Source organism: Victivallis lenta (assembly GCF_009695545.1).
GTDB lineage: Bacteria > Verrucomicrobiota > Lentisphaeria > Victivallales > Victivallaceae > Victivallis > Victivallis lenta.
In genome coordinates, this window is the sequence record NZ_VUNS01000005.1 from 57,672 (window position 1) to 114,810 (window position 57,139).

Consider the following 57,139-nt stretch of genomic DNA (forward strand, 5'->3'; position numbering starts at 1 on the left):
GCCGGATCGGCTGCGCAAGGTCGAATCGACGATCGACCTGCTGAACAATCAGGCGATCCGGGACTTCTTCGCTTCTGCTCCGGTCGCGGAGCCGCGCCCGGACGAAACGCTCGATTTTTCGGCGAAGCTCAATCCGCTTAAACGCGACGCCCTGCTCGCCTTCGCCGCCGATGCCCATATCGGGGAGTTTCTGGTCGGAAACACTCTCTCCAACGACAACTGGAAGAAGCTGAAGGCCCGGTTTGCCCCGTATGCCGCCTGGGTTGCGGCGAAACCGAACAGCACATTCGACGGTTACGACCTCGACAGCCTGCGCCGTCAGACCGCGCCCGAAACCGTCGCCGCGCTGCGCGGCATGATTGCGGCCGACCTTGCAGTCGCACCTCGGATCGGCGCCTGCGAGCAGCTGCTCAAACTGATTCTGTTTCAGCGCTATCTGCTCGAATTTCTGAACAACTTCGTAAACCTGAGCCAGCTGTTCACTCCCGGCACGTCGTCGCTCCTGCAGGCCGGCATGCTCGTGATGGACGGGAGGAATTTCACCCTGGTGTCGATCGTCAAAAACGTCGCAGAGCACAAGGCGATCGTGAAGCTCAGCGACATCTGCGTCATCTATCTCGATGCGAGCACCGGCAAACCGGATGCGCAAAAGACGATGAAGCTGGCTGTGGCGGTCACCAGCGGCAATATTCGCAATCTTTTCATCAACAAGCACGGCATCTTTTTCTCCGCCGACGGAGAGTTGTGGGACGCCAAGATCATCGACCTTGTTCAACAGCCGGTTTCCATCTCCGAAGCGCTGCGCATGCCGTTCTACAAATTCGGCGAATTCATCGGCAACCAGGCCGACCGCTTTTTCTCGGCCCGGAGTCAGGAGGCGCAAAAGCAGCTCGAAACCAATTTCAATGCGGCCGCCACGGCGGCGACTGCGCCGCAAGCGGCTGCCGCGCCGAAAATGCAGACGCCGGCTGTTTCAGGTTCGATGCTGCTGATGGGCGGCGGCATCGGCATCGCCGCCCTCGGCAGTTCGATCGCATTCATCGTCAAACAGCTGGCGAATGTTTCGATCTGGAATGTCCTGGCGGTGCTTCTCGGCATCATACTTATTTTCGGCGGTCCGGTCGTGGCGGTTTCGCTCGTCAAGCTCTACCGCCGGAACCTGTCGCGCTTCCTTGAAGCGAACGGCTATGCCGTAAACCGGCCGATGCGGCTCAGCCGCCGGATGGGGGCAATCTTCACCTTCGTTCCGCCGATTCCGAATTCGAACTACATCAGGCGTGATCTCGTGGACCTCTTCAACAAGCCGTCCCGGAGCAGTAAAATCGTTAAGATTCTCTGCATCGTGCTTTTCGTCCTTCTCTGCGCCGCAGCGGGCTACTGGTGTTATAACCGCTTTTTCGCCCCGAAATCCGCTCCGGTCCCGGCTGTTCCGGCCGCCCCGGTCAAGCCGTCGCCGGCTCCGTCGCAGCCGGAAGCTCCGAAGCAGTAACCGGGTTGTGACTTAACCGCAATACTGCTGCCTGATGCGTCACGGAATTCGGAGGGGGGATTCAATTCCCCCTCCGAACTTTCTCCCGGCCGGCAATGCGGAAACAATCACCTTTGCAGACGGGAACAACTCGAAATCAGTTACTTTTCCGTTGAACAATTTGAACTGCACTTGATTTCGATGTATTTTCCTGTCAAGAAATTATCGAGTCATCCATATTGCCGGAAAATGCCACGGACAGTGCAACGAAATACAGTCGCAACGATGTTGAGAAAAGAAAAAAGTAATGCATGACTCTTATGATATTGCCGACCTGTGCAGAGAGCTGGAAGCGAAAAGGAAAGCCGTGGCGGTCCGTACCGGAGTTTTCACTTTATTTCTGGGGGGCGCCTATATTCTTATCGGATGCTTCGTCTGGGAGCAGATGGCCGCGCCGTGGCCGCCGGAGCGGCCGGCAATCGCATACCTGGTCGTTCTCGCCGCATGGCCGTTCCTGCTGGCGGCGGGGTTTGACAAGATCAACCTTCGACTGCTGACCCGCTGGCCCCGCTGTCCGGTATGCCGGAAAAAACTCGTTTTCTTTCAACCGGTGTCAAGACGCTGCCCGGAATGCCACAACGTGATCGTGTACGACCGCAGAAAACTCCTGCCGGGTTATACCCTCCCGCCGGAAGCAATGCGGATTCGCAATCCGAACCAGCCGGGTATTTCTATCGGTTTGGAGGTCGGCCAGTTGCTCCTGATGGTTATTGTCTGCATCCCGGCTCTCGTTGTGGGATTCTTCCTTTTTCCGGAAGACGGCGGCATGGATGTGGAGTCTCCGCGCTTGGCGGCTTGCTTTGTCATGGCTCTGGGAGTTTTCGTCATCCTTTATCGATTCATCGGAGTTGTCGGAGTTGAAAAACTTCTGGAATTGGCCGCGTGGCTTGATCGAAAATGCGACAGGCTCAATCGCAAACTGAATAAGAATTACAGGAGCATGATTCCCGATCCCGCACACCATTGTCCGCACTGTCACCGGGAGCCGGACCACCGGCTGGCGGCGGTCACCGGCAACTGCAGTGCCTGCGGTGCGCCACTTCTGGAAACCGCCCCGGAACCGGATACGCCGGAGATGATGGATTGGCGCAATTTACACCGTTATGGGAAAATTCAGCGTATCGGATTGTCTTTCATGCTCGGAGTCCTGCTGTCTTTTCTGATCTTGCAGATCATTTTTCAGAATGACCGGCGATACTGGGCGGCTGGCGGCATTCTGTTTCCGGGGATTCTCCTGTTCTGGTGGACAGTGGTACTATGGAGTTTGCGCCGGAAATGGCAGTTGAATTTCCGCTGTCCCGGGTGCCGCTACCAGAACGGGCCGTCGAACAATGTCAGCGCATGGCGCTTTCTGCTGCAGACCGGCCATTGCTGCAGGTGTCGCCGCAAGCTCGTCCGCGATGGTGAGTCCGGGAAAGGAGACGATCGTGCCTGAACTTCCTTCTTCTTCCCCTGAAAATTTTTCAAATGGTTGCGGTCAATGGAATGTCTCTGATCGTGTCATTACCTCGTTCTCACAGCAGGTGGCTGAGCATAACAAAACAGCAGTAATATGATCCAATTCCTCATCGATAGTCATATCGCTCAAAAGACCGAGGTCTTCTGTTATCCATTCCCTATCGCATTCCCCACCCATTTGCGGTTGTTCAACAAAGGTTTCCTTTCCAAAGCGATCTGTTGGCAGCATTAGTTCTCCGGGGAGCCCCGTGATCGATTCGATGACTTAAGCAACATGTTTATAATGAGATGGTAAGATATGATGATATGAAATGAGGTTTTCAACCGTATTCATCGTTTTAACAGGATCTCTGCCAGATATGATAGCATCGTTGTGCCGCTTTTTTTAATGCTCGAAAATTATGGATGTAATAATTGCATATGGCACCAGACAGATTGCTGTGACACAAAAAATTATTTTCATCCATATGATTCCTTGATTCGTATTAATTACGCTCGCATAAACATTTTAAGATACGCCAGTATCATACTTGTGGTTTGAGCTCGGAAGCATGATTTAAGTCATTGTCGGATAGATAGATTAGCCCCTTGTTACTTGGAGAGATTGGGAACAATTTTCAGTTCCAGCGGCTGCTGGCGTGGTCCGATTACCAGCTTCATTTTTTTCGGGATTGTATCCATGGAAGTAAAACTGTTGATCAGCAGCTGGTTCGACTTGCCACGGGAATCGGAAAACTCAAGGCGAACGTGATTGTTGGATATCTCCCGGGAAGAAGAATCAAGAGTTAAGAATCCGCGTACCTCCTGGCCGAGTGTAATATCCAGATACCGTGTTTTTTCTGATGGTTTTGCCAGAACTTTAATGACCTGTCTCCCATTCAAAGATTCCAATGCTCCGGAAAGAGTTTCCGGCTCGCTGCTCTCAAGTTTGAAATTGAGACGCGTGGTCAGGCTTTCATATTCCCGTCCGGCTCTTTCATCGTAAGGAGCGAGCAAAGCAAGATTCCGCACATATTCTTCACCGGTGGCGTAAACGTTTCCTTTCATCTCGTCATAGGCCTTGCTGAAATAAGATTCCGGCGTGTTCCCCCGCCAGGAAAGCTCGGCTTTTCCCGCAAGATAAAGATAATACCAATGGTCACGGTGTCCGAATGAATGAGCCAAACACCTCTGAATTGCAATGTGACCGCCTTGATTCGCCGCCTCGCGAATCAGCTCTTCCCGCCGGGCCTGCTGAGATGCCGGCAGCTGCATGGCCTGAAAGAATCCGCGATCCGGATTGTCTTTCCGGAGAGCCAGCAAATGATTCAGTACGGAGAGTTTCAATTCATTGATGTGCGACGACGAATTGGGGGAAGAATGGATAGCCGACCACTGGCAAAGCAGTTCTTTCGTCGGTACATTTTCATCGGGAATGACTTCCTGAAGAGCTTGAGCGTAGCCGAAATCCGTCTGATAGTGGGGGCACCCGTTCTTCTCAGCCTCGCTGCATATGACGACTGCTTCCTGAATCAGTTTCCGCGCCCGGACGGGATCGGGGTCGATGCCCAGAGAATTCTTCAACAGCAGTTTTGCCACCCGGAGTTTCGCGGGAACATATCCCAAGTCGGCAGCGTGCTGAAGTTCTTGAAACTTTTCCGGAGAAATCGCCACAACTCCTTCCGTCTTCAAATCCCACACATCGTTGCTGGAGCGATCTTCATAGGGCGTGAACGGCTCGGCCCACGCCTCGGCACACTCTCGTTCCCGCGCCATCTTCATTAGTTCAGACCGGACGGGTTCCGCTTGTTCCCGCCCGATCAGATAAAGGACCCGCGCAGCGACGCCGCCGATATTTCGCATTTTCTCCTCATAACACTCTTTCAGAGGACGAGTTCCCCGCAAAGGGATATCCTCCGGCATGGTCGACATCTCCCGGCCCCAGGCAAGGATTTGAACATGTTCTCCTGGAACGTTTGGAGGCAGGCGATATTTCTTCCAGATGTTGTTGTATTCATACAGATAGAACATAAAACCGGGAGTTCGTTCTCCCTGAAAGCTGCCGATAAAATTGCTGAAATAACGCGCTGCCTGAGAATAGTCGATCGGGACGCCGCTGTATCCCCGACTGCAGAGAAGGTAAAGATAGACCATTGCAAAATGATTTTTTTCTGCAATCTGCTTCACCTTCGCGACTGCGGCAGAATCATCGCCCCGGTCGAGAAGATCGAGCACAGGCTGAAACGCCATCAACTCCTCCCGGACCTGCTCGGCGTCCGGCATGATTCCCGCGACCTTTCCGGACAGGGCGCGCGGCTTCGGCTGAGCGGGTGCGCCTGCGGCAGGAAGCGCACCCGGCTTGAGCAAATCCGTCAGCCACATGGTAGAGGAAATCTGCCTCCGGGTGCCCATGATCACCGGGAATTCTGTTGTCAGAGAAAAAGGAGAGATTTCCACTCCCGCATTTTTTCCGGATGAACGGCTGTCTTTTCCATCTGGCTCATCCAGATATGCGCTGAGAGAAAACCTGCCAATGTGCAGTGTACGTCCGCACTGCTCGCATACCAAGTCTTCGGCATTGATTTCCAGCGGAAAGCGAAACGTCTGAAAATCCGGCTCCGCTGTACAAGAAAGGTCAAATTTCTTTTTTGGGGTTGTCCCATTGCATCGCTCGGTATCTGATGCATGAGAAGCGTAGAAGGTCAAAAAAGCCTTCAGGTGAGCGCTTTCTCCCCCTGCCGCCTTGATCTGAAAGGAGATCGAGTTCTTTTCGGAAGGTCGCAAGGATCTGCTGCGGAACATACACTCCACTCCGAAACGCTTTTTTTTGATCTGCAGTGTATTTTTCTTAAGCTCGTAACAATCCCGAGGTTCCTCCCTGAATGAGGAGAGCTGACTTCCCCGCATGAGGTCAAAACCTATCAGTGTCGCAACGGGTTCTCCGGCGAACAGACATCCGCAGACAACAGACAGCAAAACCATGCCGGCCTGCACACGGAAACAATTCATTCACAATCCCTCCAATTTTTCTTCGGAACGCGCAATCCTGCTTTTCAGGAAAAATACAACCGTAACAAATAACTTGTTTTTTTGCACCATGTTTCGCCTGTGGCCACCCGCGTGGAGAAACATTTTCAAGAGTGCGGCAGGCTACTATAGCCTCCACTTTTCCGATGTGCAAGCCTGGTGAAAAATATTCTGGCTGCATCCATGGAAAACGACCCTTTTGAAATTGCTCAGCCGGGTCTCCTCTGCGAAAATCAACAATGCTCTTATTTAGGATGAAAACCAACGATAAATCTCTTTCTTTCAATAGGTTTCCTGTTGAAATAATGCAAAATACAATGATCATTCCGCCGATCTTGCGGCTGGAATATATCGCCGCACTTGAAAAGGCCTATCGCAGCACAGATGACTTCATACAGTTTATCATTGCCCGTGAAATGGAGATGCTTCGGGAGCTGCTGCGGCTTCCCGGCCGTAGTCTTGAGGAAACAGAAGTTGCAATCTTGAGCGAAGGATCCGATTAAATATTAGGTTTTTGCGGGTTCATTCCGGCTGGCGGGTGCCGAATTTGGCTGAAGCGTTACAGAAGAGCCGTCCCACGGTAGAGCGCCATCTGCGGAAACTCCGCAATGCCGGTACCTTATGACAATGCAGTCGCAGAATCATTCTTTTTGTCTATGAAGGCTGAAGAATTGTCACATCACTTTTATGAGGAACCGGAAAAGCTATTCCAAGATGTGGCAGAGTATGTCGATTCCTTCAATTCCAAACGGATTCATTAAAAGTTGGGCTATAAAACGCCAGATCAAATTGAAGAGATGTATCGGGATGGCGAACTTGAACTGTTGAGTTCAGAAACTGAAGATTAAAAGAAAGAATCCCGACCGGGAGTAATTCCTGTCGGGATACCTTATATTGCTCAAACGAAACAGGACTGTCTAAGACAATCGTTGAAAATTTCGTTCTCATATCAAATGGCGGAGAGAGAGGGATTCGAACCCTCGGTACGGTTGCCCGTACAGCGATTTTCGAGACCGCCGCCTTCGACCGCTCAGCCATCTCTCCGCTTGCACCGTCCCTGCCGGAGCGGTGTGTCTTCATAAAATATCACCTCTTCGGGTAAAATCAACCCCGGATATGCAAAAAATATCTGAAAATCTTGTCGCATTTTGAAGGTCCAGCCGGATTTTTTCGGATAATGCGGGGATTTTCAGGCTTCCCCTTGTAAATGACGGGGAAATACGGTAAATTATATCGTGCGTTCATGTCAGTCAATGATGGGAGAGTTTATGAGCCTCGAATTTTTCAATACCATGGAGCGGCGCGTCGTTCCGTTTCATCCGATCCGGTCCGGCGAAGTCGGCATGTACACCTGCGGTCCCACCGTCTACAACTATGCGCATATCGGCAACTTCCGCGCCTATATGTTCGAGGACCTGCTGCGCCGCACGCTCGAGTTTTTCGGTTACCGGGTCCGCCAGGTCATGAACCTGACCGATGTGGACGACAAGACCATCCGCGATTCCCGGGCGGCCGGGATTCCGCTGCGCGATTTCACCGCGAAATACAAGAAGGCCTTTTTTGAGGATCTCAAAACCCTCAATATCGAACCGGCCGAAGTCTATCCGGCGGCGACCGACCACATCCCGCAGATGATCCGCCTGATCTCCGTCCTGATGGAGAAGGGGTACGCCTATCAGGCCGAGGATCAATCGATCTATTTCTCCATCGACAAGTTTCCGGATTACGGCAAGCTTGCGAAGATCGACCGCGAGAACCAGCGCTCCGGCGTCCGCATCCGCAATGACGAGTATGCGAAGGATTCCGTGGCCGACTTCGCGCTCTGGAAAGCGTGGGACGAACTCGACGGAGACGTCGCCTGGGAATCCCCGTGGGGCAAAGGGCGGCCGGGCTGGCATATCGAATGCAGCGCCATGTCCAGCGAATATCTCGGCGATGCGTTTGATATCCACACCGGCGGCATCGACAACATGTTCCCGCACCACGAGGATGAGATCGCTCAGAGCGAGGCTGCCACCGGGAAGAAATGGGTCAATTACTGGCTTCACTGCGCACACTTGATGGTCAACGGCGAGAAAATGTCGAAATCGCTCGGCAACTTCTACACGCTGCGCGATCTTGCCGGCATGGGCTGGAAGGGGCGCGAAATCCGCTGGGTGCTGATCGGCGCCCACTACCGCAGGAAGCTGAATTTCACGCTGGAGGCGCTGGGGCAGGCCCGGGAGACGCTGGCCCGTTTCGACGAATTCTTCGACCGCATGCGGTCGATTGACCGGGAAGGGGACGGCTCCGAGGCGGAGCTGGCCGTGTCGACCGCGGCCGCGGCTTTCTCGAGCGCGATCGCCGACGACCTGAACATCTCCGAGGCGCTTGCCGCGATGTTCGAGCTCCTGCGGTCCGGCAACAAGCTGGCCGACGCGGGCGGACTTTCGAAGGCCGGGGCGGAGAGGATTCTCGGCGCGTTCCGCCGTTTCGACTCCGTGATCGGCGCGCTTGAGGTGGATGCCGTCCGGTGCAATGAAGTCCCGCCGGAAGTGGTTCAGCTCGCCGAAGAGCGCAAGGCGGCGCGGCTTGCGAAGAATTTCGCCGAAAGCGACCGGCTCCGGGATGAAATCGCGAAGCTCGGCTATGTGGTCGAAGACCAGCCGAAGCAGGAATACCGGCTTAAGAAAGCCTGACGTCTCCCCCTGCGGATCGTTGGAGTTCCAGGGGGAGGGGCTGCCGGCCTCCTTTAACGGAATTCTAACGTTCCGGATACCGAAGCTGAACATTGTTGAAATATATTATGTTCATCCAACAGACAAAGAGGGGCTTGACATGGCGAAAGAAAAGATACTGGTAGTCGAGGATGAGGAAGCGATTCAGGAGCTGATCCGCTACAACCTGAACAAAGAGGGATTCGACCGGGTCAGGCTTTGCGACTCCGGCGAGGCTGCGCTGGCTCAGGCGGCCGAATTCAAACCGGATCTGATTCTGCTCGATCTGATGCTGCCCGGTATCGACGGCCTGTCGGTCTGCCGCCGCCTCCGCCGCGATGCGCGGACCGCCGCTGTGCCGATCATCATGCTGACCGCGAAATCCGAGGAGAGCGACATCGTGACCGGACTCGAAGTCGGCGCGGACGATTACCTGGCCAAGCCGTTCAGCCCGAAGGTGCTGATCGCCCGGATCAAGTCGGTTCTGCGCCGCGTCAACCCGACCGAACTTGAGGAGTCTTCGACTTCGCTCAAACGCGGTGTCCTCACCATGAACCGCGGCACCCGCGAAGCTGCGATCGACGGACATGCGCTTTCGCTTACCTTTTCGGAGTTCGAAATTCTTTATCTGCTCGCCCGCCGCCCGGGCTGGGTGTTCACGCGGAACCAGATCGTCAATGAAGTCAAGGGCGACGATTATCCGGTGACGGAGCGTGCGGTCGATGTGCAGATGGTCAGCCTGCGCCGCAAGCTTGGCGGCCACGGCGATCTGATCGAGACGGTCCGCGGCGTCGGCTACCGTTTCGCCCAGGAGTGAGGCGACGGAAAACGATGAAAAACGATCTGTTTCTCTCCTGGCCCGGCATATTCATCGCCGTGGCGCTTGTGTTCTCGGTCTTCGCATGGTGGCAGTCGAGTTCGCTTGAACAGCTCTATGTGGAGCGAACCGAGCGGGAGCTCGAGAGCCGGGGGCGGCTCTTTGCCGGAGAGGCGGCTCGGCTGGTCCGTGCCGGCGACCTGGCGGGGCTGCAGGAGTTCTTTTCGGCCGAGGGCAGGGCGACACGCACGCGGATTTCCCTGATTGCGGCGGACGGCGAAGTGATTGCCGACTCCGACGAGCAGCCGGGCAATATGGACAATCACGGACGGCGTCCCGAAGTCGTGGAGGCGATGCAGGCTTTCGCGAAGGGGGAGGGGAGCTATTCGGTGATCCGTCACAGTTCGACGAGCGGGCGCCGGATGATCTACTGCGCAATGCCGATTGCGATCGGCGACCGGCATTATGTGTTGCGGGCGGCCTTTTCGATTCATGAGATCGATGCGGTGCTGCGCCGGGCGCGGATGGATGTGCTCTGGGCCGTTCTGGTGACCATGCTGATTGCGGCCGGATTCTGCTGGTTTCTGTATCAGACCATTACCCGTCCGGTCCGGGCGCTCTGCGGCGCGTCGGCGCGGATCGCGGCGGGCGACCTCGATACGCGGTTGCCGGTGCCGCGGCGCGGCGCCATCCGCGAGCTCGGCGGCAGTGTCAGCCGCATGGCTGAGGAGCTCAAGGCGCGGATCGGTGAAATCACGCGCGAGAAGGGGGAACGCGACGCGATTTTCGCGGCGCTCTCGGAGGGGGTCGTCGTTCTCGACGTCGATGAGAACATCATCGACACGAACCGCGCTGCGCGGCGGATTTTCCAGATCAAGGGAGACCCCCGCAAACAGCCGGTCGGCGCGCTTCTGCGGAATGAGGCGCTGGCTGATTTTCTGAAGCGCCTGCGCGAGGGCGGCGAGCCGGCTGAGGCGGAATTCCCGTTTTCGCTGCCGAGCGGCGACAAGCAGCTCCGGGTGCGCGGCTGCACATTGCGCTGGAACGGAAACGACCGGCAGGGAATTCTGCTCGTGTTTTACGATATGACCCAGCTGCGCAAGCTCGAAAATTTCCGCCGGGACTTTGTGGCGAACGTGTCGCATGAGATCAAGACGCCGCTGACCGTGATCCGCGGCGCCGTCGAAACGCTGCAGGACGGCGCGATCAACGAACCGGAGAGCGCCCGCCGCTTCATGGAGATCATTTCAACCCACTCCGAGCGGCTCAACAATCTCGTGCAGGATATCCTGAGTTTGTCGCTGCTCGAATACCGCGCGTCGGGCGAGGGGTACGATCTGGTGAACTGCGATCTGTCGCTGCCGCTCGCCTCGGCGGTCAAGCTCGAACAGCCGCGCGCCGAGGAGGCCGGAATCCGGCTGGTGACCGAAATCGAAGCGAATCCGCAGGTCCGCATCGACGTGCAGCTGATCGAGCAGGCGGTCGTCAACCTGATTGACAATGCAATCAAGCACAGCGGTGAAAAGAGTGAAATACGGATTCGCCTCCATACCGAAGACGGCAATGCCGTGCTGTCGGTGACCGACCGCGGCTGCGGCATCGCCCCCGAGCATGTCGAGCGGCTGTTCGAGCGCTTCTACCGGGTCGACAAGGCGCGGAGCCGCAAGGCCGGCGGGACCGGGCTCGGCCTGGCGATCGTCAAGCATATCATGCAGCTGCACCGCGGTTCCGCCGAAGTGCGGAGCAGGCCCGGCGAGGGCAGCACGTTCCTGCTGCGGCTGCCGATTGTGAAAAGCGGATGTGCATCGGGCGCATCATAACGAAAGAGGAAAATCATGGCTCTGAACTGGCAGGCGTTCACGTCTCCCGTGCTGCTTCGCGGCGATGCGAAGACGGCATACCGCGATCCGGCGGTTTTCTACCGCAACGGATGCTTCTATCTGTATTTCACGCTGGTGGAGACGGAAGAGGACGGCACCGTCTATTTGTATCTGGCCATGACGACCAGCACCGACCTCGTACACTTCACTCCGGTCCGGAAGCTGTCGGAGCGGGACCGGGCGCTGAATTATTCGAGTCCCGGCAACATCATCCGCTTCGGCGGCCGTTTCTGCCTCTGCTGCCAGACCTACTGCCGCGAAAACGGCGAAAAGTACGGCAATGCGAACTGCCGGATCTGGCTGCGGCGTTCGGATGATCTGATCCACTGGGACGCTCCCGAGCTGCTGCGGGTCAAAGGGGATGCGGTTCCCGATGCGGAGATGGGGCGCATGATCGACCCGTATCTGCTTGAGGACAGGGAGGAACCCGGCAAATACTGGTGTTTTTTCAAACAGAACGGCGTGTCGCTGTCGCATTCGCGCGATCTCGTGCACTGGGAGTATGCCGGCCATGCCGACAGCGGTGAAAACGTCTGTGTCGAGGTGGTGGACGGCGAGTACTGGCTCTGGCATTCGCCGCCGAACGGGATCGGCCTGATGAAGAGCCGGAACCTCGTTGACTGGGAGCGTTCGCCGGAGCTGATCACGCTCGGGCAGGCGCATTGGCCGTGGGCGCGGGGGCGGCTGACGGCCGGAGTTGTCGCGGACCTGCGTTCCGTTCCGGAGGTCGGGAAGGCGCTGCTCTTTTTCCACGGGACCGGCCCGGAGGACGAGAGCGTGATTTTCGATCAGTACGCCTGCATCGGCTTCGCCTGGAGCGACGATCTGCTGAACTGGCAATATGTCGAATGAAGAGGGACCGGGAGCGGAGTCCCGGCGGAGCTTTTCTGCGGGAGAGGACAAGGCCGGCCGGGGGGAATATCCCGCTTTCCGGCCTGCCGTTCCCGCTGAAAAGGCGGTTACTTTTCGGCGTCGTGCGCCACGACCAGCGCATCGTATTCGAGCAGGTGGTCGCAGTAGATCTTCTTCAGGCCGTCGCCGTTGTCGCGCCAGTCACGCTGGAGCTCGGAGGCCATGGCGAACCAGGTGATCATCTGGGCGCCGGCCTGCTGCATGCGGGCGATGGCCGCGTTGCGGGTGGTCTTGTTGAAGGTGCCGGAGGCATCGACGACGACAAATACCTCGAAACCTTCGTTCAATGCCGAAAGCGCCGGAAAGGCGACGCAGACTTCGGTCACGATGCCGGCGATGACGAGCTGCTTGCGGCCGGTCGCCTTGACCGCCTTCACGAAGTCTTCGTTGTCCCACGCATTGATCTGGCCCGGGCGCGGAATGAACGGCGCGTTCGGGAACATCCTGCGGATTTCGGGCAGCAGGACGCCGTTCGGGCCCTGTTCGAAACTCGTGGTCAGCACGGTCGGCAGATTGAAATGCTTTGCAGTGTCGGCCACGGCCATGACGTTGTTCTTGAATTCGGCCGGCGTGAAATCCCGGACCAGCGACAGCAGCCCGACCTGATGGTCGATCAGCAGCATGGCGGCATCTTCTCTGTTTAATCTGGACATGATGACTCCTCCTCTTTTTATATTTGTCCGGCGGGATGCCGGACCTTGGCGCTTGCTCCGATTCCTCTCTCTTCGAAGATTAATCTAGCACGCGAACTTCCTTTGTCAAGCGCCGGGCCGGAAGGTTCGCATTTTTATATCGCATTTCCATCAATGAAATCCGGGCGAAACTGCGATTTTATCGTGCAAACTGCTTGTTTGTAAATGATTGCTGCATGGATTGCGACCATTTTTTTCGAAGGCGGAGGTGACATGCGTCAGGCAGACGGTTGTCCGTAATGAGTGCGAACCGGCTTGCGGGTGCACCCGGCCGGGCAGGCGCAGCGTGCAGAAAGGGAGATTACGGCGTTTTTCCGTTCATCCCGGCAGCTTCTGCGGTTCGGGGACCTGGGAGGAGCGGCTTCAGCAGTCGCTGTCTTTTGCCCGGGAATCCCCGCCGGAGCCGTCTTCCTTGAAGAAACGGATGGAGAGATCGGGAAAAATCCGCATCAGCGTCCCGAGCGGTATATTGCAGATGTTGCTTTTCCCGCTGTTGAAGCTGTTGATGATCGAGTAGCACACGCCGGTCTTCTCCGAGAGACGGCGCATGTTGCCGGCCTCGCGAATCGCCCTGGTCAGAGCCTGTTTTGCCTGTTTGTCCGGATGCATGAACGATAATCCAATCGATTGAATATAAGCAATCCACCATACGGCAGCTCCAGATTCCGCGACCTGACCGCATCTTGTTCCCGCGTCTCTTTCTCATTCTGCCGAATGTTTCATTAATAACGTAGTGCTTAAATAATAAAAGTAAAATGTCTGAGCTGAAAATATTGAATAGTCGATAATTTTTTGTAGCTGGTATTTGAGGATTTTTGACGGCAAGTACTTCATCGGCAGAAAGATACTCCTGATTTTATGGCCGGCGCGGAAAATACGGATCGCAAAGTTTACCGTTTGCGGAATTGTCCGGGAGTAATGCCGGTGCACTGCTTGAACTGGCGCGCGAAGGTATAGACGTCGGCATAGCCGAAGCGGTCGGCGATCTCTTTGAGCGGCAGGTCGCTGCCGGTCAGGAGGGACTGGATTTTTTCGATGCGCCGCCTGATTCGGTATTCGGCAGGCGGAACTTTGTAGGCGCGGGTGAAAAGCCGCCGGAACCGCGCATAGGAGAGCCCGAGCTCGGCGGCGACCGCTTCGACCGGAATCCGTTTCTCCGGGTCGCGCTCGAGCAGCGCGGCGCCGGCGGCAATGATGCCGTGGAGAGGATTCTGGCCGGATTCGTCGAGCAGCAGTTCGCAGAAAAAACGGAAAATCTCGTTCATGACCAGGATCAGCCGCTCCTCGCTCTCGCGTTCGAGCAGCCCGGTCAGTTCGTCGAACCGCCCGGCCAGCGCGGGACGGAGCCCGAGTTCGATGACCGGTTTCTCCGGAGTGATGAGCTTCCGCTCAAGCAGAATTCGGCCGTATTCGGCCGGCAGCGCGAAGTATTTGTCGGCGTAGAAGCCACGGTCGTGGTGCTGGTGATGCGGCACTCCCGGAAAACGGATCAGGAGCGACCCCGGAACGTAACGGCAGCGCCGCCCCGCCGCGTCGATGTAGAAGCCGCTGCCGGACAGGATGTAGCACGGATTCAGGAAGTCATTGCAGATGTCGCCGCGCAGTGCGGGCGCGGCGTTCTCCTGCACGGAGGTCCCCGCCTGGAGTCTGCCGTCGCAGCGGTAGATGCGTTTCGGCCGCAGATCGATGTTCGATTGTTGCATATGAGCAGATAAGACAAAAAAATTTATGTTTTGAACATTGGCGTTCGGCTTTTTATCCGGTATAATATAACAAATCCGTTCAACGAAAGCAAGGGGGATGCTCATGGAAAATACGAATATCGTCAACATCGTCAACTTCATCCGCGCCGTCGAGCCGCGTTTCCGGGAAGAGCCGGATCTGTTCGAGCCGGTCCGCCGGGAGATGGAGCTGGCGAAGCAGCATGCGCTGCCGGCCACCTGGCTGCTGCAGTACGACGCGCTGGTGAAGGGTCCGTATGTCGATTTCCTGAAACGGGAGATGCCGGAGAGCCACGAAGCCGGCTGCTGGTTCGAGGTCGTCGAAGAGCTGGCGGAGGCGGCCGGCATCCGCTGGCGGGGCCGCTGGTCGTGGGACTGGAACGTCGAAGTCGGCTTCTCCATCGGCTACACGCCGCGGGAGCGCGAGAGGCTTGCCGACGCCTATGTCGCCCGGTTTGCGGAGCTCTTCGGCCGCCCGCCCGCTTCGGTCGGCAGCTGGTGTTTCGATGCGCACCTTTTCAACTTCCTGCATGAGAAATACGGCATTGCCGCCGGATGCAACTGCAAAGACCAGTACGGTACCGACGGCTATACGCTCTGGGGCGGCTACTGGGCGAATGCCTACTATCCGAGCCGGAAGAACGCGTATCTGCCGGCGCAGAGCGAAGCGATGCAGATTCCGGTTCCGGTGTTCCGCATGCTCGGCAGCGACCCGCTCTACCAGTATTCGGCCGGAGTGGCCGGCAACGGGCAGCCGGTCATCACGCTCGAACCCGTCTACGAAGGGATCGGCGGCGGCAGCCGGGAGTGGGTGGACTGGTTCCTGCGCGAAAACTTCGGCGACGGACCGCATTTCGCGCTCTCCTACGCTCAGGCCGGGCAGGAGAATTCGTTCGGCTGGGAGCGGATCGGGCGCGGGCTGCCGTACCAGTTCCGGGAACTGGCGCGCCTCCGCGACGCCGGTAAAATCCGGGTCGAGACGCTCGAGGCGTCGGGGCGGTGGTTCCGCGGCCGCTACCCGGTTACGCCGGTCAGCGCGGTCGTTACGCTCGATGACTGGAAGAAGGAGAATCGCGCCGGAATCTGGTATCTGTCGCGGTTCGGCCGGGTGAATCTGTTCCGCGATGCGGACCGCGGGCTGGTCATCCGCGACTGGCAGCTGTTCCGCGAGTCGTATGCCGAGCCGTTCCTCGAACAGGCCTGCCCGTCGAATGTCTGCTGCTATGATGCGCTGCCGCTGGTGGACGGGAATCTCTGGAACCCGTCGGCGATCCGCTTCCCGGGCGGCCCCGGAACATTCGAATCGGTCGAGGATGCCGGAAACGAACGCATGCGGATCGTCTGGAAAAGCGATGCGGGCGGCCGCACCGTCATCCTGCTCGGCCCCGAATCGGTCGAGATCGAGTTTCCGGCCGAAGGGGAGGCGCTGCTGTTCGACTGCAATGTGCGCGGTGCCGAATATCACCGTACCGCGATCTTCCACCGCGACGGCGCGCTGCGTTACCGCCATTGCGGCGAGGATTACGGATTCCGGGCGGAAAAGGGGAGCATCGTCCGCGACGGCGGCCGCGAATTCGCCTTCCGGCTCGCCGCCGACGGCCGGAAACTGGTTCTTGCCGCGGAGTGATGACCGCCGGAAAAGTGACGGGGAGCCGGCCCGGCCGAAAGCGCCGTGCCGTTCCCCGTCTATCGAATCAGCCGTTTTCACAGAACGGGCTGTCAGCGGCCGGGGAATCCCGGCCGGCGGACTCAATATAGCATGTCCGGAACTCCGCCGCAAGCGGGCATTCCCTGAAATCGTCGAATTCGCTCATACCGTCAGCGACGCGGCATAATCCGAAAGGGAGTTGTCGCGGGCGCCCATGATGACGACGGCGTCGCCGGATTCGGGCTTCAGCGCGAGGAAATCGGCCAGCGTGTCGCGGTCAGGGAACACCATGAACCGTTCGGGACGGCTGGTCCGGCTTTTCCAGTCGGCGGCGACCTCTTCCGCCGTCGGCGAAAAGCTCGAAGTCCCGCCCGCGTAAAACGGAGTCAGCAGGATGAAGCGATCCTTCGGGCGCAGGAATTCATCGAGGTAGAGGAACAGCTGGTCGCGCATGAAGCCGAACGGCTTGTAGCCGTGCGGCTGAAATACGGCGTAGAGATTGCCGGGGGCGATTTCACGCATGGCCTTGAGGCAGGAGAGAATTTTCTCCGGGTTGTGCGCATAGTCGTCGTAAACCGCCGCGCCTTTGACGGTCACGCCGGCGAAGTCGTTGCGCCGCCAGACGCCGTCGAACCGTTCGAGGGCCTCGAGCAGCTCCTCTTCCGGGGCGATTTCCAGCATTTCGAGGAGTGCGAGAACGGCCAGCGCGTTCAGCGCGGTGTGGAATCCGGGCTGCGGCAGCACGATGCGGCGCTCCCCTGTGAAGGCGGCCAGGAAAGACGAACTCTCAATGCGGAAATCCTCCGAACGCATGCCGTAAAAAGAGAGCATGTTGTTGGCCCCGATGGTATCCTCCACGGCACGGTCGCCGGTCGGGGCCAGCTCGGAACGGCGGCCCCGGACGTAGATCGTTTCCGGCCGGGTCACTTTGCGGTAGTCGGTGACCGCGTACTGCGAGTCCCGGCGCGGTTTCGCATCGAAGACGCGGACGGCGAGCCGCCGGGGGAGGGCTTCTCTGACCGCCTCGTAGACCTCCCGCTCGAGGACGGCGCCCTTCTTCACCTGCTTCAGGAACTGCGTAAAGACGCGGATCAGCTCCTCCCGGTCGTAGTGGTCGGTTCCCAGGTTCAGAATGACCGCATAGTCCGGCGAATAGCGCAGCAGGCTCTTGTCGCTTTCGTCGGCTTCAAAGACGAAGAAGTCCTTTTCGCCGGGCCGGTAGTTGCCCGCGAAGCGGCCGCCGCGGAACCGCTTCGACAGCGCCCCGTTCAGGCAGCATGGATCGGCGCCGAGGTTGGTCAGCGCTTCGGCCAGGTAGGCGGTCACCGTGCTTTTGCCGCAGCTCCCGGTTACGGCGACGGTATTGCCGAAGCCGAGCTCCCCGACCAGCTGCGACAGGAGCTCGGCGCGGTGGAGGCGCGGAATGCCCTCTCCGGCCAGGAAGTCGGGGTTGCTCTCTTCGATGGCGGTCGAGTAGACGAGCGCATCGGGGCGGCTGCTTTGTTCGAGGTAGGAGCCGTCCTGCGGGTAAATTTCGATTTTCTGGAGGCGCAGCGCATCGATGATGCGGGCGTTTTCGGGATGGTCCGCGTCGCGGTCGCTGCCGGTCACGGTGAAACCGTGGTCCTTGCACATGGCGGCGAGTCCGCTCATGCCGATGCCGCCGATTCCGATGAAGTGCAGATGTTTCATTGTCCAGCCGGGGTTCTGTTGTTTTCGGGCAGCAGCGCGGGGTCGGGCGGGATGTTCATATGCCGGAGCACCCGCTGCGACACGCGCTTGAAGGTCGGCACCGCCACGGTGGCGGCATAGTAGGCGCCGGTCGGCTCGTCCATCGTGACGAGCATGACGAAGGCCGGATCGCGCGCCGGAACGAAGCCGACGAAACTTGAAAAATATTTTCCGCCCACATACCCCCGGCCCGGAATATATTTCCGGCTCGTGCCGGTTTTGCCGGCAACTTCGTAGCCGGGGAGGGCCGCTTTATAAGCGGTACCGCCCTTCTGGGTCACCTTGATCATCATATCGATCAGCTCGCGATGCTTCTCGGGGTGGTCGAAAAGCTGGACGGGCTCGCTCACCGGAATGTGCTGGATTTCACCGGTCGAGGGGTCTTCGACGCGGTCGACGAGCCGGAGCTGCGGCATGCGGCCGCCGTTGGCCAGTGCGCAGTAGGCGCGCAGCATCTGCAGCGGAGTCACCCGAATGCCGTAACCGATCGGAAAGCGCGTGATCGACAGCCCGTCCCACTTCGAGACGCGCGGCAGGTAGCCGCTGGTTTCGGTACGGAAGGGCAGGTTGGTTTTTTCTCCGAAGCCGAACATGCGCAGCGCCTGGTAGACGCGCTCCTCTCCAAGTTTCATGGCGACCTTCGCGGTTCCGATGTTGCTCGATTTCTGAATGACGCCGGCCACGGTCAGCTTGTCGTACGGGTGGGAATCGCGCAGCGGTTTGCCGAGGTAGATCCAGGTTCCCTTGTCGCAGTCGATTTCGGTTTCCGGAGTGACGAACCCCCAGTCGAGCGCCTTGCCGATCGTGAAGGGCTTGATGATCGAGCCGGGCTCGATGCTGTCTTCGGCGATGCGGGTGCGTCCGGCGGCATCGGTGTAGGTCGAGCGGTCGTTCGGGTCGAAGGTCGGGCGCTGGGCCATGGCCAGCACATTGCCGGTCTTCGGGTCGACGATCGCGGCATAGAGCGTCGCCGGCTTCCACTCCGCGAAGGAGGCGTCGAGCTCTTCCTCGAGAATGGACTGGATCGGTTCGCTGATGGTCAAATAGAGATTCCGCCCGTCCCGCGCCTCCTCCGACACATGGGGGCCGTAGAGCAGCGGGCGGCCGATCCGGTCGCGCTCGTAGATTTCGCGCCCGAACTGCGCGGTCATCTGCTTGTCGAAATATTTCTCGAGCCCGATCTGGGCGACGTCGCTGTCGTCGACCACGTTCGTGAAGCCTAGTACGTTGGAGAGCAGCGAACCTTTCGGATAGGCGCGCATGTAGGAGTCCTGGAAGAAGAGCGCATTGAGCTTGTTGAGTCTGGCGATCTCGCGCACCTGAGCGGCTTTTTCGAGCGACACGCCGCGGGCGATCATCGCGTAGCGGTTCGGAACCGTTTCGGGGGTGCCGTCTTCCTTCAGCACGACGTTGCCGTCCTCATCCTTCTTCGTGCGGGTGGGAACGAGCCGGTCGTAGAAATCCTGGTAGCTCTTTTCCGGGAACTCGGCGGCGAGCAGATAGGCGAGGCGCTGCCGCTGCCCCGGTTTTTTCAGATGGGACGGGTCGGCGGTGATGTGGACGCACGGAACGTTGCTGACCAGCAGATTCCCGTGAAAATCGAAAATTTCGCCGCGCTTGCCGGCCGTCACTTTCGTCGTCGTATACCTGGCGCGCGCTTTTTCCAGATAGAATTCGTGCTGCACGACCTGAATGAAGTAGAGCCGGACCGCCAGAACGATCACAACCGGAATGAACAGGATTGCAACCCAGCGGATCCGGTTCCGGATCTTGTCGTTGGTGCTCTGCATGCGGACCTCCGCCGGGAACGTCAGTTGCGCCCGTTCGGACGGACCCGCCGGGCGGACGCCACCGATTCGAGCGGGACCAGCTCGGCCTGCTGCGGCGTCAGAAGCGCCATGCGGCCGACCTGGCCCGGTGCGGGTTCGCGCAGCCCGAGCTTGAACTGTTCGATCTTGCCGCGGATGTGCTCCCAGCGGGAGAGCTGTTCGCGGCGGATGCGGAGCTGGGCGATCTCGCGTTCGGTCTTTTCGATCTGCTGGCCGGTTTTGCGGATCGCGCGATCCGTTTCCGAAATCTTCTGGTTCAGATAGATGTAGATGTTCAGAAACGCCGCGATGATACCGAGGAAGAATGCGAACTTGACGACGGCCGCGAGTCTCGCACCGAGAGTCGATGCGGCGGTCTGCGCGCTTTTGCGCTGCTTTTTTAATTTTCCCGGTTGAATGTTCATGACTTCCCCCGTGCCTGCTCCTGATTTCTATATCAATTATTATTTTCTTCTAAATGATTTTTTCCGCGACTCTCAGCTTCGCGGGCGCGCTGCGCCGGTTTTTCTCCAGCTCTTCCGGTCCTGCGGTCACGGCTTTGCGGGTGACGACCCGCAGGGCCGGAATCTTCCCGCAGATGCAGACCGGCAGACCCGGCGGACAGCTGCAGCTTGCAGCTTCGTCCCGGAAGAAATTCTTCACGATCCGGTCTTCGAGCGAGTGAAAGCTGATCACCGCCAGACGCCCCTCCCGGTTCAGCAGTTCCGTCGCGGCGGGCAGCGCCCGCTCAAGTTCGCCGAGTTCGTCGTTCACCGCGATCCGCAGCGCCTGGAAAACGAGCGTGGGCGCCGGGAGCTGCCCCGGACGGCTCCGGCCGAGCACCCCGTCGCACAGGGCGACGAGGTCCGATGTCACCGCGAACGGTTTCTCCTGCCGGGCCCTGACTACCGCCGCCGCGAGCTTCCGCGATTTGGCGACTTCGCCGTATTCGCGGAAAATCCGCTCGAGTTCGCGCTCCGCCGCCGTATTCAGCAGGCGGCTGGCCGTGAGTTCCGAGCGGCGGTCCATCCGCATGTCGAGCGGTCCCTCCGCCCTCCACGAGAAACCGCGTTCCGGGCGGTCGATCTGCGGCGATGAGACGCCGATGTCGAGCAGGATGCCGTCGACTTTCTTCCAGCCGTTCTCTGCGGCGATCCCCGCCAGCTCCGAATAGTTGCCGCGGACGAAACGGGTCCGGCCGGAGGCGAAAGCAAGCGTTTCGGCCGCTTTCGCCAGCGCGGCTTCGTCCCGGTCGATGCCGAGCAGCGCAAGCTGCGGATACCGCCGGAGCAGCATCGCGCTGTGGCCGCCGCCGCCGAGTGTCCCGTCGATCAGCCGGGCCGGCCGGTCCGCCGGAAAGGTCAGGAACTCGAGCACCTCGGCTCCGAGCACCGGAATATGTTCAAACAGCTCCGCCATTACAGCCGGTCCTTTTTATTGATCGCATCGGCCAGCAATGAGGCGATGCCGTCGCCTTCGTCGCTGACCTTCTGGATTTCGTCCAGATACATGTTCAACGTTCCTTCGTCGTCCGGAATCTGCCAGTTTTCCGGCGCCGAAAGACGGATATGGGTTACGGCCCCGATGAGCTTGAGCTGGTTCTTCACCTCGATCTCATCGAGCATTTTCCGGTCGAGGGCGATGCGTCCCTGCTTGTCGCAGCGGCACTGGCGCGACCGCGAACCGAGGTACGCGAGCGCCATCTGCATCTTGGGATTCGCAATCGCGAGCTTCGTCGCCTTCTTGACGAAATCAAGAAAGGTCTGAATCGGCAGCAGCACGAGCGCCTTGCCGCGGGCCGGAATCATCACCAGCTCCGTAGCACCTTCCGGGTTCCGCCAGTCGCTCGGAAGCGTGACGCGGCACTGGGCGTCCAACGCGTGGTCGTACTCGCCCAGATAAAGCCCCTGAAAAAGACTCGTCCCCGTCACTGCCATCCTAAATGCCCCTAAATAACCCTATCTATACCTATTTTACTACATATTTTGTTTTTTTCAACCTGCAATGCGATATTTTTATTGTTTTTTTGAATGAAAAAGGCATTGAAAGAGATGAACTTGCGATGGAAAAGCGTCCGTTGCCGTGCTGCTGTTTGCTTCGGAAACGGAAAAGAGGCGGGGGAGGCGATGGGGAAACGGTCCGGAAACGGGTGGAAAAGGGGAGTGCGGGAACGGAGAATTCCGCTGATGCCGCCGGGGCTTCTGCTGATCGGACACTCCTGGCTCCTGCTGACTTACTTCGTGCCGGTCACGGACGGCGTCGATCGGAACGGTTACCATATTTCTGCCCGGATGTTCAATCTCGACGGCGTTTTTTACCGGAAGACGGCGGATGATCTGCAATATGTCGGCCATATACGGCGCTGGACGCTTTATCCGGTTTATCTCCATGAATCCGCGCGAGATTGCGAAGGCGGTCGAGCGTTTTCCGGGCAGCCGGGCGTCCGGGCTGCAGAGAGTGCGTGCTGAAGTACTGGCGAAGGAGCTCGGTTCGCTCGGCCACGGACCGCTCCCGGCTTGTCTGCGCGACTTTTTCGGGGAGAAGCAAACGCCTGTGAGCTCGTGCGCCTCGGGGAGCGCCGCCGGACGGTGCTTCCCGTCGCCGGCAGCGCTTCGCTGCTGACGGCGGAGCGCGGCGAAATCCTGAGCCGGGTGAACCCGGAGAACGATCAGGAACCGGCAGGGCGCGGCGGGCCGGGCGGAACATGCGCGAAAAACTGCGGGCCGAGAATGCGAAGCTCCGGAAGGAGCTTGAGGCGCAGAAGCGGAAGCCGCCGCCCGCAGACCCGAAGTGAGAGCGGACGCGCTCTCCGGGGATTGTATTCTTCGTTCCGGCGGTGTATTTTATAAGATATACCTTTAATTCCGGATGAAACTGATATGCATGACTATAATGAGATCATCGGCCGCTATGAAGATGAACTGCTGAACCGCGTCACTCCGTTCTGGGCGGAACGCGCCGTCGACCGGGAGAACGGCGGTTTCTTCAACTCGCTCGACCGGGAGGGCAACTGCTTCGATACGGCGAAGAGCATCGCGATGCAGTGGCGGAACGTCTATATGTTCGCCGCGCTGTACAACTCCGAATATTCGAAGGACGAGTATCTGGAGCTGGCCCGGTTCGGCTTCGATTTCTGCTGGAGGACGCGCCGTCCCGACGACGGCGGCTATCCGGCCATGACCAACGCCGCCGGCACTCCGCTCATGCCCGGCAGGGGCGGATTCATGGGGACGATGATTTTCGTCTATGCCGGGTGCGCCTGCGCCGAGCTGTTCCGCGCCACCGGGGAGGAGCGCTTCCGCGAGGAGGCGCGCAGCTGCTTCACGAATTACCTGGCAGGGCTGAAGGAATCCGAGCACTTTTCGCGTTCGGAGCTGTTTCCGCCGATGCGCCGCCGCGGCTGCTACATGCATCTCTGCCATCTCTGCCGCACGATGCTGGTCTGCGGCTGCGAATTCGACGACAAGGTCCGGACCGCGCTGGAGATGACCTTTGAGATCATTCCGCGCTTCTACTGTCCCGAAGCCGGCCGCTGGCTTGAGAGCGTGCCGACCGACGGCGGCTTCCGGCTCGAGAGTTCTCTGTTCCGCACGGTGATTCCGGGACACGATTTCGAGACGATGTGGTTTCTTATCCAGGGGGCGGAGCTGGCCGGGAACCGGGAGATTCTCGACCGGGTGCCGGAGTGGACGCTGCGGATTTTCGACTACACCACCGACCGGAAGAACGGCGGGCTCTTCTACTATATGGATGCGCTGGACAAACCGGTCTGGGACGGACGCGATATGGTCAAGGGATGGTGGACGCACAACGAAGCGCTGCTGGCGGCCGCCTTCTCCTACCGGATCTCGGGCGACGAACGGCTGTTTGAGCGCTTCCGGGAGGTCGACGAGTGGAGCTGGAGGCATTTCCGCGATCCCGATTACCCGGAGTGGTTCGGCCTGGTCAACTACGACGGCACGGTGAGCAACGGCTTCAAGGGGTCGCCGTCGAAGACTTTCTTCCACCTGCCGCGCGCGCTCTACAACTGCATTCAGGTGTTTAAAGCGCTTGCGAAATAAAGCGCGATCCTTGTCGCGGTTTGCCGGCCGCTGAAAAAAAACGCGCCCGGTTCCGTCTGGGAACCGGGCGCGTTCGGCGTTATTTCAGCCTACTCCATGTCGACGAGGACATAGAGCCAGGCGTCTTTGCAGTTCTGCAGCGATTTCGAGAAGGTCCAGTCCGGCTGGTTGCCGGGCTGGTTGCCGATGCCGACGTCGGAAGAGGCTCCGGCCGAGAAGTTGTTGTAGGCGAAAACGGTCTGCTTCTCGGTGAAGTTGTGGATCTGCATCGAACCGTAGCCGGGGTCGTCGCCGGTTCTCCGGTCACCGAAATCGAAGGTCTGCTCCGAAGCTCCCGGGATGCCTGCGGCATTCTGCTGCGCGTAGTTGCTCGACCAGAATTCGATGTTGCCCTCCGCGAACGAACCGGTTTTGACCTTGTCCGTGTTGGATTTGACTTCGAGGTTGCTGATCTTCTTCTGGAAGACGGCGCCGGTTGACTTGACCGGGACGCCGAGTTTCGCGACGTTCGGGTCGAACGCATCCATCGCGGCATAGACCCAGTTCTCCCGGCCGCTCTTGTCGGTCAGCACCATGAGATAACCGACCTTTTTCGCTTTCCCGGCCAGGAGATCGCTGTTGTCCGCGGCGTACCGGACCCGGGTCCGGTCGCCGAAGCCGGAACCGCTCCTGAGGTCGTAAGCGTAGGCGAGACGCATCGAGGCAGCTTCGGGAACACGGGCTTTGACCGCGTCGAGATACTTCGTGTCGTCGCGCGGAACTTCGTTGACGAAGACGTACAGCGTCGCCTTTTCGCAGTTCTTCGCGTTGGCGGAGAAGGTCCAGTCCGGATTGCCGGAGGGCTGGTTGCCGATGCCGATATCCGCATTGCCGCCGGCCGAGAAGTTGTTGTAGGCGAAGATCGTCTGCCGGGCGCCGAAGTTGTGGATCTGCATCGAGCCGTAACCGATTTCGGGAGAGGTTTTCTCGTCGCCGAAGTCATATTTGTCGTTGGCCGCGCCCGGGATGCGGGCCTTGTTCTGGCCGCCGTAATTGTTCGGCCAGAATTCGATGTTGCCCTCTTTGATCCGGCCGGTCCGGACGCCGCTGACGTTGCTCAGCACGTTCAGGTTCTGAACCCGGGTCTGGAATGCGGCGCCGGAGGATTTGACCGGTACGCCGATCTGCCTGACGTTCGTGGTGAACGGGTCCATCGAGACGCAGACGAACTGCTTTTCGCCGTCCTTCTTCACGATTTCCGCCAGATAGGTGATCCGGGTGATTCTTCCCTTGATCGCGTCGCTGTTGTCGACGACGTAGTTGACTTTGGTTTTGTCGCCGAAGCCGGAGCCGCTTTTGAGGTCGTATTCGTAGACGAGCCTGCTGTTCGCCTTGTAGGCGGTGAGCAGTTCTTCGAAGGTCGGATTGTACGGAATCTGGAACGAGCCGAGCACCAGTCCGGCCTCGTTGGCAAGCTTGCCCTCGTTGGTTTCGTTCCACATATAACGCAGGCTCTTCGGTTCGGAAACCTTGTCGGAACTGACCGCGAGCCGGGTGCCGTCGATTTCTGCCCGGGCCGGGAAGAATTCGCAGTCCGCGCCGGCCACTTCGAAGAACGGGATCGTGTTTCCGGGCGCCTTCCAGCTTTCGACGAAATCGAAGTCGAGGATGAACTTATTGCCCTCGACGCGGGAGCTCTTGAGGCGCGGCGAATCCGCCTTGATGTCGCTGCGGCCGTAGTCGCGGTTCAGCGCAAGGTAGGCGAGACGTTTGCCGACGATCTCCTTGTCGGCCGGATGGATGTCGCGGACGTTGTGAACGGCGTCGCTGATGATCGCCATGCCGGCATCTTTTTCGCCGTCCGCGAACGCCTGCTGCGCTTCGCGGAGCTGCGGCAGCATGGTCGGGTCGCCGTTGTTGTAGGTGTAGGGCGCAAGCTGGACGAAGTAGAGCTTCAGTCCGGGATTCCGGAACACCTGCTTCCAGCCGTTCAGCAGCGCCTGCATCTTGCTCTTGTAAAGCATCTTGTCGCCGAGGTTCGATTCGCCCTGATACCAGATTGCGCCGCGGACCGCATAGGGGACGAAACCGTAGAGCATCTTATTGTAGAGCACGGTCGGGTCCTGATGGCGCCCGAACGGCTTCTGCTCGGCCGGGAAAGCGGGCGGCTGCGGCGGCTGTTCGCCCTTCGCGATCGCGTCCTTGTAGGCGGCGAGCCAGTTGCTGTAATCCGCGATGACCTTGTCGCTGACTTCCTTATGGGTCTTCGTGCCGGGAATCTTCGCATTCACGCTTCTGGCGATGTTTGCGACCTCGGGAACCGAATTGAACCCCTCCGGCGGCGTCCACGGTTCAATCCGGGTTCCGCCCCAGTAGGCGCCGAGGATGCCGATCGGCACGTCGAGCTCCTTCAGCAGCTCGCGGCCGAAGAAGAAGGCCGTGGCGCTGGCTCTTTCGAGTTCGGCTCCCGGCACCGCCTGATTCCATTTGACCGGCTCCTTTTCGGACGGGGTCGTGCTCCACTGGCGCGGCATGTTCGTAAAGCGCAGCAGCGGCAGGTTCGTGCGGTCGGCAACCTCCTTGCCGGTGCCGTTCGCGTTGCGGTGGCGGTAGTGTTCTCCGCCGCCCCAGAGCGGCATCTCCATATTGGACTGGCCGCTGGCGATCCAGACTTCACCGACGAGGATGTTTTTGGCGTTCACGCTGTTTGTCGGGCCCGAGGCCTCGAGCGTGCGGTTCTCCTTGCTGGCGGCGAGGGGAGAGAGCTTCACCATCCACTTGCCGTCGTCTCCGGCGGTGGTCGTCTTCGTCTGATCGGCGAACTTCACCGTGACGCTTTCGCCGGGGTCGGCGAAGCCCCAGACCGGGACTTCCACATCGCGCTGCAGAACCGCGTTGTCCGAAAAGACCGGCGCGAGTTCGACTTTCGCTTCGGCTGCAAGCCCGCCCAGAATGAGCGCGGCGGCCGGAAGCGTTCGCATCCACATGCTTCTAAACATTCCTGTCCTCCCCTGTTCGAGTACTGTTTTTCAGTATCTCCAGTTTGAAATATTCGAATCCGGCATCGGGGTCGAAGGCGCCGACTACTTTGCCGAACTTGAAAATCACGAGTTTGCCGTTCCTGCTGCCGGCGACGCCGAGATCCGCGTCGCGCGCCTCGCCGGGGCCGTTGACCGCGCAGCCCATCACGGCGACTTTGCGCAGCTTGATGTCATGCCCCGACTCCTTGATGTCGGCGACGAGCTCTTCGACCTTCTCGGCGAGTCCGATCAGGTCGATTTCGGTGCGGCCGCAGGTCGGGCAGGAGATGATTTCGGGCATCGCGTCGCGGAGTCCGCACGCTTCGAGAATCCGCCGCCCGGCGATAACTTCCTCGGCCGGATCTCCGGTCAGGCTGACCCGGAGCGTGTCGCCGATTCCCTCCATCAGGAGCGTGCCGATGCCGACTGCGGATTTGATGACGCCGCGCGCCGGCGTCCCGGCTTCGGTGACGCCGATGTGGAGCGGATAATCCGTCCGGGCCGCGAATTTGCGGTACGCCGCGACGGTGACCGGCACGCTTGACGATTTCAGTGCCGCCTTGATCTGTGTGACGCCGAAGCTTTCGAGCAGCCGGCACTGCTCGAGGGCGCTGTCGACGAGCGCTTCGGCGACGGCCTCGTCGCGGCTCATGCCGCGGCTCTGGTACCGGCGCACGAGGGCGGTGCGGACGCTGCCGGAATTCGCGCCGACCCGGATCGGGATTCCGCGCTCAACGGCGAGGGCCGCCACCTGTTCGAGGCCGCCTTCGTCGTTCAGATTGCCGGGGTTGAGCCGGATGGCGTCGGCGCCGTTCTCCATCGCGGCCAGCGCGAGGCGGTAGTCGAAATGGATGTCGGCGACGACCGGAATCGGGCTCTCCGCCCGGATGGCCCGGATTGCCGCGGCCGCCGCCGGGTCCGGAACCGCGACCCGGATGATCTGGCAGCCGAGCCGGTGCAGCGCCCGGATCTGGTTCAGCGTCGCGGCGGCGTCGCGCGTATCGGTGTTGGTCATCGACTGGATCGATACCGGGCTGTCGCCGCCGACCGCCACAGCGCCGACCCGGATGAGCCGGCTATTTCGACGTGACGCTGCCATCGGCCGCCTCCGCTTTTGCCCCTGCCGAGTTTTCCGCGGCGGCTGCCGCCGGCTGCGGCGTATCGGCATCGACGGAAATCAGGCCGGTGTTGCGCAGCAGCCGGCGCCCGTCGGAGAATGTGACGTAGACCATGAGGCCGATCAGGAGCACGACGAACACGGTGGACAGCCCTTTGATCACCACGGTCGGCAGCGGCCGCCGGAAGATGATCTCGATCAGTCCGAAGGTGATGTGTCCGCCGTCGAGCACCGGCAGCGGGAACAGGTTGAAGATCGCCAGCGCGAACGAGATGATGACCATGAAATAGACCGCGCTCACGAACGACGAGTGGCGAACCGACGTGAAGAGCACCATGCCCATGCCGAGCGGCCCGGACATGTGGCTCGGTTTGAGCGAGCTGGTCTGTTCGGTGAGCCCGAGTTTGTTGCCGAGCCCGACCAGAATGCCGATCAGCGATTTCCGGCTCATCTCGAAAGTGTTGTAGAATTGCTGGAGCGGCGTCGGGTGATCGAGCATCGCAAGCTCCGCGCCGATCGTGTGCGGATAGATCATCAGCGGGGAAACGGTCACCTCGAGCGTCTTCCCGTCGCGTTCGAGTTCGATTGTGGAGGGCTCTCCCTTCCGGGCGGCGAGGGCCGTAAGGAAGGTGTCGTAATCCGGCACCGCAGCTCCGTTGAGCTTCCTGATCCGGTCTCCGGCCAGGATTCCGGCTTTTTCGGCCGGATAGCCCGCCTCGGTTCCGATGACGACGAGTCCGTCTTCCGTCGCGGCGGGATTGAAGCGGACGCCGATGCGGTAGATGCTGTATTGTTCGGCCAGGTCCCTGAGCGGCGCGGGCAGGACGGAGAGCTCGACTGTCTCCTTGCCGCGGCGCAGCGTCAGCGCAACCGGTTTCCCCTCGCTGCCGGAGATGTCGATTTCCGCCTGATAAGCGGCGAAATCCGACACCGGTTCGCCGTTGACGGCGACCAGCACGTCGCCTTCCTTCACGCCGGCTTTCTCGGCCGGAGAACCGGGCGCCGGATGCATGTCGATCGGAATCAGCACGGAAAAGAACGGCCAGGCGATTTTTTCCGCCTTGAGCTGACGGGGCGCGTTCGGGTTTTCAGCCGGGACGTACGAGATCTTCACCGGCTTGCCGTCCCGGATCACATCCAGTTCGACCGCGCCGACCGTGAACAGGATCTTGTTGAGGATGATTTCCCGCCAGGTCGCGAAGAACGGTTCTCCGTTGATCTTGACGATCCGGTCGCCGGGGCGCAGCCCCGCCTGCCACTCCGGCCCCGCCTCATCGACGGTCAGGACGGAGAGCTCGCGCATTTTCGGCGTGTCCTGCGGCAGCCCGACCCACCAGACGAAACAGGCGATCAGCAGCCCGGAGAGAATGTTGAAGAGCGGCCCGGCCACAGCCGTGATGATCCGGTCGAGCGGTTTGGCGCGCGGCAGCTCCGTGCCGTCCGCCGCTTTCGGGATCGCGTCGGTCGCGTCGACCTGCGGCAGCTCGACGTAGCCGCCGAACGGAAGCCAGCCGAGCCGGTACTCCACACCGTTGATTTTCTTCCGCCAGAACGGTTTGAAACCGAGCGAAAACGCATCGATGTGCAGCCCGCGCCATTTGGCGGCGAGGAAGTGCCCGAGCTCGTGCGAAAAGATGCAGAATCCGATGGCCACAAAGACGAAGACCACGGAAAGTATGTCAAGAATCCAATCCATATTGATGCAGTACCTCTCTGGTTATGAAAAAACGCACCGAAGGCGCGCCTTCTGTTTGAAATATATGTATCATAGCATAACTGTTTTCTTATCTTTTTTCAAGTCGGGAGCATGGTTTTTATCGTGATTTTCCGGCCGGAACGATCCGGTAGAGGGCGGTCGCGCCGGGTTTTTCATGCAGGAATGCGTCCCAGCCGGTTTTTTCCGGCTCCCCGGCGATGCCGCCGGCAAGGTAGTAACGGTAGAGGATATCATTTTCCGTGACGGGAGTGCAGAGCCAGAAATTCAGAAACAGGCACTCCTGCCCGGCAGAAAGAATCCGCAGCAGCTTTTTCGCTTCCGGCTCCGGCAGCGGGCGGATGAAGGCGAGGAACGGGGTTCCTGTGGCCGGCGGCCCGTCCAGCTCTTCGAGCCCGTACAGCATGCCGTGCATGGCATCGAGTTCGACCGGAATGCCCGGGACGGAGAGGGGGATTTTCGTCTCCGCTCCGGAGGACGTGCTGCCGGTCATGGAACCGTCCCGGCTGACCACGAGCAGTTTCCGCTCCGCGTGGCCGGGCGGCAGCGGCGCGATGCGGCGGAGCTGTTCGCGGTAGCTTTCGGGCGCGTTGTTCCACGCCAGCGGATTCGAGTCGTTGGCCGGAAAGACGACCGTGATCTCCGGCGGCAGCTCCCGGATGGTCCGGTGGATCGCATACCAGTCCGGATACGGCTGCCGGTAAGCCGCGGCCAGCGCGGCCAGAGCGGCCGGCACGAAACATGCGGCCAGGTATTTCCGGCCGCCCGGAAAACGGCGCAGCAGCAGGTCGATTCCGTATCCGGCCGTGAGCGCGGTCGCCGCCGCCAGCGGCAGGTACGTGCGCGGCGGACCGGCATTGAATGCGACCGCCGACACTGTCAGGCAACCCCAGAGCCAGAGCAGCGGCCGGCTGCGGCGGAAGCCGAGCAGCAATGCGGTCAGCGCTCCGAACAGGACGGGGTACGGCAGATTCTGCCCGGCCGTATCGATCAGGAACGAAAAGAGGTCGCCGAACGAATCGATCGGACTGCCCCAGCTGCGGTTCGCCTCGAAGCTTTTGAGGTTGACCAGCACCCAGATCAGGGACCCGGCGCCGGCGGCCGCCAGAGAAAACGCCGCCGGGAGGCGGTTCCGGTAATCCTTCCGGCACCGGTACAGCCCGGCGCTTCCGATGGCCGCGAGATAGAAGGCGGAGGTCGGCAGCGTCAGCATCGCCCCCGCCGCGCCGAGCAGGATTCCGGCGCATCCCGCGACGGGGCGTCTCCGCGCCGCGAACAGTCCGGCGGTGAACACCAGCAGAAAGAAGAGCTGCAGCGAATAGCCGCGCGCCTGCTGCGAGTAGAACACGGCCTGCGGCAGGACGGCGACGAAGAACATGCTCCAGAGCGCGGCGCTCCGGCGCTTCCAGAGCCCGAACGCCGCGGCGCCCGCCAGCGGCACGGCCAGCACCCCGGCGAGGAACGGCACGAGCCGGATCCACTGCGGCGCGCCGCCGGAGAAGGCGGTCAGCTTGACGGCCAGAGAGTTCAGCGGATGGTTGTTGGGCAGCGCAAGCTCGGTGAAAATGACCTTGAGAGAGGCGGACGCATAGTTTTCCAGCGTCCAGATTTCATCGTATTCGAGTGCCGCGTCGAGCCGGAAGAGCCGGAACAGCGCGGCGAGCCCGGTCAGCCCGAGAATGAGGAGGCAGAACCGCTTTTTCCGGCGGTTCATCGGAGTCCCGCCGCATAGGCGCGCGCCCAGGCGTCTGCGACCCGGATGGTCTGGAAGTCGGATTGCGGCTCGACCTCGTGCGCGCTCATGGTCTTTTCGATGATCCGCCAGATCGCCGGGAACCTGATTTCGCCGCGCCGGAATTTGTCGACGGCGACCTCGTTCGCCGCATTCATGACGCCGGGCAGCGTGCCGCCGCGCTTCATCGCCTCCTCGGCGAAGACGAGCGCCGGATAGCGCCCCGGCTCCGGGAGCTGGAGCTCGAGTCCGAGCCGGGTGGAGAAATCGAGCGCGGGCAGGTTCGTCGCCGCACGTTCCGGATACGTGAAGGCATAGGTGATCGCAAACCGCATGTCGGGCCTCGACAACTGGGCGATCAGGCTCGAATCGTTCAGCTCGACCATCGAGTGAATGACCGATTGCGGGTGGATCAGTACCCGGACCTGCTCCGGCTCGACCCGGAACAGATGGCGCGCTTCGACCATTTCGAGCGCTTTGTTCATCATCGACGCGGAGTCGATGGTCACTTTCGCCCCCATATTCCAGGTCGGATGGGCGAGGGCGTCCTCCACCGTCGCGGCGGCGAGGCGCTCGCGCGGCCAGGTGCGGAAAGCGCCGCCCGAGGCGGTCAGGTAGAGATTCCTGATTTCCCGGTGCTTCCGCCCGGCGAGGCACTGGAAGATCGCCGAGTGCTCGCTGTCCACCGGGATCAGTTCGGCCGAGGGATTGGCCGCGAGCTCACGCTCGATGATCTCTCCCGCGAGCACGAGCACCTCCTTGCTGGCGAGCGCGACCCGCTTCCCGGCCCGAAGCGCGGCGATGACCGGCTCGAGCCCGGCGGTTCCGACGATGGCGCAGAGCACGATGTCGGTCTGCGGGGCTGTGACGAGTTCGTGGACCTTTTCCATCCCCCCCGCCGCCTTCAGGTCCGGCGGAAGGAGTTCCGCGAGCTCTCCGGCCCGGGCCGGATCGGTGGTGACCGTCCACTCCGGACGGAATTCCGCCGCCTGCGCGGCGAGCTCCGCAAGATTGTTCCGGGCCACGAGCCCGACTACATGGAAACGTTTCGGCAGCGCGGCCAGCGCGGCGCGCGCGCTTCTGCCGATCGAGCCGGTTGCTCCGAGTATGACTACGCCTTTCCGCATTACCGCGACTCCGCCAGAATGGTTACCGGGCCGTCGTTCCGGATCGAAACGAGCATTTCGGCCCCGAATCTGCCGGTCGCGACCCGCACGCCGTATCCGCGGCAGAGCTCGACGAATTTCTCGTAGAGCGGGATCGCGACTTCCGGCCGCGCCGCCTCGGTAAAGGAGGGACGCCGCCCGTGCGACGCATCGCCGTACAGCGTGAACTGCGAGATGATGAGCGCTTCGCCGCCGACATCCAGCAGCGAACGGTTCATCTTGCCCGCGTCGTCCTCGAAAATCCTCAGATTCATACATTTTTCGGCCAGGAACGCCGCATCCTTCTCCGTGTCGGAGTGGGTCACGCCGAGCAGGATGACGAGGCCTTTGCCGATCTCGCCGATCCGTTCGCCCGCGACGTCGACGCTTCCGGCCGCCGCCCTCTGTACCAGAGCCCTCATCGGATCAGCCGGGTGAACTCGTTCCGGGTCGCCAGCTCGCGCCGGAACGAACCGACCATCGAGCTCGTGGTCATGACCGAATGCTGTTTCTCGACGCCGCGCATCTGCATGCAGAGGTGCTGCGCCTCGACGACGACGCCGACGCCTTCCGCACCGAGGATCTTCATCAGCGCTTCGGAGACCTGCTTGGTCAGCCGCTCCTGCACCTGGAGCCTCCGCGCGAACATGTCGACGATGCGCGCCACCTTGCTGACGCCGATGATCTTCCCCTTCGGAATGTAGCCGACATGGCATTTGCCGAAAAACGGCAGCATGTGGTGTTCGCAGAGGCTGAAGAACTCGATGTCGCGCACGATGACCATGTCATCGGACTCGGCTTCGAACAGTGCTCCGTTGACCACCTCCTCCAGCGTCTGGCCGTAGCCGCGCGTCAGGAAGCGCAGGCTTTTCTCCACCCGCTTCGGCGTATCGAGCAACCCCTCGCGCGACGGGTCTTCGCCCATCTCGACGAGAATGTCATGAATCTGCTGCTGCATCTGTCCGCTCTCTCCTTACAGCACTCCGGCGGCGGCCTTGAGCCAGGCGTCCGCCATAAGCTGATGTCCGCGGGGCGTCGGGTGGACGCCGTCGCCGAGAATTTTCGCCGGGTCGCCGGCCTTTTCCGCCGCCGCCGACAGGACGCTCTGGAACGGGACGAACACGGCGCCGTATTCGTCCGCCAGCGATTTGACTGCCGCGCGGCGCTGATCCATCTCCTGCACCCACTCCGGCGTCACGACGCCGGTTTCGAGCACGAACGGCTCGCAGAGCACGAGTTTGCAGTCCGGGAGCTTCTCCCGGGTCCAGTCGATCAGTTTCCGGTAGAACCCGGCGTAGCGCGGCACCTCGACTCCGTTCCGGTACATGAACTCATGCCAGGTGTCGTTGACGCCGATCAGGATCGACAGCACGTCCGGATTCAGGTTCAGCGCGTCGATTTTCCAACGCGCGTAGAGATCCACCACCCGGTTCCCGCTGATGCCGCGGTTCACGGTTTCGATCTCCTCGCCGAGACGGTCGGCCCAGAGCCGCGCCGTGATGAAATACGGATAACCGACGCCGAGATTCCCGTCCGGATCACCGCTCGATGTGCGGCCGCAATCCGTGACCGAATCCCCCTGAAACAAAATCAATTTGCCCATGATTCCAGAAAAATTCCTTTAATTCAACATAACCTGTCCGCCGGTGACCGGAATTGCCTGGCCGGTTTCGTAGGACTGGCAGACCGCGTAGATGATCGCCTTCGCCACGTCCGACGGGAAGCAGCCGCGATGCATCGGGATCTGTTTTTCGTAATGCAGCTTCACGTCCGCCACCGTCCTGGCGCCCGGAACCTTGCCGCTCTTCAGGTACTGCACGAAGAGGCCGCGCTCGGGATCCGACCAGAGCGGACCGTCGAAGAAATTGCCGGGGCAGACGCTGTTGACCTTGATCCGGTCCGAAACCAGCTCCAGCGCAAAGCTCTGCGTGAGACCGACCGTGCCGAACTTGCTGCCGGCGTAGGCGCCGTTGCGGTTGCTGCCGACGAGCCCGCTCTTCGAGTTGACCTGGACGATGTCGGTCCAGCCGTTGCAGCAGGCGTTCTGGCGCGCCATCACGTCGGAGACATGCTTGACGCAGAGGAAATAGCCGGTGTAGTTCACATTGGTCACGAAATCCCAGTCGCGCTTTTCGAACGTGCGGACCGAGCCGGCCTTGAGGACTCCCGCGTTCGCCACGAAGAGGTCGATTCCGCCGTAGGACAGCACGACCGAGCGGACCATCTCCGCCACGGACGCCTCGTCCGCGATGTTGACCGCCACGGCGGAGGCTCCGCCCGCAGCCTTCAGCTTTTCGGCTGCTGCTTTCGCGCCCTCGACATTCATGTCGGCGATGACGACCGTGGCCCCCTCGGCGGCCAGTTCCTCGGCGATGCCGTAGCCGAAGCCCTGTGCTCCGCCGGTCACGACCGCGACCTTGCCGGAGAGCCGGATGTTCGCGCCGCCCGCAACCTTCTTGCGGTACGACTCGGCCTCCCAGTTTTCGATGAAGCTTCGCCCGGCGTCGGAGAGGTTGCGCGGGCCGCCGAATGCCTCGGTCAGCTGCTGCACGAGCGCGCCGTCCCGGGCGAGAAGCGCGACCGTTTCGGCCCCTTTGCCGTTTTTGCCGGCGCAGAAGACCGCTCTGCCGGGCACTTCGACCACGAGCGGCTTGTAACCGTTTTTATCTTCGAACGCGCGGATTTCGGCCTCGGTCGGGTCGTCGGTGACGAGCGAGTACGATTTCGCATAGACGATATGATCGGGCGTAAACGGCCCGCGCGCGGTGCGGAAGGGCGGCAGCACCTTGATTGTCAGGGGCGTTTCGCCGTCGCCGAGCCGGCCGCGCAGCTGCGGGGCGGTTTCGAAGGCGAACGCTTCGTCGAGCTCTCCGAAACCGGTGAGCCGGGTCGGGATTCCGGCCTTCTCGTAGGCTTCGCGCAGCGTGGACATGATCCGGCCGTACGCGGCATCGATCTCCTGCGCGGTATTGCCGCCGACGAAAACGCCGTGGTTCTGCAGGAAGATCATCGAAACCGGCTTGCCGTGCTCCTTTTCGTACTGCACGCTCGCGTCGTAAACCGTCTTGGCCAGGATGAAGCCCGGATCGGTTTCGGGAATCCAGAGCGCGTCCGGGAACAGCCGCCCGCACTCCTTTTTTCCGTTCTTCGAGCAGGTCAAGCCGTTGACCATGGCCGGATGCAGATGCACGATGTAGGTGAACGGCATGAGCTCATGCAGCGGCGCTTCGACCGACGGACGGCGCGCGGCGGCATCGGCGGCCGCGAAGGCCATGAGTTTCGTCACCATCGCTTCGCGCTCGACGTTGTCCGCGTAGCCGGAGAGGGAGAATACCTTGCGGATCGTCTCACGCTCCATCCTGACGAAATCGGATTCCCTGATCTCCGCGAGGGCGACGCCGCTCGGCTTCACATAGAGATATTTTTCGTCCTTGTACGAAGTGTTTCCGCCGCCGGCCAGAACGAAGGAGGGGTCGGCGCCGTAACGGTTGGAGAGGTCGCGAATCGTGGTGAGTGACATATCTGAAAATCCCTTTTCTTCCCTGGAAATCTGTCAAAAGAACGAATCTGCCGAACGAACGGCGGCTCCCGGCCGGGAGCCGCCGGCGACCGTTTCCGGTCAGCTGCGCTTCGAGAGCACATCCTTTTCGTAGGTCTTGACCTCGTCGATCCACGCCATGCCCGGAACGTTGTTTCGCGTGCAGTACTCCTCCCACACGGCGGCGAACGGGAGGGTCTTGGCCTCTTCCATCCAGGCGAGGCGGCTGCCCTTGTCGCCGGACTTTTCGGCCTTCTTCAGAATGGCGGCCGGCTCGGTCAGCGCCATCAGGAGCGCCTTCGACATGTTGCGCGCGCCGATCGTCCAGGCCATGACCCGGTTGATCGAGGCGTCGAAGTAGTCGAGACCGATGTGGACCCGCTTGTCGTAGTTGTGGCGGACGATCTCCTCGGCGATGGCGCGGAGTTCCTCGGTCATGGTGACGACGTGGTCGCTGTCCCAGCGGACGCCGCGGCTCACGTGCAGCAGGATCTCGTCGAAATAGAGCAGCGTGCTCGTGATCTTGTCGGAGATGACTTCGGTCGGGTGGAAATGCCCGGCATCGAGGCAGAGCAGCTTGCCGTTCTTCATCGCATAACCCATGTAGAACTCATGCGAACCGACCGTGCAGCTCTCGGCGCCGATGCCGAAGAGCTTGCATTCGACCGCATCGCGGTTGTAGCGCGGATTGCATTCGACCGAGAAGATCTTGTCGAGCGAATCGGCCAGCCGTTCACGCGGGGCGAGGCGGTCGAACGGGGTGTCCTTGAAGCCGTCCGGCACCCAGAAGTTCGTGATGCAGGTGCTGCGCAGCTTCCTGCCGAACGCCTCGGCGATGGCGCGGCAGGCGATGCCGTGCTCGACCCAGAACTTCCGCACGCCCGCGTCGGGGCTCGACAGCGTGAGGCCGTCCTTCATCATCGGATGCGAAAAGTACGACGGGTTGAAATCGAGGCCGAGGCCGTTCTCCTTCGCCCAGTCCATCCAGCGCGCGAAGTGTTTCGGCTCGAGCTCGTTGCGCTTGACCGGCCTGCCGTCGGTCTCGGCGTAGATCGAATGGAGGTTCAGCCGCTTTTTGCCCGGAATCAGCGAGAGCGTCTTTTCGAGGTCGGCGCGGAGCTCGTCGGCGTTCCGCGCGCGGCCCGGATAGTTGCCGGTCACGGCGAGGCCGCCGTCGAGGGCGGTGCTGTTTTCGAAGCCGGCGACGTCGTCGCCCTGCCAGCAGTGAAGGCTGATCGGAATCTGGTCGAGCCGGTTGAACGCCGCTTCGACATCGACGCCGAGATCGGCATAGACTTTTTTCGCCGCATCAAACATGGAAGCCATACTCATTCTCCTTAGTTCTGTTTCTGAGCATTGCAGGTCTTTGTTCCGGGTAATATAACACGCGGGCGGAAGAGTGCAAGCCTTCCGCGCCGCAATTACGATTCAAAATTCGGAAAGAAACCGAGATACCAGCGCAGGAGCTTTTCGCCCGCGAACATCCATGCGAAGCAGCCGAAGGCGAGGAACGGTCCGAGCGGAACCGTGACGCGGGAGAGTTTCCGCCTGCTGCGGAACGCGCGGAATACGCCGTAGAGCGATCCGAGCAGCGACCCGGCCAGCACCGCGAAACAGGCTCCCGGCAGACCGAGCAGGATTCCGGCGGCCGTGACGAATTTGACGTCGCCCCAGCCGAGCACCTCGCGCCCGGAAACGGCGCGCCCGACGATCGCGAAGAGAGCGAGCGCTCCCCCCGCCGCCGCTCCGGAGATCAGCGCGTATGCGCCGGAGAGCAAATGGTTCGACACTCCCCACACCGACGGGAACGCCGCCGACGCGGCGAGCCCGAACAGGATTGCCGGGTATGTCGTCGCATCCGGAATCAGCCGGTGTTCGAAGTCGATCCAGATCGTGGTGATGCAGAGCAGCGTCATTGTGAAATAGAGCAGCAGCGTGAACGGCGGCTGCTGCGTCGCGCCGACCTTGAAAAGCAGCAGCGCGAAGAGGATTCCGGTCAGCGCCTCGACGATCACGTAGCGCGGTGAAATCGGAGCTTTGCAGCTGCGGCAGCGGCCGCGCAGCGCAAGATAGCTGACCACCGGGATGTTGTCGAACCAGCGGATCGGCGTGCCGCACTTCGGGCAGTGCGACGGAGCGGTGACGATCGATTCGCCGAGCGGCATGCGCCAGATGCAGACATTCAGGAAGCTGCCGAGGCAGCTTCCGAAGAGAAAGCTCGAGAACACGAAGAACCAGACGACGTAATCGTCCGAAAATCCGGCGCGCGTCCACCAGTAATAGTTGGAGCCGTCGGTCAGCCGCAGCAGATTCAGCATGATGAATTCCCCTCCATGCCGGCGCGCATCGCATCGATGGGAGCCGCGAGCCCGGTCCAGATTTCAAATGATTTCGCCCCCTGGTAGAGCAGCATCGCCGCCCCGCCCGCCGCCGGCAGCCCCGCCTGCCGGGCTTTGCGGAGCACCGGGGTGTCGAGATAGATCGTGTCGAAGACCGCCATGCGCAGCCCGGGCCGCAGCAGGCCGAGGTCGAACGGCGCGGGGTCGGTTTCGCGCAGCCCGAGGCTGGTGGCCTGAATCAGGAAATCCGTGGCGGCGAACCAGCGCGCGAGCGTATCGCTGTCGGAGGGGAGGGCGGTTTCGACCGCGAGACCCGGATTCGCCGCGCGGAGTTTTTCCGCAAGCTCTTCCGCCTTGGAGAGCGTCCGGTTGGCGAGGCGGATCGTCCGGACTCCGCGCTCCGCCAGGTGAAAGCTCGTCGCATGGGCCGCGCCGCCGCAGCCGATGAAGCAGACTTCGGCGCCGGCGAGCGGCCGGCCGAAGTTCGTTTCGAGCGCCATTTCAAGGCCGTACCCGTCCGTGCTGGTTCCGGCCAGCGTGCCGTCCTCCCGGACCGTCACGGTGTTGACGCTCGACGCGGCGAGCGCCTTCGGGTCGACCTCGTCGAGGTACGGGATGATCGCGGACTTGTGCGGAACCGTGCAGTTGAACCCGGCCAGTGTGCGGCGGGCCTCTTCGACGAAGGCGCCGAGCTCCCCGGGCCGGACGTGCCGCTTGACGTAGGGGGAGCCGAGACGGTAATGTTCGAAGGCGGCGTTCTGCATCCCGGGGGAACGGCTGTGTCCGACGGGATCTCCGATGACAGCGTAGTTTCTCATTGAATTTTATCGTTCGAGACTGGATTTTTGTTCATTGTGGCGTTAATATACATGATATCGATGATTATGGCAACAGCCGGAATAAGAAAAATATAGATTAACCCAATCGAGAGAGTGAAATGAGAAGAAACTGGATGGCGGTGTTCGTCTGCGGTCTGTTCATCCTTCTGGCCGCGGGCGGCTGCGAGGCGTTCAAAGAGGCATGGGAGGAGGCGATGGACCCGGAGGCCGAAACCACGGATAATCCGAACAGCCCCGAATTCAAACGCAAATACGTCGTGCACCTGAATGCGATCGTCAAATATCCGCGCGCCGGGGAGCTCGAGCGCGAAATCAACACCTTCGACGGCAAGACCATCTGGATCAACACGAACCAGCTGTTCAGCAGCAAGAACATCAGGGATGCGAAGGCGGTTGCGCGCCCGGGCAATCCGGAGATTTTCGACCTGCAGTTCAAGGTTGACCGTTTCGGCAAACTGCAGTGGCAGCTGCTTTCGGGCAACCACAACGACGAGCCGGTCGCGCTCGTGGTCGACGGCGTCTACTTCGCAAGCTTCTATCCGGAGCCGGCCGACGACGATGCGAGCTCGTGGGTCACGCTGCGGGTCGGCATCAATCCGGTCACGGCGCGCGGCATCGCCCGCAACGCGAAGAAGAACTACACGAACCTGAATCCGGATACGAGCAGCTGGTTCTGATGCGGAGCCGGGTCCGATGAGCAGAACGAAACACGGTTTCCCGTATCAGGCGGGAGTCATCGATGTCGGGGCGCATTCGACCCGGCTCGATCTGTTCGAGGTGGCTTCCGGCGGGAAGATCACGCTTCTGGAGAGCCTTTCCCGCACCGTCAACCTCGGTTACGACGTTTTCCGCCACGGTTCGGTCTCCCCCGGCAACCTTTCGACGCTCGGGGAGATCATGGCCGATTTTTCGCGCAAGCTCGCCGAGTACCGCGTCCGCAGCTGCCGGGTGGTGGCCACGAGCGCGATCCGCGAGGCATTCAACCGCGAGCTGGTCGTCAACCGGATCCGCAGCGTATCGAACCTCACGCTCGAAATCCTCGAGAGCCAGGAGGAGACCCGCATCTCGTTCCTTTCCATGCGCGATGCGCTCCGGAAGAGTCTGCCGTTCGACGAGCTCTCCGGCATCTGTCTCGTGGTCGGCACCGGTTCGCTGCTGGTCAGCTGGTTCGAGGGCGGGCTCATGCGGTTTTCGGAGGCGGTTCCGCTCGGAACCAGCCGGCTGGTGGACGCATTCGGGCGCTCGGCGTTTTCGATCGAGCAGATCATGGAGACGCTGCGTTCGCAGGATATCAGGCAGCGGCTGCGGGAGAGCGTCGGGCTCGATCCGTCGCGCCCGGTCGCACTGGTCGCCATGGGCGCATCGGTCCGGCACCTGGCCGGCGGCTGCGCCGGCGAGAGCGCCGAAGGCGGCGGGGATGAACTGATCGAGCTGCCGCGCGAGGCGATCGTCCGCGCGGTCGATTACGCCGTCACGGCGGAACCGGCCGCGCTCGCGTCGGAGTTCAAGGTCTCCGAGCCGGTCGCCGGCAGCATCGCGGCCTGCGCCGGAATTCTCAGCTATTTTCTCGATGAATTCAACTGCGAAAGCTTTATCTGCCCCGGCACGACGACCCGCATCGCGCTGATTCAGGACCTGGTCAGACGCAGCCGCGGCGGCGGGCCGGACCCGTTTCACGACGACCTTGCCGCCATCTGCGGCGCGATCGGGCATAAGTACGGCTACGACGCCTGCCATGCCGGGCATGTCGCCCGGATCAGCCTCGCCATTCAGGAGAAGCTGCGGCGGAATTTCGATTTTGCTCCGCGTTCGCCGGTTCTGCTCGAAGTGGCCGCGTATCTGCACGACATCGGCCGTTTCGTCGACACCCGGCAGCATCACAAGCACTCGTGTTATCTGATCGGCAATCTGCAGCTGCCGGGGGTCTCCGAGGCGGAGCTCCGGGTGATCGCCGCAGTGGCGCGTTACCACCGCAAGGCCGCGCCGCGGGAGTCGCATATGGAGTACATGCAGCTTTCGGCGGAGGAGAAGGTTTCGGTGCTGAAGCTCTCCGCGATCCTCCGTGTGGCGGACGCGCTCGACTGTACGCGGCAGGGGCGGTTCGAACGCATGCGGCTGCTCCGCCGCGGCCACACACTGGTGATTCAGGTGCCGGATTCGGGCAGTTTCCGGCAGGAGCGGCTCTATCTCGAGCTGAAGGGCGGGATGTTCAATGAAGTGTTCGGTTTGGATTTGAAGATTGAGGAAACGCCGCTTATATCATGAAGAAGGTACAGGAGAAAAACAGTGATCCCGCGGACAGCGGGCTCTTCATCAGCCGCGAACTTTCGTGGATTGATTTCAATGCGCGGGTGCTGGACGAGGCCGGATGCGCCGCAAACCCGGTGCTCGAACGGCTGAAGTTCATCGCGATCTTCAGCAGCAACCTCGACGAGTTTTTCATGGTGAGGATCGCCGGGCTGCGGCAGCTGGTCAAGATGGGGCAGGATCTGCCGGACCCGGCCGGGAACCGCCCCTCCGAACAGCTCGCGCGGATGCGGAAGAAGCTTGACCGGCTGCTCAAGCGGCAGCACGACTGCCTGATGGATGAAATCCTGCCGGAGCTCGGGCGCCGCGGCGTGAAGCTGGTCAGGCCGGCCGATGTCGCCGCACCCGTGCGCGCGGAGCTGTCGAGCTATTTCCGCGGGCAGGTGCTGCCGGTCCTGACGCCGCTCGCGGTCGATTCGGCCCATCCGTTCCCGATCCTGAATTCGGGATCGATCGAGATTGCCGTCAGCATGCGTCCGGCCGGGCGCAGCGAACTCGTATACGCCTTCGTCGAGGTTCCGGAGCTCCTGCCGCGCTTCATCGAGGTGCCGGACAACCAGCCCGGCCGCAGCTTCATGCTGCTCGAAGAGCTGATCATGGACAACCTCGGCACGCTGTTCACCGGCTGCGGAATCGAAGAGTATTTTCCGTTCCGCATTACGCGCGACATGGATTTTTCGGTCGAGGACAACGACGCCGAAGACCTCATGCAGAGCATCGAGAAGAAGCTCCTGCAGCGGCGTCACCGCGAGCCGATCCGCATCGAGCTCATCGCCGGCAGCCGCGGGCCGCTCGTGAAATGGCTGGCGAAGGAGTTCCGGCTCGACGAACAGTTCTGGTACTTCGTGCGCGGGCCGCTGCACCTGAAGCAGTTCTTCGAGCTGGTCGGCAAGGCGCGGCTGCCGGAACTGCTCGAACCGGCCTGGCCTCCGGTCATGCCGCCGGAATTCTCCGAACAGTCCGTCTTCGAAACGATTTCGCAGTACGGCAGCGTGCTGATCGCGCCGCCGTTCCACTCCTTCAACCCGATCATCCGTTTCCTGGAGGAGGCAGCGGAGGATCCGGAGGTGCTCGCCATCAAGCAGACGCTCTACCGGGTCAGCGGCAACTCCCCCGTGGTCCGGGCGCTGCGGCGCGCGGCCGAGAACGGCAAGCAGGTCACGGTCGTGGTTGAGCTGAAGGCCCGTTTCGACGAGGGGAACAACATCGTCTGGGCGCGGCTGCTCGAGGAGTCCGGCGCGCACGTCGTCTACGGCGTGGCCGGTCTCAAGGTCCACTGCAAGGCGCTCCTGGTCGTGCGCCGCGAGGACGGCGGCATCCGCCGCTACGCGCATCTGGCGACCGGCAACTACAACGACAAGACGGCCGCCATCTACACCGACATGGGCATCATGACCGGCGACCCGGACCTCTGCTTCGATGTGGCGAATCTGTTCAACGTCCTGACCGGCTATTCGTCGCCGCCGGCCTCGTGGCGCAAGATTGCGGCTTCTCCGTTCGATATGCGGCGGCGGGTTTCGGGGCTGATCGAGCGTGAGATCGCGCACTCAACCCCCGAGCGTCCGGGCCGGATCATTGCGAAGATGAACAGCCTTTCGGATGAAAAGATCGTCCGGCTCCTGCACAAAGCCGCCGACGCCGGGGTCGAAATCGATCTTATCGTGCGCGGCATCTGCTGTTACAAACCGAAGCCGGGTCAGGAGAATGCGCGGGTCACGAGCATCGTCGACCGTTATCTCGAGCACACGCGGCTCTTCTATTTTGAGAACGGCGGCGACCCCGAATTCTATCTGGCCAGCGCCGACTGGATGTACCGGAATCTCGACCGCCGGGTAGAGCTCCTGTTTCCGGTCGAGGACGAGCGAATCCGCGAAATCTGCCTGCGGCTGCTCGAATTCCAGCTTGCCGACACGGACAAGGGGCGGCATCTGCTCGGCTCCGGCGTTTATACGCGGCCGAAGCTCGAACGCCATACCGATGCGCGCAGCCAGTACAACAGTTATCGTTTCCTGAAAGCGCTGGCCGAACGTGAAAAGCGGCGGGCGACCGGAGATGCACTGAAGGTCTACACGAGCCCGGAACGTCCGGTCCCCTCATTCGGCGACCTCTCCGGGGACGACGCGGCGGAGGACGAGAGCGGAGAATGAGTTTCGAACCGAGAATCCGTCCCTACCGTCCCGGCGACGAGACGGCGGTGGCGCAGGTCGCGGCCGAGTGTTTCGACCGTTTTATCCGTCCGCTTTATTCGGAGCGGGGAGTCCGCAGTTTTGCCGCCTACATTTACCCGGAGGCCGTGGCGAAGCGCCAGAGCATCGATTGCCGGATGTTCGTCGCCGATCTCGACGGTGAAATCGCCGGGCTGATCGAGATGCGCGGTTCCGGCCATATTTCGATGCTGTTCGTGAAGCCGGAATTTCAGAACTGCGGAATTGCGACGCGGCTCTTCGAGCGGGCGCTGCGGACGGCGGCGAAGCTCGATCCGGGGTTGGCCGAAGTGACCGTCTTTTCGGCGCCCGGCGCGGTGGAGGTCTATCGCCATTGGGGATTCGTCGAAACCGGTCCCAAGACCGAGGCGGACGGCATCCGCTTCTTTCCGATGAGGCTCCCGCTGTGAGCGGCAGGAGCTGCGATTATTCGCCGGGAGAGGAGCGGTTGAACGTCCTGACCCATGCCGCCGGCGCGGTTCTCGCGCTGGGCGGCATGGCGCTCGTGCCGTTCGTCGTGCCGGAGCACGGCGTCAGGCGGGTCGCCGCCTTCGCCGTCTACCTGCTGGCGCTTTTCGGCATGTACCTCGCTTCGAGCTGCTACCATGCGGCGCGGACTCCGGAACGCAAGGCGCTGCTGCGCCGGTTCGACCATGCAGCGATCTACCTGCTGATCGCCGGGACCTACACGCCGGTCATGCTGCTGGCCGTGGGCGGTTCGCTCGGCATTGCGATCCTCGCGGCGGTCTGGATGATCGGATTGGCCGGGATCGTGATCAAATGCTTTTCCAGGCACCGGTTCGGGCGCTGGTCGCTGATTCTTTATCTGGCGATGGGGTGGCTCGGCATCATTGCCGTCCGGCAGATGTTCGCCGGCATGGGCGCGCTTTCGTTCGGACTGCTGCTGGCCGGCGGGGTCGTCTATTCGCTCGGCGCGTTTTTCTACGCCTCCGGGCGGCCGTACTGTCATGCGGCCTGGCACCTCTTCGTGCTCGGCGGCAGCACGCTGCACTACTTTGCGGTGCTTCTGCTGCCGTGAGACAGAAGACACGCGGCATTCTTCCGCGTGTCCCGCCGGTTTCGGCCGGCTTGCCGCATCGCGGAAACCTCGCGTTTCGGGGAGCTCCGTTCCCGGTTCAACTGCAGAATCGGGATTCTGCGCGGAGTACCCGCGGCCCGGCGGCATTGGCGATGTCAACGGATCCGGCGCCTATGAGATTATTCCCCCCGATAAAAAACGGGCGGCACTTGAAAAGCGGGCCGGATTGTGGTATTGTATCGTCAGGTCGCGGTTTCTTCCCATCAACACATTTTGCAGGTCGGGAAAACGGGAGGCACTCTTATAATGCGTCGCGGCGGATTCTGCCGCGATGGAAAACATCAGCTTCCACCTCCCGGCGGTCTTCAGGGAACATGTTCCCGAAACAGCCCTTGTTCTCCCCGCTGTCTGCCGGTTTTTCCGCATCGTTTCCGGGCGGAGGGACAATTCCCGCTCCGCCGCTTCTCTTGCGGAAGAGCAGCTGTCATGTATTTCTTTACCGGCACTCCCGTCCATTGGCTTTTTTCACTTTCACCGGCGGGCGCGCCGTTTGCCGGTGCGGCTCCGGTCCATGCGGTTCCGGCGGCGGTCATGATCGCGCTTCTGGCGGCGGCGCTCTGGGCCGGCTGCCGGTTGTTCCGGCGTCTCCGGGAACGGCGCTCCGGAACTTCGGACAGCCGGGAGAATCTGGACAGTTATGTGGAGCAGGAGAAGCTGCTGAACCGGATCTGGGAGCAGCTGATGACCAAGCTCGACGATCAGGACGTGTTCACGGAAATCCTGAAAACCATCGTCGGGCATATGGGCGCCTATACGAGTTACATCTACCGCTCGGATTTCACGGTCGGCCAGGATATCGTCTATGCGCATTTTCAGGCGGGCGACGAACCTGTGGTGCCGTTGGAGGAGTATCCCCGTATGCCGATCAATCCCGATGCCGAATGGTTCAAAATGACCATGAACCGCGAAATCTGGGAGGTGACCGACACCGAAACGGAGGAGGCCAGGCGGATTCAGGGCGAATGGAATTGCCATATGCCGGCCCTGAAGGTCCGCGCCCTCTGCGGCATCGGGCTCCGGCTGAACGGGGAATTCTGGGGATATATGGGGTTTTCGTTTCAGACGCCGCAGAAGCCGCTCTCCGTGCGCCAAAAGTTCCTGCTCTCTTCGATGGCGCATATCACGGAGATTTTCCTTGAACGGAAGCGGAACCGGCAGTCGCTGGACCGCAGCGAGAACGAAAAGCACCTGATTCTCGATACGATGAATATCCCGATCATGCTGTTCGACCCCGGCATGAAGCTGATCCGCTGCAACAACGCCGCGCTGAAAATCGCCGGAATCCCGGAGGAGGAGGTGTACGGCCTCGGTTGTCGCAAAGCCTTCTGCGGAGAGGCGTGCCGTTCGCCGGAGTGTCCGGTCCGGCGCACCCGCGACGACCTCGCCGTCCACACCCGCGAGCTGACGCTGAGGGGGCGCGACTACCTGCTTCGTTCGAATCCGATCATCATCGACGGCAGGCTGGTTTACATCATGAAAACGATGATCGACGTGACCGAATTCAACGCGATACGGAAGGAACTGACCGCCGCATTGGAGCAGGCGCAGGCCGCCAACAAGGCCAAAAGCTGTTTTCTCGCCTCGATCAGCCACGAGATCCGGACGCCGCTGAATGCGGTGATCGGGTTTTCGGAGCTGCTGAAGGGCGGCGGCCTCTCCGAGACGGAACGGGTGGAGTATCTCGATTCGATCAATCTCGCCGGCAACTCCCTGCTCCGGCTGATCAACGATGTGCTCGACCTGTCGAAGCTGGAGGCCGGACAGATGACGCTGACGCCGCAGCCGACCGACGTCGCGGCGCTGCTGCGCGAGGTTCAGGCGATCTTCCGGTACAAGGTTCAGGAGAAACATCTGTTTTTCCGTCTCGACTGCCCGGCCGGGCTGCCGCTGTTTCTGCTGGACAGTCTCCGGCTGCGGCAGATCCTGCTGAATTTGACCGGCAATGCCGTGAAGTTCACCGGGGAGGGGGGAGTTACGCTCTCCGCCGGTTTCACGCCGTCCGGCGGCGGGCGCGGAACGCTCGCCATTCGCGTCCGCGACACCGGCATCGGCATTCCGGAAGAGGCGCAGCAAAGAATTTTCGAACCGTTCGTCCAGAGCGATTCCGCCCGCGATACGCATGTATACGGCGGAACCGGCCTCGGGCTGGCGATCTGCCGGCGGCTGGCCGGACGCATGTCCGGAAAGATTGTGCTGGAGAGCGAGATCGGCAAAGGCAGTTGCTTTACGCTCCTCCTGGAGAATATCGAACCGGCCGGCCGGAAAGAGCTCCGGGACGGCCGGGCGGATGCTCCTCCGCCCTCCGCCCGGCGGAAGCACCGGGTGCTTCTGGTCGACGATGTCCTGCTGAATCTGAAGGTGCTGCAGGCCATGCTCCGCAGGCTCGGCATCGAAAGCGCCTGCGCTTCATCCGGGCGTGAGGCTCTGGAGATTCTGCGGGAGGATACGGATTTCGATCTGATTCTGACCGACCTGTGGATGCCGGAGATGGACGGGGCGGAATTGGCGCGGGAGATACGGTCCCGGCCCGCCGCCGGACGGCTGCCGGTCGTCGTGGTTACGGCCGACACGCAGGCCGGCGGCAAACCGGTCGACTGCTTTTCCGGCATTCTCTACAAGCCGATCACTCTGGAGAGTCTGGAGCGGCTGTTTCCGGCCCGGTGATTCCGGGGAGGAATTGATTCCATTCGAGTTCCTGAGTATACGGCTTGAGTGCGGGAGCATTGATGAGTTTGACGACCGTTTCCCCCGTCTGCACGCCGATCCGGTAAACGCTGTACTGAAAAATATTCAGACTGGCAAAATGGTCGCGGATGCTCAGGGCGCAATCCGCGTCCAGTTGCAGCCAGAGGAGCAGTTCCCGGTTTTCCAGAGTCGAAACGGTATCGATGTGCAGTTTCTTCGGGTCGCAGACGCGGCGCAGCACCTGAAAACAGGTGGGCACGAGCAGGTAGTAGACGATCCATGCTCCGTCGATGTCCCGCAGTTCCTCCTGTCGGCTGTCCGGGAAATTGTGCCGGATGGAGATTTCGCGGATATTCAGCGGGGAGACGCCGTTTTCGAGGAGCGTGTTCCGGTAAGCCCGGATTCCGTCGTTTTCGGCCGGCGACCGGCGGAGGGTGCCGATGACGCCGAATCTGCGGCAGCCGAGCTTCAACTGCCGCAGCGCGGCTTCCCGGCCTGCTTCGGCGTCTTTCATCCGCAGCCGGAAGGTGCCGGGTATTTCCGCCCCGCCCAGAATCGACAGGATGGGCGGGTGGCCGGGATTGTTTTTCAGGAGTCCGGCCAGGCGGTCGGTCCGGTACTCGCCCTCCTGCAGGGTCGGCATGTGAATGATCGCATCGACATTGCGGTAGAACATTCTGTCGAATGCCCCGGCCTCCCGCTCGATTTCATCGCGGGTTGAGGCGAGATAGGTCGCGATGCCCCGGCCGTCCAGAACGTCGGCGATTCCCTCGAGAAGCGCGATGCCGATATATTTCATGCTTGAGCCGCCGATGATGCCGACACAGCCGGAGCGGTGCGTGTGGAATGCGCGGGCGTGGTAATTCGGACGGTAGCCGAGCTCCCGCGCCTCCGCATGAACGTAATCATAGGTTTTCCGGCTCATCTGCGCCGTCTCCGGCGGGTTGTTCAGCGCGCGGGAGACCGATGCGATCGACAGTTTGCAGTGTGCCGCGAATTCCCGTATGTTCATTGTCGTGCCGCCCTTTGCATTCCGGACCGGTTCAGGATGGCCGGGAGGGAAACGCGGCATAACTGATTTCCCCGATCCGGGGCCGGCTCTTCGAGGATGACGATCTTTCTGGTTCGGCGCGGTGCGGGCATTGTTCCTGAAGCTCCGGATGATTGTTCTGTCGTTCCCGTATAATATGCCGGTTTCGATTGCATTTACAAATTTATTTGTCGCAATAAAACTGTTTTCCGGCATGAAACAGGAAAATAACAGGATTTTTTCAGCGGAGTTCCCGGCTTCAACCGGCGCTTTGCCTATCTCCTCCGCATCGGTTGCGGACGGAACCGAACCGGCAGAACAGTTCCCCGGCAACGGTCTGATCATCGTCAGATAGTGCGTTTATCAGTCAGAAATGCGGTTTCACACCTTTCAGGTAGATGATGCCGGAATCAGCGGTGAGGCGTACATTTCCGCCAGTCGTCATCACCTGCACCGGGCGTCCGAGGTAGTCACAGGCGGAAATCAGTTGCCCTGTGGTTTTGAAGGAAGTATCTTTCGGCCGGGAAACTGTCCAAACTGCGGTGACAGGAATTCCGCTTGGCTGTTTCCATACAGCGATGTAGATGCCGTTCTTTTCCGTCAGGCAGAGATCGACGGAACCGGCTGGACGCATCCGGGTCAATGTTGAATAGGCGGTATAGGCCGGTTTGGGAGTCAGATCTGCGCGGAGAATTCCGAAATGGCCCTCGCGGCCCAGAGGGAAAGAGTGCTCCATCGAACGGAAGCTGTAGGTGAATACTTTTGCTGCGCCGGAATTAAATGCGATAAGGAACGTGCGCGGCAACAGTTTTGCCTGCCATTCCGGTGTGGTCCGGTGTGAACTGTCCTGCCAGGACAATGCAATTATATTACCCTTGAGATTGCTGTTGAAGCGGTAGAGGGCAGCAGCCGGAGCATGATATGTACGATCTTTCGACCAAGCGTTCACAAGTGGAATCATTGTGTCACCCGGTTTCAAATTTGCAGTACCGAGATAGCGGGAGACACTTTTGGGAAAGAGATTGCCGCAATCGATGCCGGGAGCATTCTCCAGCAATGTTGTGCCGCGCGGCGCTTTCGGATTTGTCCACCATGCCTCCCAGGACAGATGAAGTTCACGGTAGAACTGATCCGGCATCGCGCGATGGGTGATTGTTCCATCGGGCATGCGGATTCGGTCGAAATAAAATGGAATTCCTCCTCCGGGAATGATCACGGTGCCGCCTTTCCGGAGATAAGTGACTAGCGATTTGACCTCTTTCGACGGAAAACCCTCGTTTGCGGGGAGAAGCAGCAGCGGTTCGCGGCATGGATCGAGTTTTGCGATTTCCGCTAGGGTAATGTACCGTACTTTTCTCTCCTCCCGGAAACAGCTTTGCAGTTCGAGATTCACACATTCAGTCGAATAGTGATATTCCGGATCGTCGATCAGAATGATCGGCAGTGACGGATCGTCGAGGGAAATTTTTTTGAGGGCGGCGGAAATCGTATCGGTATAATCAGGGGCAGGAGCGGTCGAGTACCCGGTTTCTGTCAGCCAGAGCTGTTTGCCGCCGTGTCCGTATTGTTTCATTTTTGCGCGGATGTCGCGCAGCAGAAAAGCGAATTCGGCTTCGGGATAATCCTGCCAGTAATATCGATGGATGTTCAGCACATCGAATGAGTCGGGTGGTGCGAGTTTCAGAAATTCTTCGACTTTATCCATGTCTGCCAGACCGCCGTTGGTGACGACTGCCTCGGGGGCCGCTGCCTTGATGCAATCGTAGCTCTCCTTTAAAATCTTCGCATATTCGGCATGTTTTCCGGAAAATTCGCCGAGGTCGGGTTCATTGATGACTTCCCAGCATGTGATACGGCCTTTGTAACGGTTGACCACTGCGGTCAGATACGTTTTCCATCGGTCCATATGAGCGGCGAGCGGCGTACCCCATTTCGGTTGGAATCCGCCGAGGATCGGCAGGAGGGCGATACCGTTTTTTTCCGCTGCTCCGACAATCGCATCCCAGCGGGAGAAATTCCATTCGCCCGGCTTTGGTTCGACCTGAGCCCAGTCCAGATCAGTGCGGTCGAAACCGATTCGCGCCTCTTTCATCATATGGAGTTCCTCCTGCATTTCAGGATACTCCCAGCGGTTCAGATGAGCGCAGGCGCCATAGGGGGAGTCAGTCACGCCGGGGTGTTCTGCTGCGAATGCGGTGAATCCGGCGGCGAGGAACAGGATTGCTGTCAGCTTTTTCAAGATTTTCTCCATTATCATCAGTTCACGGTTTTCGGGGCAAGGTTCTGTGTGTAGGTGACTTTGACTTTGAGCGCGGTATCGTGTAGTTGCTCCGCAGTCAACGAGGCGATGTGGCCGTCCGCGAAGGAGCAGTTCGCCCGATTTGCGTGCAGCGTGTGGATTCCCTTGCTGCCGTCGAGGTACTCTTGCGAGGACCAGTAGGCGATCTGTTTGCCGGAGGGCGATTCCGCTGAATCTGCGTAAATGATCATGCCGCTCGGCAGCTTCATGCCGCTCACCCGGTAACCGATGAACTCCGGGTTGGTTTGGATCACGATGAAATTCCCGAGCTCGTCCCTCCGGTTTTTCCAGGACTGGTCACCGTAACCTATGCCTCCTGTTCCGCCCGGACGCCACATACCGTAGTTGTTCCAGTCATTGTAGGTTTTGGAATTCGGATTGGACGGGCACAGAAAGCTCGTGTTGTTCGGCAGCAGTTTTGTCTGATTTCGCAGCATCCACATCCAGTATGCTGTCCAGCCGTTCTGTTGAGCGGTGAACACCATGAGATCCCGGTTGTCCAGGGCGTAGAACTGCTGCGCCTTCAGCAACTGACCGAGGTTGTTCTGGCATTTGGTACTTTGCGCTCTGGCGCGTGCCTGCTGAAGCGCCGGCAACAGCATGGATGCGAGGATTGCAATGATTGCGATAACGACTAGTAATTCTATTAAGGTGAACGGCTTGCGCATAATAATGGGTATGTGAAACGAAGCAGGAGTGCCGCCCGGCCAAAAAGTACGGTAGGCGCAGCATAGCGGAAGGGAACGGACTGCACGGTTCGGCGGCAGCCGAAGCGGGCGATGAGTTGGCCACCGCAGGCGGACAAGTAAGGACAAGGCCCTCCGCCGCGGGCGGTAAGGGCGCAACCCACAGGAAATGAAAGCCCGGCACAGAGTAAGAAATGGGGGTGCGGGGAAATGTATTTCCCCCCGCGAATCCCACGACAATGAAGACGGACGAGACCAGGAAGAGCAGACGGAACATTTCTGCCGCTAGAGGCCGAATAAATTCATTAACCAAAAGGAGTTACATTATGAAAAATCGCACACGGAAACATCACATATCCATTATTATGCGCAATTACGATTATATTGTGGCATATCACGAGGAGCTCGATCAGGGTGAAGCTCTTTTTTATGAATGGAATCTCCTTATTGATGAATGGTTTGGATGGTTTCTCGTTCGATCAGGCGGTACGGGTAGAGCCGGGTGCCGGGGGAGGGGAGCTTGCCGAGGATGATGTCGAGCGCATCGCGGCACTGCTGCAGATATTCGCCCGCGACGATGGTGCCGGCCGGATAGACCTGTTCCATGATGCTGCCGTCGTCTTCGCTGATGATGCTGATGTCTTCGGGAATCCGGCAGCCGGCCAGCTGCAGCACGCGCCGCCCGGCGAGGGCCCCGCTGCCGCTGTAATAGATCAGCGCGGTCAGTCCGAGCGAACGGATGTCGTCGAGACGGCTGCGGGTGATTTTTTCCGCCGCCGCCGCCGAGCTCTCCCACGATTTGATCGTCGCCGGGAAATGGGTGACGGCGACGCCGAGCTCCTCCGCCTCCGCCGTGACGCCGGTGAAGCGCAGCCGGGTCAGGTCGCACTCGGGTTCGTTCCGGATGTACCCGACCTTCGTGTGTCCGGCGCGGGCCAGCGCCCGGATGCAGAGCCGCCCGGCCTCTTCCGAGTCGAGCGACAGGATCGTGACGTTTTCCGCCGCGTTTTCATAGAGGTTGCTGCTGTTGATCATGACGACCGGACAGGGCAGGCGGTTCAGGTAGCCGATCAGTTCTTCGGATTTGGCGCCGGGGTCGGAGTTCATGACGATTCCGGCCAGCTCCCGCGCCTTGCCGACCGATTCGATGATGGCGATCAGGTTCGACTCGCGTTCGATGCGGTGGTTGATGATCGGAATTTTGAGCTGGCGTGCATATGAGAGAATCGTGTGCTCCATGTTCCAGAGCGATTCCGCGAAGTAGTCGGTCCGCAGGTACAGCACGGCTTTGCCGGAGCCGGCGAGCTCTTCGGGGAAGCTCTCCTCCCGGGCCGCCGCGCTGCAGCTGACCATGCCGGAGCCGCGGCGGCAGCGCACGACGCCCTCCCGTTCGAGATCGCGGATCGCCCGGGTCACCGGAGATTGCGAGGCGCCGAATTTCCGCATGAGCTCCTGCACCGTCGGCATTTTAAGACGCGACTCCGGCTTCAGGGCCTCTTCGAGAAGAAAGCTCCGGATTCGGTCGTATTTGCTGAATGTGGTCTGTTCCATAGGTCGATATAATTTTTATTTAAAAGTAATATATTGATATAATTTTCTCTTTTATATTATGACCGAACCGGATCGAAAAGTCAAGCGTTTTTCGATTTTTTTTGGAAAATAATGTGCTATATTACCGAAAGTTGCCGGAATTTTCACTTCTTCCATGAAAAGGGGGGTGCCTGATGTCGTCTGTTCGCCGTGCCGTCGTTTTCGTCGTCCTGATTCTGGCCGCGGGGGCGGCCGCTGCCGCCGCGCCGGTCACTCCCTCCGTTGAGGTGCTGCTCAAAAAACATGCGGAGCTGCTGGCCGGCAGGCGGATCGGGCTCATCACGAATCAGACCGGCGTCGATTCGCAGCTTCGTTCGACGGCGGACCTGCTGCACGCCGACCCGCGTTTCAGGCTGGTCGCCCTGTTCGGACCCGAACACGGCATCCGCGGCGGCGCCGAAGCCGGGGAAAAGGTCGGCGACCGGCGCGACCCCGCGACCGGGCTGCCGGTCTATTCGCTCTATTCCGGCAGCGGCCGGGGGCCGTCTCCCGAGGCGCTGGCGGAGATCGACGTGCTGGTCTGCCATATCCAGGACATCGGCTGCCGTTCCTACACGTATGTCTGGACGATGGCGCTCGCCATGAAAGCGGCGGCCGCCGCCGGCAAGCTGTTCGTCGTGCTGGATGTGCCGAATCCGGTGCTGGCGGCCGGCGTGGACGGCGGTCCGCGCGAGGAGGAGGTGAAGTCGTTCATCGGGCTCTATCCGGTGCCGTACGTTTACGGCTTGACGGCCGGGGAGCTGGCGCGCTATCTGAATGAGGCGGAGGGGATCAACTGCGAGCTCGTCGTCATACCGATGGAAAATTACCGCCGCGACATGAGCTGGGCGGAAACCGGGCTTCCGTGGGTGCCGACCTCTCCGAACATCCCGTCTCCCGAGGCGGCGGTCTGCTATCCGCTGACCGGACAGCTCGGCGAGCTCGGCGAGGTCAACATCGGCGTCGGCTGGACGCTGCCGTTCCAAGTGGTCGGCGCGCCGTACCTGGATGCGCGCGCAATGGCGCGGGAGCTGAACGGGCGCAACTTCGAGGGGATTCTCTTTCGCCCGATCCACTATCGGCCCACCTGCGGCGTGTTCGCCGGCGAAGACATTCACGGCGTGCAGCTGCATGTGACGGATGTGAAACGCCTGCGGCCGGTCGAAATCGCCTATGCGGTCATGGAGTATGTCGTCCGGCAGGAAGGGTTCCGCTGGCCCGAAAAGCGGCTGGACATGTTCGCGAAGGCGACCGGCTCGAAACGGACTCAGCCGGAGCTGGCGGCCGGGAAGAAGGCGGCCGAATTCGTCGCGGAGTGGCAGCCGTATCTGCAAACATTCCGCGAAAAAACCGCGTCCTGTCTGATTTACCCGTAAACCCGGGGCGGAATTCAGGACTTCCGGGCTGCCGCGACGCTTTCGCGCAGGATGAGGTTATAGGGCAGCACGGTCCGGACCGGTGCTTTCTGGCCGTCGAGGCGCGCTTCGATGATGTCGGCGGTCGCGGCCGCCATCGCGGCGTAGTCCGGCGAAATCGTGGTCTGGGGCGGTACGGCGTAGTGCGAAAAGAAAGTCTGCTCCGAAGCGATCAGCGAAATGTCTTCCGGAACGCGCCGCCCGTAGAGGGAGAATGCATAAAGCATGACGATTCCGGCATTTCCGCCCGGGCAGAACAGCGCGTCTACCCCCTGCTTCAGGAGCTTTCCGGCCAGTTCGACATATTTGTCCGATCCGGGGCCGGAGAGCAGAATCAGCGAATCGTCGGCCGGAAATCCGCGGGATTTCAGCGCCCGGACGATCGCGTTCCGGCGGATATCCGTGTTGCCGGTTCCGGCCGAGCCGTGGACGATGCAGCCGATTTTCCGGCAGCCTCGCTCGTACAGATGGTCGATCGCGATGCGCATGCCCTGTTCTTCATCGGAACGGACGAAATACACTCCGGCGGGATTGCCCGTCCCCTCGCGGTCCATGAGGACCAGCGGCACCGGGAACCGGTCCGGCCAGTCGCGGAAGTCGGCCGGTTCCGCGCCGATCGCGACAGCCGCGCAGAACTGGATGCTGTCGAGCCGTTCGCGGTTGTTGACCGGCAGAATCTCAAGCCGGAAATTGCGGCGCGGAAGTTCCTGCGTCAGCGCCATCAGGATCATGTCCACGCAGCTCTGCACCGGGTAGACCGAATGGTATGGGGTGAGGATGACCACGTTTCTCTGCCGGGTTGACAGCCGCGGGTGATAACCGTACTGCCGGGCCACGGCGAACACATGCTCACGCACCTCGGGGCGGATGCTCGGATGATGGCTGAATACCCGGGAGACGGTCGCGGTCGAGACGCCGGCCAGTTTGGCGATTTCCTGAATTTTCATGAGCGCTTTTTCCTGTTTTATGATTCATTTACAATATATCGCGTTTTTTACGAAAACAAATCGATGTTTGCGTTTTCTTTTTCAGAAAGACGGAGATGCCGGGCTTGTCCCGGCCCTCGGGACGTGATATCTTGTTTACAGAGAAACCGGAAGGTGATGGCATATTGATATCGTCGAAATATGGGCAATGCCTCTCCGATCCGAGGTCCGTGGCCGAAGGGGGGCCGCTTTTTGTAAAACAATAAACAATGCCTTTCTCGAAGGTGCGAGTACGGCGGAGCCGCACGGGACACCGGAGACGAGCACGACACGCAGTGTCGGGCATGGTCTTTTGAGACGAGCACGACACGCAGTGTCGGGCATGGTCTTTTGAGACGAGCACGACACGCAGTGTCGGGCATGGTCTTTTGAGACGAGCACGACACGCAGTGTCGGGCACGATCTCTTCAGAGAGCGGGGCCCCGAAAAGTATCATCCGTCGCGCAAGCGCAGTGGATGACAGGCCCGACTTGTCCTCCGCAGCCTCGGCGAAGGAGGAAGGGGGGCAACTTTTGAGAAAAATATAAACAATGCCTTTCTCGAAGGTGTGAGTACGGCGGAGCCGCACGGAACACCGTAGAGCGGGGCCCCCGAAAAGTACCCGAAGCTTTTGGGCATTCGGCCCAAAAGACCCGAGGCCCGTGGCCGAAGGGTGGCAACTTTTTGGGGAACATGGGAGGTTATCATGACCGGCAAAGTGATCTGTATCCGTGAGAAGGGGAAAGCGGTGCTCGAAGAGTGCCCTGTTCCGGAGCCCGGTCCGGGCGAAGTGCTGATCGAAAACGATTACACCGTAATCAGTGCGGGGACCGAGCGCGCGAACCTGGTTGCGCTGCCGAACACCGGAACCTGTCCGGGCGGATATTCCGGCAGGGAGAAGGGCGGTTTCCCGTTCTGGCCCGGCTACTGCGGAGCGGGACGGATCGTGAAGCTCGGCAGGGAGGTCGAAGCCTTCCGGCCGGGCGACCGCGTTATCGTCAGCTGGGGCGGACACCGCACGCACTCGGTCAAAAAAGCGGCGGAGCTTGTGCGGATCGATGATGAACGGATCGATACGCTCGATGCGTCGTTCGCGCACATCGCGTCGTTCGCATTCCTCGGCGTCCGCAAACTGCGGCTCGAGGTCGGGGAGTCGGTCATGATCGCGGGGCAGGGGATTCTCGGGGTCTTTGCGCTGCAGTTCGCGGCGCTCTCCGGGGCGATTCCGCTCTTCGCGTCGGATTTCGACCCGGCGCGGCGGAAACTCGCCCTCGAACTCGGCGCCACCGCCGCATTCGTGCCGGATGAAACGCTGGCGGAGCGGGTCATGGCCGCCACCGGCGGCGCGGGCGTGAATGCCGCGGTTGAAGTGACCGGCAGCGCGAAGGCACTGCAGCAGGCGCTCGAATACATCGCCTGGGAGGGGCGCATTTCGCTGCTCGGCTGCACACGGATTTCGGATGTGCCGATCGATTTCTACAAATATGTCCACCGCCGCG

The 57,139-nt window shown here is 60.8% G+C and carries 49 protein-coding genes and 1 tRNA gene (2 of these 50 only partly in view); 21 read left to right on the top strand and 29 right to left on the bottom strand.

The genetic code is table 11. The annotated features are described in order from the left end of the window. Both FYJ85_RS06600 and FYJ85_RS06605 read left to right on the top strand, forming a co-directional pair. Positions 1–1,489, top strand: the 3' portion of a protein-coding gene (locus FYJ85_RS06600) for a hypothetical protein (RefSeq protein ID WP_154417426.1). The gene continues 731 nt to the left of window position 1, outside the view; 1,489 of the gene's 2,220 nt are visible here — the last part of the coding sequence; its start codon lies beyond the left edge, outside the window; its stop codon occupies positions 1,487–1,489. 286 nt (positions 1,490–1,775) lie between these two features. Further along, complete coding sequence (locus tag FYJ85_RS06605) at positions 1,776–2,963, top strand: hypothetical protein (protein ID WP_154417428.1); 1,188 nt, start codon at positions 1,776–1,778, stop codon at positions 2,961–2,963. Positions 2,964–3,005: 42 nt separating this feature from the next. Here FYJ85_RS06605 and FYJ85_RS06610 read toward each other — a convergent pair whose 3' ends face one another. After that, the gene (locus tag FYJ85_RS06610) at positions 3,006–3,215 is read right to left on the bottom strand and encodes a hypothetical protein (RefSeq protein ID WP_154417430.1); all 210 of its coding nucleotides are present in this window, start codon (positions 3,213–3,215) and stop codon (positions 3,006–3,008) included. 362 nt (positions 3,216–3,577) lie between these two features. Next, positions 3,578–5,974 (bottom strand): hypothetical protein, encoded by a 2,397-nt coding sequence (locus FYJ85_RS06615; protein ID WP_154417432.1) that lies wholly within the window; start codon positions 5,972–5,974, stop codon positions 3,578–3,580. A gap of 272 nt (positions 5,975–6,246) precedes the next feature. On the opposite strand from FYJ85_RS06615, the gene FYJ85_RS06620 reads away from it, so the two are divergent. The 3 genes from FYJ85_RS06620 to FYJ85_RS24385 are packed head-to-tail and all read left to right on the top strand — an operon-like array spanning position 6,247 to position 6,753. Then, complete coding sequence (locus FYJ85_RS06620) at positions 6,247–6,495, top strand: hypothetical protein (protein WP_154417434.1); 249 nt, start codon at positions 6,247–6,249, stop codon at positions 6,493–6,495. Positions 6,496–6,530: 35 nt separating this feature from the next. Then, a complete protein-coding gene (locus FYJ85_RS24380; RefSeq protein ID WP_420856455.1) occupies positions 6,531–6,617 on the top strand; it encodes an ArsR family transcriptional regulator in 87 nt (28 codons plus the stop codon). Continuing rightward, positions 6,601–6,753, top strand: coding sequence for an IS3 family transposase (locus tag FYJ85_RS24385; protein ID WP_154417438.1), 153 nt, complete (start codon positions 6,601–6,603; stop codon positions 6,751–6,753). Before FYJ85_RS24380 ends, FYJ85_RS24385 begins: the two co-directional genes overlap by 17 nt. 193 nt (positions 6,754–6,946) lie before the next feature. Here the strand turns inward: FYJ85_RS24385 and FYJ85_RS06635 are convergent. Then, positions 6,947–7,036, bottom strand: a tRNA-Ser gene (locus FYJ85_RS06635). A gap of 224 nt (positions 7,037–7,260) precedes the next feature. Between FYJ85_RS06635 and cysS the strand changes: the two genes are divergently transcribed. The 4 genes from cysS (at position 7,261) to FYJ85_RS06655 (ending at position 12,237) form a co-directional block, all read left to right on the top strand. Then, positions 7,261–8,670 (top strand): cysteine--tRNA ligase, encoded by a 1,410-nt coding sequence (gene cysS, locus FYJ85_RS06640; protein WP_106052383.1) that lies wholly within the window; start codon positions 7,261–7,263, stop codon positions 8,668–8,670. Positions 8,671–8,809: 139 nt separating this feature from the next. Next, positions 8,810–9,505: a response regulator gene (locus tag FYJ85_RS06645; protein WP_106052381.1), complete on the top strand. Its 696-nt coding sequence runs from the start codon at positions 8,810–8,812 to the stop codon at positions 9,503–9,505. A gap of 14 nt (positions 9,506–9,519) precedes the next feature. Then, on the top strand, positions 9,520–11,325 hold the full coding sequence (locus tag FYJ85_RS06650) for a HAMP domain-containing sensor histidine kinase (protein WP_106052380.1): 1,806 nt from the start codon (positions 9,520–9,522) through the stop codon (positions 11,323–11,325). Positions 11,326–11,340: 15 nt separating this feature from the next. Continuing rightward, positions 11,341–12,237 (top strand): glycoside hydrolase family protein, encoded by an 897-nt coding sequence (locus tag FYJ85_RS06655; RefSeq protein WP_106052379.1) that lies wholly within the window; start codon positions 11,341–11,343, stop codon positions 12,235–12,237. A 107-nt stretch (positions 12,238–12,344) separates the two neighbouring features. On the opposite strand, the gene ycaC is transcribed toward FYJ85_RS06655, so the two are convergent. The 3 genes from ycaC to FYJ85_RS06670 form a co-directional block, all read right to left on the bottom strand. Beyond that, a complete protein-coding gene (gene ycaC, locus FYJ85_RS06660) occupies positions 12,345–12,950 on the bottom strand; it encodes an isochorismate family cysteine hydrolase YcaC (RefSeq protein ID WP_106052377.1) in 606 nt (201 codons plus the stop codon). 402 nt (positions 12,951–13,352) lie between these two features. Next, positions 13,353–13,598: a hypothetical protein gene (locus FYJ85_RS06665; protein ID WP_106052376.1), complete on the bottom strand. Its 246-nt coding sequence runs from the start codon at positions 13,596–13,598 to the stop codon at positions 13,353–13,355. A 281-nt stretch (positions 13,599–13,879) separates the two neighbouring features. Next, the gene (locus FYJ85_RS06670) at positions 13,880–14,692 is read right to left on the bottom strand and encodes a helix-turn-helix domain-containing protein (RefSeq protein WP_158703770.1); all 813 of its coding nucleotides are present in this window, start codon (positions 14,690–14,692) and stop codon (positions 13,880–13,882) included. Between the two features lie 103 nt (positions 14,693–14,795). Here FYJ85_RS06670 and FYJ85_RS22995 point away from each other — a divergent pair, with 103 nt between their 5' ends. Then, positions 14,796–16,337, top strand: a complete 1,542-nt coding sequence (locus FYJ85_RS22995; protein WP_206213004.1) for a hypothetical protein — start codon at positions 14,796–14,798, stop codon at positions 16,335–16,337. A 183-nt stretch (positions 16,338–16,520) separates the two neighbouring features. Here the strand turns inward: FYJ85_RS22995 and FYJ85_RS06675 are convergent, their stop codons facing one another. Genes FYJ85_RS06675 through FYJ85_RS06695 form a run of 5 tightly spaced genes read right to left on the bottom strand, consistent with a single transcriptional unit; the run spans position 16,521 to position 21,834 of the window. Continuing rightward, the gene (locus FYJ85_RS06675) at positions 16,521–18,050 is read right to left on the bottom strand and encodes a glutamate ligase domain-containing protein (protein WP_154417440.1); all 1,530 of its coding nucleotides are present in this window, start codon (positions 18,048–18,050) and stop codon (positions 16,521–16,523) included. Further along, positions 18,047–19,879: a peptidoglycan D,D-transpeptidase FtsI family protein gene (locus FYJ85_RS06680; RefSeq protein WP_106052370.1), complete on the bottom strand. Its 1,833-nt coding sequence runs from the start codon at positions 19,877–19,879 to the stop codon at positions 18,047–18,049. Before FYJ85_RS06680 ends, FYJ85_RS06675 begins: the two co-directional genes overlap by 4 nt. Positions 19,880–19,899: 20 nt before the next feature. After that, positions 19,900–20,322 carry a hypothetical protein gene (locus FYJ85_RS06685; RefSeq protein ID WP_106052369.1) on the bottom strand — a complete coding sequence of 141 codons (423 nt, stop codon included), beginning with the start codon at positions 20,320–20,322 and terminating at the stop codon, positions 19,900–19,902. Between the two features lie 49 nt (positions 20,323–20,371). After that, positions 20,372–21,316: a 16S rRNA (cytosine(1402)-N(4))-methyltransferase RsmH gene (gene rsmH, locus FYJ85_RS06690; protein WP_154417442.1), complete on the bottom strand. Its 945-nt coding sequence runs from the start codon at positions 21,314–21,316 to the stop codon at positions 20,372–20,374. Continuing rightward, positions 21,316–21,834 carry a division/cell wall cluster transcriptional repressor MraZ gene (locus tag FYJ85_RS06695; RefSeq protein WP_106052366.1) on the bottom strand — a complete coding sequence of 173 codons (519 nt, stop codon included), beginning with the start codon at positions 21,832–21,834 and terminating at the stop codon, positions 21,316–21,318. The genes rsmH and FYJ85_RS06695 overlap by 1 nt, the downstream gene beginning before the upstream one ends. Positions 21,835–22,059: 225 nt before the next feature. On the opposite strand from FYJ85_RS06695, the gene FYJ85_RS06700 reads away from it, so the two are divergent. From FYJ85_RS06700 to FYJ85_RS06710, 3 genes are all read left to right on the top strand, one after another. Beyond that, positions 22,060–22,365 (top strand): hypothetical protein, encoded by a 306-nt coding sequence (locus tag FYJ85_RS06700; protein WP_154417444.1) that lies wholly within the window; start codon positions 22,060–22,062, stop codon positions 22,363–22,365. Then, positions 22,355–22,519, top strand: coding sequence for a hypothetical protein (locus FYJ85_RS06705; RefSeq protein WP_154417446.1), 165 nt, complete (start codon positions 22,355–22,357; stop codon positions 22,517–22,519). Before FYJ85_RS06700 ends, FYJ85_RS06705 begins: the two co-directional genes overlap by 11 nt. A 257-nt stretch (positions 22,520–22,776) precedes the next feature. After that, positions 22,777–23,958 (top strand): AGE family epimerase/isomerase, encoded by a 1,182-nt coding sequence (locus FYJ85_RS06710; protein WP_106052363.1) that lies wholly within the window; start codon positions 22,777–22,779, stop codon positions 23,956–23,958. 89 nt (positions 23,959–24,047) lie between these two features. Here the strand turns inward: FYJ85_RS06710 and FYJ85_RS06715 are convergent, their stop codons facing one another. The 12 genes from FYJ85_RS06715 to FYJ85_RS06770 form a co-directional block, all read right to left on the bottom strand. Then, positions 24,048–26,936 (bottom strand): sialate O-acetylesterase, encoded by a 2,889-nt coding sequence (locus FYJ85_RS06715; protein ID WP_154417448.1) that lies wholly within the window; start codon positions 26,934–26,936, stop codon positions 24,048–24,050. Next, the gene (gene ispG, locus FYJ85_RS06720; protein ID WP_206213005.1) at positions 26,929–28,056 is read right to left on the bottom strand and encodes a flavodoxin-dependent (E)-4-hydroxy-3-methylbut-2-enyl-diphosphate synthase; all 1,128 of its coding nucleotides are present in this window, start codon (positions 28,054–28,056) and stop codon (positions 26,929–26,931) included. Before ispG ends, FYJ85_RS06715 begins: the two co-directional genes overlap by 8 nt. Then, positions 28,034–29,770 (bottom strand): site-2 protease family protein, encoded by a 1,737-nt coding sequence (locus FYJ85_RS06725; RefSeq protein WP_154417452.1) that lies wholly within the window; start codon positions 29,768–29,770, stop codon positions 28,034–28,036. Before FYJ85_RS06725 ends, ispG begins: the two co-directional genes overlap by 23 nt. A 118-nt stretch (positions 29,771–29,888) precedes the next feature. Continuing rightward, positions 29,889–31,502: a phospholipid carrier-dependent glycosyltransferase gene (locus FYJ85_RS06730; RefSeq protein WP_154417454.1), complete on the bottom strand. Its 1,614-nt coding sequence runs from the start codon at positions 31,500–31,502 to the stop codon at positions 29,889–29,891. After that, positions 31,499–32,647, bottom strand: a complete 1,149-nt coding sequence (dxr, locus tag FYJ85_RS06735; RefSeq protein ID WP_154417456.1) for a 1-deoxy-D-xylulose-5-phosphate reductoisomerase — start codon at positions 32,645–32,647, stop codon at positions 31,499–31,501. The genes FYJ85_RS06730 and dxr overlap by 4 nt, the downstream gene beginning before the upstream one ends. Next, entirely contained in the window at positions 32,647–33,087 is a 441-nt protein-coding gene (gene dtd, locus FYJ85_RS06740; RefSeq protein ID WP_106052352.1) for a D-aminoacyl-tRNA deacylase, read from the bottom strand. The genes dxr and dtd overlap by 1 nt, the downstream gene beginning before the upstream one ends. Then, on the bottom strand, positions 33,084–33,623 hold the full coding sequence (gene folE, locus FYJ85_RS06745; RefSeq protein WP_106052351.1) for a GTP cyclohydrolase I FolE: 540 nt from the start codon (positions 33,621–33,623) through the stop codon (positions 33,084–33,086). Before folE ends, dtd begins: the two co-directional genes overlap by 4 nt. Positions 33,624–33,638: 15 nt before the next feature. Then, the gene (locus FYJ85_RS06750) at positions 33,639–34,268 is read right to left on the bottom strand and encodes an SGNH/GDSL hydrolase family protein (RefSeq protein WP_106052350.1); all 630 of its coding nucleotides are present in this window, start codon (positions 34,266–34,268) and stop codon (positions 33,639–33,641) included. An 18-nt stretch (positions 34,269–34,286) separates the two neighbouring features. Beyond that, complete coding sequence (locus tag FYJ85_RS06755; protein ID WP_106052348.1) at positions 34,287–36,185, bottom strand: SDR family NAD(P)-dependent oxidoreductase; 1,899 nt, start codon at positions 36,183–36,185, stop codon at positions 34,287–34,289. A 99-nt stretch (positions 36,186–36,284) separates the two neighbouring features. Beyond that, positions 36,285–37,529 carry an L-rhamnose isomerase gene (locus tag FYJ85_RS06760; protein WP_235903132.1) on the bottom strand — a complete coding sequence of 415 codons (1,245 nt, stop codon included), beginning with the start codon at positions 37,527–37,529 and terminating at the stop codon, positions 36,285–36,287. Between the two features lie 95 nt (positions 37,530–37,624). Beyond that, positions 37,625–38,521 carry a prepilin peptidase gene (locus FYJ85_RS06765; protein ID WP_106052345.1) on the bottom strand — a complete coding sequence of 299 codons (897 nt, stop codon included), beginning with the start codon at positions 38,519–38,521 and terminating at the stop codon, positions 37,625–37,627. Next, entirely contained in the window at positions 38,515–39,360 is an 846-nt protein-coding gene (locus tag FYJ85_RS06770; protein WP_106052343.1) for a shikimate dehydrogenase family protein, read from the bottom strand. The genes FYJ85_RS06765 and FYJ85_RS06770 overlap by 7 nt, the downstream gene beginning before the upstream one ends. 119 nt (positions 39,361–39,479) lie before the next feature. Between FYJ85_RS06770 and FYJ85_RS06775 the strand changes: the two genes are divergently transcribed. Genes FYJ85_RS06775 through trhA form a run of 5 tightly spaced genes read left to right on the top strand, consistent with a single transcriptional unit; the run spans position 39,480 to position 44,931 of the window. After that, positions 39,480–40,058, top strand: coding sequence for a hypothetical protein (locus FYJ85_RS06775; protein WP_154417460.1), 579 nt, complete (start codon positions 39,480–39,482; stop codon positions 40,056–40,058). 16 nt (positions 40,059–40,074) lie between these two features. Continuing rightward, the gene (locus tag FYJ85_RS06780) at positions 40,075–41,646 is read left to right on the top strand and encodes a Ppx/GppA phosphatase family protein (RefSeq protein ID WP_154417462.1); all 1,572 of its coding nucleotides are present in this window, start codon (positions 40,075–40,077) and stop codon (positions 41,644–41,646) included. After that, entirely contained in the window at positions 41,643–43,835 is a 2,193-nt protein-coding gene (gene ppk1 / locus FYJ85_RS06785) for a polyphosphate kinase 1 (RefSeq protein WP_106052337.1), read from the top strand. Before FYJ85_RS06780 ends, ppk1 begins: the two co-directional genes overlap by 4 nt. Further along, positions 43,832–44,302 (top strand): GNAT family N-acetyltransferase, encoded by a 471-nt coding sequence (locus tag FYJ85_RS06790; protein ID WP_154417464.1) that lies wholly within the window; start codon positions 43,832–43,834, stop codon positions 44,300–44,302. The genes ppk1 and FYJ85_RS06790 overlap by 4 nt, the downstream gene beginning before the upstream one ends. After that, positions 44,299–44,931 carry a PAQR family membrane homeostasis protein TrhA gene (trhA, locus tag FYJ85_RS06795; RefSeq protein ID WP_158703767.1) on the top strand — a complete coding sequence of 211 codons (633 nt, stop codon included), beginning with the start codon at positions 44,299–44,301 and terminating at the stop codon, positions 44,929–44,931. Before FYJ85_RS06790 ends, trhA begins: the two co-directional genes overlap by 4 nt. A gap of 171 nt (positions 44,932–45,102) precedes the next feature. Here the strand turns inward: trhA and FYJ85_RS23000 are convergent, their stop codons facing one another. Continuing rightward, positions 45,103–45,273: a hypothetical protein gene (locus FYJ85_RS23000; protein ID WP_206213006.1), complete on the bottom strand. Its 171-nt coding sequence runs from the start codon at positions 45,271–45,273 to the stop codon at positions 45,103–45,105. A gap of 144 nt (positions 45,274–45,417) precedes the next feature. Between FYJ85_RS23000 and FYJ85_RS06800 the strand changes: the two genes are divergently transcribed. Continuing rightward, on the top strand, positions 45,418–47,655 hold the full coding sequence (locus FYJ85_RS06800) for an ATP-binding protein (protein WP_206213007.1): 2,238 nt from the start codon (positions 45,418–45,420) through the stop codon (positions 47,653–47,655). Here the strand turns inward: FYJ85_RS06800 and FYJ85_RS06805 are convergent. The 4 genes from FYJ85_RS06805 to FYJ85_RS06820 form a co-directional block, all read right to left on the bottom strand. Further along, positions 47,615–48,688 carry a LacI family DNA-binding transcriptional regulator gene (locus FYJ85_RS06805; RefSeq protein WP_158703764.1) on the bottom strand — a complete coding sequence of 358 codons (1,074 nt, stop codon included), beginning with the start codon at positions 48,686–48,688 and terminating at the stop codon, positions 47,615–47,617. The genes FYJ85_RS06800 and FYJ85_RS06805 overlap by 41 nt on opposite strands. Before the next feature lie 385 nt (positions 48,689–49,073). Beyond that, on the bottom strand, positions 49,074–50,945 hold the full coding sequence (locus FYJ85_RS06810; RefSeq protein ID WP_206213008.1) for a beta-galactosidase: 1,872 nt from the start codon (positions 50,943–50,945) through the stop codon (positions 49,074–49,076). Between the two features lie 17 nt (positions 50,946–50,962). Beyond that, entirely contained in the window at positions 50,963–51,673 is a 711-nt protein-coding gene (locus FYJ85_RS24180) for a type II secretion system protein (RefSeq protein ID WP_154417474.1), read from the bottom strand. 462 nt (positions 51,674–52,135) lie between these two features. After that, complete coding sequence (locus tag FYJ85_RS06820; RefSeq protein ID WP_106052328.1) at positions 52,136–53,242, bottom strand: GntR family transcriptional regulator; 1,107 nt, start codon at positions 53,240–53,242, stop codon at positions 52,136–52,138. Positions 53,243–53,415: 173 nt separating this feature from the next. Here FYJ85_RS06820 and FYJ85_RS06825 point away from each other — a divergent pair, with 173 nt between their 5' ends. Continuing rightward, positions 53,416–54,636 carry an exo-beta-N-acetylmuramidase NamZ family protein gene (locus FYJ85_RS06825; protein ID WP_154417476.1) on the top strand — a complete coding sequence of 407 codons (1,221 nt, stop codon included), beginning with the start codon at positions 53,416–53,418 and terminating at the stop codon, positions 54,634–54,636. A gap of 14 nt (positions 54,637–54,650) precedes the next feature. On the opposite strand, the gene FYJ85_RS06830 is transcribed toward FYJ85_RS06825, so the two are convergent. Next, positions 54,651–55,622, bottom strand: a complete 972-nt coding sequence (locus FYJ85_RS06830) for a LacI family DNA-binding transcriptional regulator (RefSeq protein WP_154417478.1) — start codon at positions 55,620–55,622, stop codon at positions 54,651–54,653. Positions 55,623–56,346: 724 nt separating this feature from the next. On the opposite strand from FYJ85_RS06830, the gene FYJ85_RS06835 reads away from it, so the two are divergent. Further along, positions 56,347–57,139, top strand: partial view of a zinc-dependent alcohol dehydrogenase gene (locus FYJ85_RS06835; RefSeq protein WP_154417480.1) — the 5' portion only. The gene runs 242 nt beyond the window's last position; 793 of the gene's 1,035 nt are visible here — the first part of the coding sequence; its start codon is at positions 56,347–56,349; its stop codon lies beyond the right edge, outside the window.

Coding starts and splice junctions, on each gene's coding strand:
- FYJ85_RS06605 (WP_154417428.1), top strand. CDS start 1,776: ATGCATGACTCTTATGATATTGCCGACCTGTGCAGAGAGCTGGAAGCG.
- FYJ85_RS06610 (WP_154417430.1), bottom strand. CDS start 3,215: ATGCTGCCAACAGATCGCTTTGGAAAGGAAACCTTTGTTGAACAACCG.
- FYJ85_RS06615 (WP_154417432.1), bottom strand. CDS start 5,974: ATGAATTGTTTCCGTGTGCAGGCCGGCATGGTTTTGCTGTCTGTTGTC.
- FYJ85_RS06620 (WP_154417434.1), top strand. CDS start 6,247: ATGAAAACCAACGATAAATCTCTTTCTTTCAATAGGTTTCCTGTTGAA.
- FYJ85_RS24385 (WP_154417438.1), top strand. CDS start 6,601: ATGCCGGTACCTTATGACAATGCAGTCGCAGAATCATTCTTTTTGTCT.
- cysS (WP_106052383.1), top strand. CDS start 7,261: ATGAGCCTCGAATTTTTCAATACCATGGAGCGGCGCGTCGTTCCGTTT.
- FYJ85_RS06645 (WP_106052381.1), top strand. CDS start 8,810: ATGGCGAAAGAAAAGATACTGGTAGTCGAGGATGAGGAAGCGATTCAG.
- FYJ85_RS06650 (WP_106052380.1), top strand. CDS start 9,520: ATGAAAAACGATCTGTTTCTCTCCTGGCCCGGCATATTCATCGCCGTG.
- FYJ85_RS06655 (WP_106052379.1), top strand. CDS start 11,341: ATGGCTCTGAACTGGCAGGCGTTCACGTCTCCCGTGCTGCTTCGCGGC.
- ycaC (WP_106052377.1), bottom strand. CDS start 12,950: ATGTCCAGATTAAACAGAGAAGATGCCGCCATGCTGCTGATCGACCAT.
- FYJ85_RS06665 (WP_106052376.1), bottom strand. CDS start 13,598: ATGCATCCGGACAAACAGGCAAAACAGGCTCTGACCAGGGCGATTCGC.
- FYJ85_RS06670 (WP_158703770.1), bottom strand. CDS start 14,692: ATGCAACAATCGAACATCGATCTGCGGCCGAAACGCATCTACCGCTGC.
- FYJ85_RS22995 (WP_206213004.1), top strand. CDS start 14,796: ATGGAAAATACGAATATCGTCAACATCGTCAACTTCATCCGCGCCGTC.
- FYJ85_RS06675 (WP_154417440.1), bottom strand. CDS start 18,050: ATGAAACATCTGCACTTCATCGGAATCGGCGGCATCGGCATGAGCGGA.
- FYJ85_RS06680 (WP_106052370.1), bottom strand. CDS start 19,879: ATGCAGAGCACCAACGACAAGATCCGGAACCGGATCCGCTGGGTTGCA.
- FYJ85_RS06685 (WP_106052369.1), bottom strand. CDS start 20,322: ATGAACATTCAACCGGGAAAATTAAAAAAGCAGCGCAAAAGCGCGCAG.
- rsmH (WP_154417442.1), bottom strand. CDS start 21,316: ATGGCGGAGCTGTTTGAACATATTCCGGTGCTCGGAGCCGAGGTGCTC.
- FYJ85_RS06695 (WP_106052366.1), bottom strand. CDS start 21,834: ATGGCAGTGACGGGGACGAGTCTTTTTCAGGGGCTTTATCTGGGCGAG.
- FYJ85_RS06710 (WP_106052363.1), top strand. CDS start 22,777: ATGCATGACTATAATGAGATCATCGGCCGCTATGAAGATGAACTGCTG.
- FYJ85_RS06715 (WP_154417448.1), bottom strand. CDS start 26,936: ATGTTTAGAAGCATGTGGATGCGAACGCTTCCGGCCGCCGCGCTCATT.
- ispG (WP_206213005.1), bottom strand. CDS start 28,056: ATGGCAGCGTCACGTCGAAATAGCCGGCTCATCCGGGTCGGCGCTGTG.
- FYJ85_RS06725 (WP_154417452.1), bottom strand. CDS start 29,770: ATGGATTGGATTCTTGACATACTTTCCGTGGTCTTCGTCTTTGTGGCC.
- FYJ85_RS06730 (WP_154417454.1), bottom strand. CDS start 31,502: ATGAACCGCCGGAAAAAGCGGTTCTGCCTCCTCATTCTCGGGCTGACC.
- dxr (WP_154417456.1), bottom strand. CDS start 32,647: ATGCGGAAAGGCGTAGTCATACTCGGAGCAACCGGCTCGATCGGCAGA.
- dtd (WP_106052352.1), bottom strand. CDS start 33,087: ATGAGGGCTCTGGTACAGAGGGCGGCGGCCGGAAGCGTCGACGTCGCG.
- folE (WP_106052351.1), bottom strand. CDS start 33,623: ATGCAGCAGCAGATTCATGACATTCTCGTCGAGATGGGCGAAGACCCG.
- FYJ85_RS06750 (WP_106052350.1), bottom strand. CDS start 34,268: ATGGGCAAATTGATTTTGTTTCAGGGGGATTCGGTCACGGATTGCGGC.
- FYJ85_RS06755 (WP_106052348.1), bottom strand. CDS start 36,185: ATGTCACTCACCACGATTCGCGACCTCTCCAACCGTTACGGCGCCGAC.
- FYJ85_RS06760 (WP_235903132.1), bottom strand. CDS start 37,529: ATGGCTTCCATGTTTGATGCGGCGAAAAAAGTCTATGCCGATCTCGGC.
- FYJ85_RS06765 (WP_106052345.1), bottom strand. CDS start 38,521: ATGCTGAATCTGCTGCGGCTGACCGACGGCTCCAACTATTACTGGTGG.
- FYJ85_RS06770 (WP_106052343.1), bottom strand. CDS start 39,360: ATGAGAAACTACGCTGTCATCGGAGATCCCGTCGGACACAGCCGTTCC.
- FYJ85_RS06775 (WP_154417460.1), top strand. CDS start 39,480: ATGAGAAGAAACTGGATGGCGGTGTTCGTCTGCGGTCTGTTCATCCTT.
- FYJ85_RS06780 (WP_154417462.1), top strand. CDS start 40,075: ATGAGCAGAACGAAACACGGTTTCCCGTATCAGGCGGGAGTCATCGAT.
- ppk1 (WP_106052337.1), top strand. CDS start 41,643: ATGAAGAAGGTACAGGAGAAAAACAGTGATCCCGCGGACAGCGGGCTC.
- FYJ85_RS06790 (WP_154417464.1), top strand. CDS start 43,832: ATGAGTTTCGAACCGAGAATCCGTCCCTACCGTCCCGGCGACGAGACG.
- FYJ85_RS23000 (WP_206213006.1), bottom strand. CDS start 45,273: ATGTTTTCCATCGCGGCAGAATCCGCCGCGACGCATTATAAGAGTGCC.
- FYJ85_RS06800 (WP_206213007.1), top strand. CDS start 45,418: ATGTATTTCTTTACCGGCACTCCCGTCCATTGGCTTTTTTCACTTTCA.
- FYJ85_RS06805 (WP_158703764.1), bottom strand. CDS start 48,688: ATGAACATACGGGAATTCGCGGCACACTGCAAACTGTCGATCGCATCG.
- FYJ85_RS24180 (WP_154417474.1), bottom strand. CDS start 51,673: ATGCGCAAGCCGTTCACCTTAATAGAATTACTAGTCGTTATCGCAATC.
- FYJ85_RS06820 (WP_106052328.1), bottom strand. CDS start 53,242: ATGGAACAGACCACATTCAGCAAATACGACCGAATCCGGAGCTTTCTT.
- FYJ85_RS06825 (WP_154417476.1), top strand. CDS start 53,416: ATGTCGTCTGTTCGCCGTGCCGTCGTTTTCGTCGTCCTGATTCTGGCC.
- FYJ85_RS06830 (WP_154417478.1), bottom strand. CDS start 55,622: ATGAAAATTCAGGAAATCGCCAAACTGGCCGGCGTCTCGACCGCGACC.